Annotated in this window: 41 protein-coding genes (2 of these 41 running past the window's edge); 29 read left to right on the forward strand and 12 right to left on the reverse strand. The window is 64.6% G+C overall.

From position 1 onward, the window contains the following. From ACQR07_RS05075 to ACQR07_RS05090, 4 genes are all read right to left on the reverse strand, one after another. Window positions 1-2,131, reverse strand: partial view of a tetratricopeptide repeat protein gene (locus tag ACQR07_RS05075; RefSeq protein WP_434901247.1) — the 5' portion only. It extends 89 nt beyond the left edge of the window; the window shows 2,131 of its 2,220 coding nt (coding positions 1-2,131); it begins with the start codon at window positions 2,129-2,131; its stop codon lies off the left edge, out of view. Window positions 2,132-2,200: 69 nt separating this feature from the next. After that, window positions 2,201-3,613 (reverse strand): mannose-1-phosphate guanylyltransferase/mannose-6-phosphate isomerase, encoded by a 1,413-nt coding sequence (locus ACQR07_RS05080; protein WP_434901248.1) that lies wholly within the window; start codon window positions 3,611-3,613, stop codon window positions 2,201-2,203. Between the two features lie 12 nt (window positions 3,614-3,625). Beyond that, on the reverse strand, window positions 3,626-4,642 hold the full coding sequence (locus tag ACQR07_RS05085) for an NAD-dependent epimerase (protein ID WP_434901249.1): 1,017 nt from the start codon (window positions 4,640-4,642) through the stop codon (window positions 3,626-3,628). Window positions 4,643-4,653: 11 nt separating this feature from the next. Continuing rightward, on the reverse strand, window positions 4,654-5,937 hold the full coding sequence (locus ACQR07_RS05090) for a nucleotide sugar dehydrogenase (protein ID WP_434901250.1): 1,284 nt from the start codon (window positions 5,935-5,937) through the stop codon (window positions 4,654-4,656). Between the two features lie 197 nt (window positions 5,938-6,134). On the opposite strand from ACQR07_RS05090, the gene ACQR07_RS05095 reads away from it, so the two are divergent. After that, the gene (locus tag ACQR07_RS05095) at window positions 6,135-7,097 is read left to right on the forward strand and encodes a lysylphosphatidylglycerol synthase transmembrane domain-containing protein (RefSeq protein WP_434901251.1); all 963 of its coding nucleotides are present in this window, start codon (window positions 6,135-6,137) and stop codon (window positions 7,095-7,097) included. A gap of 1 nt (window position 7,098) precedes the next feature. Here ACQR07_RS05095 and asnB read toward each other — a convergent pair whose 3' ends face one another. Further along, complete coding sequence (gene asnB / locus ACQR07_RS05100; RefSeq protein ID WP_434901252.1) at window positions 7,099-9,069, reverse strand: asparagine synthase (glutamine-hydrolyzing); 1,971 nt, start codon at window positions 9,067-9,069, stop codon at window positions 7,099-7,101. Window positions 9,070-9,489: 420 nt separating this feature from the next. Here asnB and ACQR07_RS05105 point away from each other — a divergent pair, with 420 nt between their 5' ends. Continuing rightward, complete coding sequence (locus ACQR07_RS05105) at window positions 9,490-11,532, forward strand: acyltransferase family protein (protein ID WP_434901253.1); 2,043 nt, start codon at window positions 9,490-9,492, stop codon at window positions 11,530-11,532. Next, window positions 11,529-13,322 (forward strand): TIGR04372 family glycosyltransferase, encoded by a 1,794-nt coding sequence (locus ACQR07_RS05110; RefSeq protein WP_434901254.1) that lies wholly within the window; start codon window positions 11,529-11,531, stop codon window positions 13,320-13,322. Before ACQR07_RS05105 ends, ACQR07_RS05110 begins: the two co-directional genes overlap by 4 nt. 57 nt (window positions 13,323-13,379) lie before the next feature. Here the strand turns inward: ACQR07_RS05110 and ACQR07_RS05115 are convergent, their stop codons facing one another. Continuing rightward, entirely contained in the window at window positions 13,380-14,636 is a 1,257-nt protein-coding gene (locus ACQR07_RS05115; RefSeq protein WP_434901255.1) for an acyltransferase family protein, read from the reverse strand. Window positions 14,637-14,838: 202 nt separating this feature from the next. Between ACQR07_RS05115 and ACQR07_RS05120 the strand changes: the two genes are divergently transcribed. The 15 genes from ACQR07_RS05120 to ACQR07_RS05190 all read left to right on the forward strand — a co-directional run bounded on the left by ACQR07_RS05120 (window position 14,839) and on the right by ACQR07_RS05190 (window position 30,176). Next, window positions 14,839-16,344, forward strand: a complete 1,506-nt coding sequence (locus ACQR07_RS05120) for an MBOAT family O-acyltransferase (protein ID WP_434901256.1) — start codon at window positions 14,839-14,841, stop codon at window positions 16,342-16,344. Beyond that, entirely contained in the window at window positions 16,233-17,489 is a 1,257-nt protein-coding gene (locus ACQR07_RS05125; protein WP_434901257.1) for a hypothetical protein, read from the forward strand. Before ACQR07_RS05120 ends, ACQR07_RS05125 begins: the two co-directional genes overlap by 112 nt. Before the next feature lie 328 nt (window positions 17,490-17,817). After that, window positions 17,818-19,311: a PfkB family carbohydrate kinase gene (locus ACQR07_RS05130; protein ID WP_434901258.1), complete on the forward strand. Its 1,494-nt coding sequence runs from the start codon at window positions 17,818-17,820 to the stop codon at window positions 19,309-19,311. Between the two features lie 21 nt (window positions 19,312-19,332). Next, complete coding sequence (locus ACQR07_RS05135; RefSeq protein ID WP_434901259.1) at window positions 19,333-20,055, forward strand: nucleotidyltransferase family protein; 723 nt, start codon at window positions 19,333-19,335, stop codon at window positions 20,053-20,055. Window positions 20,056-20,163: 108 nt separating this feature from the next. Beyond that, window positions 20,164-21,102 carry an NAD-dependent epimerase/dehydratase family protein gene (locus ACQR07_RS05140; protein ID WP_434901260.1) on the forward strand — a complete coding sequence of 313 codons (939 nt, stop codon included), beginning with the start codon at window positions 20,164-20,166 and terminating at the stop codon, window positions 21,100-21,102. Continuing rightward, complete coding sequence (locus tag ACQR07_RS05145; RefSeq protein ID WP_434901261.1) at window positions 21,099-21,707, forward strand: SIS domain-containing protein; 609 nt, start codon at window positions 21,099-21,101, stop codon at window positions 21,705-21,707. The genes ACQR07_RS05140 and ACQR07_RS05145 overlap by 4 nt, the downstream gene beginning before the upstream one ends. A gap of 12 nt (window positions 21,708-21,719) precedes the next feature. Then, window positions 21,720-22,718 carry an NAD-dependent epimerase/dehydratase family protein gene (locus ACQR07_RS05150; protein WP_434901262.1) on the forward strand — a complete coding sequence of 333 codons (999 nt, stop codon included), beginning with the start codon at window positions 21,720-21,722 and terminating at the stop codon, window positions 22,716-22,718. Between the two features lie 45 nt (window positions 22,719-22,763). After that, a complete protein-coding gene (locus tag ACQR07_RS05155) occupies window positions 22,764-23,612 on the forward strand; it encodes a transketolase (RefSeq protein ID WP_434901263.1) in 849 nt (282 codons plus the stop codon). After that, window positions 23,609-24,532 carry a transketolase family protein gene (locus tag ACQR07_RS05160; RefSeq protein WP_434901264.1) on the forward strand — a complete coding sequence of 308 codons (924 nt, stop codon included), beginning with the start codon at window positions 23,609-23,611 and terminating at the stop codon, window positions 24,530-24,532. Before ACQR07_RS05155 ends, ACQR07_RS05160 begins: the two co-directional genes overlap by 4 nt. 8 nt (window positions 24,533-24,540) lie before the next feature. After that, a complete protein-coding gene (locus tag ACQR07_RS05165) occupies window positions 24,541-25,578 on the forward strand; it encodes a zinc-binding dehydrogenase (RefSeq protein ID WP_434901265.1) in 1,038 nt (345 codons plus the stop codon). 9 nt (window positions 25,579-25,587) lie between these two features. Beyond that, window positions 25,588-26,205, forward strand: coding sequence for a hypothetical protein (locus ACQR07_RS05170; RefSeq protein ID WP_434901266.1), 618 nt, complete (start codon window positions 25,588-25,590; stop codon window positions 26,203-26,205). After that, window positions 26,192-27,235 (forward strand): phosphotransferase, encoded by a 1,044-nt coding sequence (locus ACQR07_RS05175; RefSeq protein WP_434901267.1) that lies wholly within the window; start codon window positions 26,192-26,194, stop codon window positions 27,233-27,235. Before ACQR07_RS05170 ends, ACQR07_RS05175 begins: the two co-directional genes overlap by 14 nt. 27 nt (window positions 27,236-27,262) lie before the next feature. After that, entirely contained in the window at window positions 27,263-27,925 is a 663-nt protein-coding gene (locus ACQR07_RS05180; RefSeq protein WP_434901268.1) for a class I SAM-dependent methyltransferase, read from the forward strand. A 195-nt stretch (window positions 27,926-28,120) separates the two neighbouring features. After that, on the forward strand, window positions 28,121-29,041 hold the full coding sequence (locus ACQR07_RS05185) for a TylF/MycF/NovP-related O-methyltransferase (protein ID WP_434901751.1): 921 nt from the start codon (window positions 28,121-28,123) through the stop codon (window positions 29,039-29,041). A gap of 181 nt (window positions 29,042-29,222) precedes the next feature. Further along, the gene (locus ACQR07_RS05190) at window positions 29,223-30,176 is read left to right on the forward strand and encodes a TylF/MycF/NovP-related O-methyltransferase (protein ID WP_434901269.1); all 954 of its coding nucleotides are present in this window, start codon (window positions 29,223-29,225) and stop codon (window positions 30,174-30,176) included. A gap of 3 nt (window positions 30,177-30,179) precedes the next feature. Here ACQR07_RS05190 and ACQR07_RS05195 read toward each other — a convergent pair whose 3' ends face one another. The 4 genes from ACQR07_RS05195 to ACQR07_RS05210 are packed head-to-tail and all read right to left on the reverse strand — an operon-like array spanning window position 30,180 to window position 37,118. After that, window positions 30,180-32,159, reverse strand: a complete 1,980-nt coding sequence (locus tag ACQR07_RS05195; RefSeq protein WP_434901270.1) for an acyltransferase family protein — start codon at window positions 32,157-32,159, stop codon at window positions 30,180-30,182. After that, window positions 32,137-33,222, reverse strand: a complete 1,086-nt coding sequence (locus ACQR07_RS05200) for a hypothetical protein (RefSeq protein WP_434901271.1) — start codon at window positions 33,220-33,222, stop codon at window positions 32,137-32,139. Before ACQR07_RS05200 ends, ACQR07_RS05195 begins: the two co-directional genes overlap by 23 nt. A gap of 27 nt (window positions 33,223-33,249) precedes the next feature. Then, the gene (locus ACQR07_RS05205; protein WP_434901272.1) at window positions 33,250-35,217 is read right to left on the reverse strand and encodes an acyltransferase family protein; all 1,968 of its coding nucleotides are present in this window, start codon (window positions 35,215-35,217) and stop codon (window positions 33,250-33,252) included. A 17-nt stretch (window positions 35,218-35,234) separates the two neighbouring features. After that, entirely contained in the window at window positions 35,235-37,118 is a 1,884-nt protein-coding gene (locus ACQR07_RS05210) for a TIGR04372 family glycosyltransferase (RefSeq protein WP_434901273.1), read from the reverse strand. 676 nt (window positions 37,119-37,794) lie between these two features. Here ACQR07_RS05210 and ACQR07_RS05215 point away from each other — a divergent pair. The 11 genes from ACQR07_RS05215 (at window position 37,795) to ACQR07_RS05265 (ending at window position 55,592) form a co-directional block, all read left to right on the forward strand. Beyond that, window positions 37,795-38,991 carry a class I SAM-dependent methyltransferase gene (locus ACQR07_RS05215; protein WP_434901274.1) on the forward strand — a complete coding sequence of 399 codons (1,197 nt, stop codon included), beginning with the start codon at window positions 37,795-37,797 and terminating at the stop codon, window positions 38,989-38,991. Continuing rightward, window positions 38,988-39,524, forward strand: a complete 537-nt coding sequence (locus ACQR07_RS05220) for a WbuC family cupin fold metalloprotein (protein ID WP_434901275.1) — start codon at window positions 38,988-38,990, stop codon at window positions 39,522-39,524. Before ACQR07_RS05215 ends, ACQR07_RS05220 begins: the two co-directional genes overlap by 4 nt. Beyond that, complete coding sequence (locus tag ACQR07_RS05225; RefSeq protein WP_434901276.1) at window positions 39,521-40,261, forward strand: SDR family NAD(P)-dependent oxidoreductase; 741 nt, start codon at window positions 39,521-39,523, stop codon at window positions 40,259-40,261. The genes ACQR07_RS05220 and ACQR07_RS05225 overlap by 4 nt, the downstream gene beginning before the upstream one ends. A 68-nt stretch (window positions 40,262-40,329) precedes the next feature. Continuing rightward, window positions 40,330-41,595 carry a methyltransferase domain-containing protein gene (locus ACQR07_RS05230; protein ID WP_434901277.1) on the forward strand — a complete coding sequence of 422 codons (1,266 nt, stop codon included), beginning with the start codon at window positions 40,330-40,332 and terminating at the stop codon, window positions 41,593-41,595. Window positions 41,596-41,733: 138 nt separating this feature from the next. Then, window positions 41,734-42,576 carry an ABC transporter permease gene (locus ACQR07_RS05235; protein ID WP_434901278.1) on the forward strand — a complete coding sequence of 281 codons (843 nt, stop codon included), beginning with the start codon at window positions 41,734-41,736 and terminating at the stop codon, window positions 42,574-42,576. 43 nt (window positions 42,577-42,619) lie between these two features. Then, window positions 42,620-43,369, forward strand: a complete 750-nt coding sequence (locus tag ACQR07_RS05240; protein WP_434901279.1) for an ABC transporter ATP-binding protein — start codon at window positions 42,620-42,622, stop codon at window positions 43,367-43,369. 40 nt (window positions 43,370-43,409) lie between these two features. Further along, the gene (locus tag ACQR07_RS05245; protein WP_434901280.1) at window positions 43,410-44,477 is read left to right on the forward strand and encodes a glycosyltransferase family 2 protein; all 1,068 of its coding nucleotides are present in this window, start codon (window positions 43,410-43,412) and stop codon (window positions 44,475-44,477) included. Then, window positions 44,474-46,582: a TIGR04372 family glycosyltransferase gene (locus ACQR07_RS05250; RefSeq protein ID WP_434901281.1), complete on the forward strand. Its 2,109-nt coding sequence runs from the start codon at window positions 44,474-44,476 to the stop codon at window positions 46,580-46,582. Before ACQR07_RS05245 ends, ACQR07_RS05250 begins: the two co-directional genes overlap by 4 nt. A 219-nt stretch (window positions 46,583-46,801) precedes the next feature. After that, window positions 46,802-53,269, forward strand: a complete 6,468-nt coding sequence (locus tag ACQR07_RS05255; protein WP_434901282.1) for an NF038122 family metalloprotease — start codon at window positions 46,802-46,804, stop codon at window positions 53,267-53,269. Window positions 53,270-53,427: 158 nt separating this feature from the next. Further along, window positions 53,428-54,585 (forward strand): glycosyltransferase family 4 protein, encoded by a 1,158-nt coding sequence (locus ACQR07_RS05260; RefSeq protein WP_434901283.1) that lies wholly within the window; start codon window positions 53,428-53,430, stop codon window positions 54,583-54,585. Next, window positions 54,582-55,592, forward strand: coding sequence for an MraY family glycosyltransferase (locus tag ACQR07_RS05265; protein WP_434901284.1), 1,011 nt, complete (start codon window positions 54,582-54,584; stop codon window positions 55,590-55,592). The genes ACQR07_RS05260 and ACQR07_RS05265 overlap by 4 nt, the downstream gene beginning before the upstream one ends. Here the strand turns inward: ACQR07_RS05265 and ACQR07_RS05270 are convergent. Both ACQR07_RS05270 and ACQR07_RS05275 read right to left on the reverse strand, forming a co-directional pair. After that, on the reverse strand, window positions 55,578-57,491 hold the full coding sequence (locus ACQR07_RS05270; protein WP_434901285.1) for a polysaccharide biosynthesis protein: 1,914 nt from the start codon (window positions 57,489-57,491) through the stop codon (window positions 55,578-55,580). The genes ACQR07_RS05265 and ACQR07_RS05270 overlap by 15 nt on opposite strands. Continuing rightward, window positions 57,488-57,671 carry the 3' end of an O-antigen ligase family protein gene (locus ACQR07_RS05275; protein WP_434901286.1) on the reverse strand. The gene runs 1,097 nt beyond the window's last position, so 184 of the gene's 1,281 nt are visible here — the last part of the coding sequence; the start codon falls outside the window, past its right edge; its stop codon occupies window positions 57,488-57,490. The genes ACQR07_RS05270 and ACQR07_RS05275 overlap by 4 nt, the downstream gene beginning before the upstream one ends.

Below are 57,671 nucleotides of genomic sequence, written 5' to 3' on the forward strand. Positions count from 1 at the left end.
TGGCCACCCGCGCCGGCAACTCGGCCCTGAGGCGGGCCAGCTCTGCCGGATCAGCCGCGTGCTTCAGCGCAATCGCGATGTAGCCGGCATCGTCCTCGGCGACCCAGTCGTCGAGACCGATCGCCTTGACGATCGCGCCGCCGGCGCGCGAGGCCGAGCTGTTGCCGAGCTTGGCCACGACCGGCACGCCGGCCTGCAGCGATTCCCACGTGCTCACGCCGCCGTTCTGCGGAAACGGATCGAGCGAGATGTCGATCTCGGCAAAGGCCGCGATATGCTCCTGGCGCGTCGACGCGCCGAGACAGGTCAGCCGGCTCTCCGCGATGCCTTGAGCAATGAACCGCGCGATCAGCCCATCGCGCAGGAAGGCATCGTCGAGCGCGCCGTTCTTGATCACGATGCGCGCGGACGGGACCGCGCGCAGCAGCGCTGCCCAGACGTCGAGGACCTGATCGGAGATCTTGTCGATGCGGTTGAAGACACCGAAGGTGACATGGCCCTTGTGCAGCATCGGCAGCGGCGTCGGCTTCGCGTCCGGCAGCGGGTCCGTCGTGATCAGCGCCGGCAGGTCATAAACCTGTTCCGCGAACAGCGGTCGAACGGCTTGGGGCACCGTGACAGGATCGGCAAAGAAGTAGTCCATGGTCGGCAGACCGGTGCCGGTGGCGTTGCCCCAGGCCGTGACCTGGACCGGCGCGGGCTTGCGCGCGAACACAGTCAGGCGGTTGCCGGCCGAATGGCCGGAGAGATCGACGAGAACGTCGACCTGGTCCGCCTGGATGCGATCGGCGAGCTCATCGTCGGACAACTGCGTGGCATCCACCCAGACGTCGGCCGCCGCCTTGCACTGCTCGGTGACGGAATCCACCTGCGGCGAGCACGAGTAGCAGATGACCTTGAAGGCGCCGTGGTCGTGATGGCGAAGCACCGGAAGGAAGGTCAGCGCGGCGGAATGGCTGCGGAAGTCCGACGACACGTAGCCGACCGTGATGCGGCGCTCCGGATCGCGGTCGATCGAGGCGAGCTGGCGCTGCGGGATGCGTGAACCGATGCGCTCCCACCATTCGCGCCTGACGGCCTGGTGCACGGCGACGTCGGCACCGGGATAGAAATCGAGCGCGAAGATCTTCTTCAGGATCGCATCCTCGAAATCGGGCTTGATCTCGAGCGCGCGGTCGAAATGCTGGATGGCGGTTGCCGTATCGCCCTGCCTGGCCAGACAGGCGCCGAGCCAGATCAGCGCGACCTCCGAGTTCGGATTCTGCTCGAGCACGCGCTTGCAGGCGAGCATCGCCGGGGCGATCCGCTCGGTCAGCACGCCCACATGCGCCTTGCCGAGCAAGGCAGACTCCAGCCTGGGATCGATCGCCAGCGCGGCCTCGAAGTCGGCATCGGCCTCCGCGAACCGTCCCATCTGCACGTAGAGGCGGCCGCGCTGCGCGATCACGGCAGCCGCTCCGGGCTTGATGGCGAGCGCAGCATTGAAGGCGTCGAGCGCCTGCTCGAGGTGGCGCAGATTGATGCTGACGAGCCCCTTGCCGAACATCGCCTGCATGTGCCGCGGGGCCAGCGCCAAGGCACGATCGAAACTCTGCATGGCGTCTTCGTTACGCTGCAACAGCAGCTGCGCCATGCCCCGGTTGCAATAGCCGTCGGCGAAGTCGGCCTTGAGCGCGATGGCACGATCATGCGCCTCGATCGCTTGAGCGAACAGCTGCATGTTCATCAGCGTGTTGCCGAGGCCGGTCCATGCCGTCGCGAAATTGGGCTTGAGCGCAATGGCGCGCTCCTGCGCCGCGCGTGCCTCCTCGTAGCGCTTGAGGCTGAACAGCGCGAGACCGAGATTGGCGAGAGCCTCGGCATTGCGCGGCTCGATCGCGACGGCGCGCGCGAGCGCCTGCTCGGCCAGATCGAAGCGGCCGCTGTCGAGCGCCGAGGCGCCGAGCAGATGCAGCGCATCGAAATGGTCGGCGACGAGTCCAAGCGCCTGCCCGCAGATCGCCTGGGCATCCGCATGCCGCCCTGCCCGATAGGCCTCGACGGCCTTAGGCATCAGGCCATCGGCCTGCTTGCGGTTCTTCTTCTGCAGGCGCGCGTTCTGGAACGCGCGCGATCCGATCGTGCTTTGCAACGAAGCTCTCCGGGGACCGTTCCGGGGCTGTCTAGCACGGCTCGCGTGATTCGCGGCGAGACCCCCGCTTTACTCGCGGCGGTAATCATCCTCGATTCGGATGATGTCGTCTTCGCCGAGGTAGGACCCGGTCTGGACCTCGATCAGCTCCAGCAGGATCTTGCCGGGATTTTCCAGCCGGTGCACGGCGCCCATCGGGATGTAGATCGATTCGTTCTCGTGAACGGTTTTCACCATCTCGTTGACGGTGACCCGGGCCGCGCCGCGGACAACGATCCAGTGCTCCGAGCGGTGATAATGCTTCTGCAGCGACAGCCGCTGGCCGGGCTTGACGATGATGCGCTTGACCTGGTGGCGCTCGCCATTGTCGACCGACTGGTAGCTGCCCCAGGGACGGTGCACCCTGATATGGGCTTCGGTCACCTCGGGCGCGACGGTCTTGAGCTTGGCGACCAGCCGCTTCAATCCGTTGGCATCGCGCTGCCGCGACACCAGGACGGCGTCCTGGGCGGCCACCACCACGAGATCGTCGACACCTTCGAGCGCGACCAGCGCTTTGTCGGTAACGACGTTGCAATTGCGGGAGTCCTCGAACACGGCGGTGCCGCGCGCGGCGTTGCCCTGCCCGTCCTTGTCCGACAGCTCCCAGACCGCGTGCCAGGAGCCGACATCCGACCAGCCGCACGACACCGGCGCCACGGCGGCCCGCTCGGTCTTCTCCATCACGGCATAGTCGATCGAGATCGGCTTGGCCGCGGCGAAGGCGTCGGAGTCCAGGATGATGAAGCTGAGATCACGGCCGGCCTTGCTCACCGCGTCCGCCACCGTCTGCACGCTGCCCGCATCGAACTTGCGATATTCGTCGAGCAGGACGGACGCGCGGAACATGAAGTTGCCGCTGTTCCAGAGGTAACCCTCGCCGATGTAGCGCTCGGCGGTCGGCTGATCCGGCTTCTCGACGAATTTCGCCACCGCGCGAACTTCGCCAGATACCGCCGCACCCGGGCTAATATAGCCGTATTCGGTGGCCGCGCGTTCCGGATTGACCCCGAAGGTGACGATGCGACCGGCTTCCGCCGCCGCCAGCCCCTGCCGGCAGGCCGCCAGAAACGCCGCCTTGTCACGTACGACGTGGTCGGCGGCGAGCGCCAGCACCACGGCATCCTGATCGCGGGACTGCGCAAACGCGGCCCCGGCCGCGATCGCCGGACCGGAGTCGCGTCGCATCGGTTCCAGCAGGACGTCGGCCTCGATCCCGATCTCGGCCAGTTGCTCGAGCACCATGAAGCGGTACGCCGCATTGGTGATGATGGTGGGGCGCGCGAACAGATCCGCGTCGGAGACCCGCAGCAGGGTGTCCTGGAACGTCGACCTGGCGCCGAACAGCGGCAGGAACTGCTTCGGCCGGACTTCGCGGGACGCCGGCCAGAGCCGGGTTCCGGCGCCACCGCACATGATGAGAGGGATGATGCGTCCGGTCATGTAGTAAAATCCTCAAATCCGATGGTAGTCGCGATACCAGCGCGCGAATCGCGCGATGCCGTCGGCGATCGAAGTCGAGGGCCGGAAGCCGATGTCACGCTCGAGATCGCTGACATCCGCGTAGGTCGCCTCGACGTCTCCCGGCTGCATCGGCAGCATCTCCTTGATGGCCGGCCGCCCGAATTCCTTCTCAAGCAGCGATATCACGTCGGTCAGCTGTTCGGGGTGATTGTTGCCGATATTGTAAATCCGCCATGGCGCGCGGCTGCTCGACGGGTCGGGCTTGTTTCCATCCCAATCCGGGTTTCCCTGTGGCGGCCGGCCGATCAGGTGCACGATCGCCTGCACGATGTCGTCGACATAGGTAAAATCACGCCGCATTTGGCCGTGATTGAACAGCTTCACCGGCTGGCCCGCGAGGATCGCCTTGGCAAAGATGAACATCGCCATGTCTGGCCGGCCCCACGGGCCATAAACGGTAAAAAAGCGCAGCCCCGTCGCCGGCAGCCGGTACAGATGGCTGTAGGAATGCGCCATCAGTTCGTTGGCCTTCTTGCTGGCCGCATAGAGGCTGATCGGATGATCGACATTGTCCCTGACCGAGAACGGCAGCTTGGTGTTGGCGCCATAGACGGACGACGAGGACGCGAACAGCAGATGCCCGCAGCCGTGATGACGGCAGCCTTCGAGCACGTTGATGAAGCCCTCGAGATTGGCATCGACATAGGCGTGCGGATTTTCCAGCGAGTAGCGCACGCCGGCCTGCGCCGCGAGGTGCACCACCGCCGGGAAGCGGTGCGTGGCGAACAGCGCCTTGATGCCACTGCGATCGACCAGATCGAGCTTGTGGAAGGTGAAGCCGGGCTGCGCCTTCAGAATGTCGAGCCGCGCCTCCTTCAGCTTCGGATCGTAGTAGGCGTTGACGTTGTCGATGCCGACGACCTCGCGTCCTTCGGCGAGCAGCCGCTGTGTCAGGTGGAAGCCGATGAAGCCGGCGGCGCCGGTCACGAGGATGGGATGGTCTGCCATGATAGGCTCCGTCAGGGTCGCCACAGTTCGATGGCGGCGGGTTTGCTGGCGCGGTCGAGCTTCATCTTGACGTCGAGCACGAGGCCGCTGTCCTCGCGCAGGAGTCGCTGCACCAGGGGCCAGCCGCCCGCGAGATACTGGTCGTGCGAGACGGCGAGCACGACGGCATCGGCAGGACGGAGCGCGTCGAGCGCCGTGAGGCCGATGCCGTACTCTTCATGCACGGCGGCGTCATCTGCCAAGGGATCAGCGACCTGCACGTCGACGCCGAACGACTGCAATTCGCTGATGATGTCGATCACGCGGGAATTGCGGATATCCGGCACGTTCTCCTTGAAGGTCATGCCGAGAATCGTCACGACGCCGCTGCGTCCCTTCCGCTTCAGCAGCCCGCGAATGCATTCACGCGCGATCCGCCGGCCCATCTCGTCGTTGATGCGACGACCCGCGAGGATGACCTCGGGATGATAGCCGGCCTTCTCGGCGCGGTAGGTCAGATAATAGGGATCGACGCCGATACAGTGCCCGCCGACCAGCCCCGGCGTGAACGGCAGGAAGTTCCACTTGGTCGCCGCCGCCGCGAGCACGTCGCCGGTGTCGATCTCGAGCGCCTGGAAGATCAGCGAGAGTTCGTTCATGAACGCGATGTTGAGATCGCGCTGGGTGTTCTCGATCACCTTGGCCGCCTCGGCGACCTTGATCGAGGGCGCGCGGTGAATGCCCGCGGTGACGACGGAGCCATAGACGGCGGCCACGATCTCCAGCGTCTGCGGGTTCTGCGCCGACACCACCTTCATGATCGTCTCGAAGCGATGCGTCTTGTCACCGGGATTGATGCGTTCAGGCGAATAGCCGGCGTTGAAACCGTCGCCGGCCTTGAGCCCCGAGCAACCCTCGAGCAGCGGGACGCAATCTTCCTCGACCGCGCCGGGATACACTGTGGATTCGTAGACCACGATGTCGCCGCGCTTCAGCACGCCGCCGACCGTCCGCGTGGCGGCCAGCATCGCGCTCAGATCGGGCCGGCGGGCGCTGTCGATCGGCGTCGGGACCGTGACGATGAAGAAATCGGCCGCGGCCATCTCGCCCGGTTCACTCGTGAAGCGCAGCCCCGGACGGCCGAGATCGGCCGCATCGACCTCACAGGTCCGGTCCCGCCCCGCCCGCAATTCGGCGACCCTGCCAGCATCGATGTCGAAGCCGATGACAGGGCAGCCCGCGCGCGCAAACGCAGCGGCGACCGGCAGGCCGACGTAACCAAGGCCTATCACCGCAATCTTCCGGCCATGAGACATAAATTGATATTCCGGTCGTTTCGGAGGCCATTGACGCCACCCCTGCGACTGTTTAGCCACCGGGGCATCAGGACCGCAAGGGGTCGGCCGCGCAACGGCTCGCACCTTGCAGGGGTCCGATCATCTCGCCAGGACGGGAGTTGCGCGTCTCGCACTCGGCTTGGGCCGTTTCAAACCAAGAGCGAAGCCAGCCTGGCATGCGTGCGTTTTTGATTCTTCTCCTCCGGATCGTGGTGTCGCTCGCGCTGCTGTATCTCGCGCTCCGCGGCATCAACTTCGCTGCGATCGGTGAGCGGCTCAGCCAGATCAGCATCGGCTGGATCGTGCTGGCGGTCGCCATCACGATTTGCCAGATCTTCATCGGCGCGCTGCGCTGGCGGGAAATCTCGGCGCTCTGCGGCGCCCCACTGACGGATCTCAGGGCGTTCCGCTACAACATGATCGGCGCCTTCTTCAATCAGACCCTGCCCTCCTCGATCGGCGGCGATGCGGTCCGCCTGTGGCTGATCGGCCGCACCGGCGCCGGCTGGCGCGCGGCCAGTTATTCGATCCTGACCGATCGCGCCGTCGGCTTCATCGCGCTGGCGCTGATCATCGTCGCCAGCCTGCCGTGGAGCTACGGCATGATCGCCGACGACAAGGGACGGCTCGCTCTGGTGCTGGTCGATGCCGCGGCGCTGGCGGCCGGCGTCGGCTTCCTCACCATTGGCATTCTTCCCGCCGCCTGGATGAAGGCGTGGTGGCCGACGCGGCACGTCTATGCCTGCTCGGTGATCGCGAGCAAGGTGATCTTTGGCAGGACGACGGCCGCGAAGATCGCCGTGCTGTCGCTGTCCATCCACGTGCTCGCGGTCGTCATCGCCTGGTGTGCCGTGCGTTCGATCGCGGCATCTGCCGCATTCGAGCAATTGTTCCTGCTGACGCCGCCGATCATGCTGATCACCATGCTGCCGATCTCGATCGCCGGGTGGGGCGTGCGCGAGGCGACGATGATGGTCGCGTTCGGCTATGCCGGGCTGGCGCCGGCCGATGGCACGGTGGTCTCGATCCTGTTCGGCGCGGTGTACTTCATCGTCGGCGGCATGGGCGGCGTGGTGTGGATCCTCAGCGCCGAGAAGGGCAAGGGCGGCATGACCGTGCCCGCCACGGTCGAAGACTGAGCTACCGGGCGCCGGCCCATTCGTCGTGCCACGCCTCGGCCATCAGCACGTTCCACAGCCAGTAGGAATGATTGTGGCGGCGGCTGAGATGCTCGTCGAACATGCGCGTCACGCGCGCGGGATCGAACAGGCCCTGCCGCTTCAATCGCGCCGGCGACAACAGGTCTGCGGCCCACGACTTCAGCGGCCCGCGCAGCCACGCATCGAGCGGAATGCTGAAGCCGGTCTTCGGCCGGTCGATCATCTCGGCCGGGACATGGCGGTACAGGACCTGCCGCACCAGCCACTTGCCGCGACCGTCGCGCACCTTCATCCCGGCCGGAACACGGGTTGAGAATTCGACGACGTCCTTGTCGAGGAACGGCACACGCGTCTCCAACGCCACCGCCATGGCGGCGCGGTCGACCTTCTGCAGGATGTCGTCGCTCAGATAGCTCAGGGAATCCGCGAGCGTCATGCGATCGAGCGGGTCGAGATCCGCCACGCCCTGTCGCATCTGCTCGCCGGCCCAGCTCGCGCGCTCCTCGCCCGACAGCACCGTATGCGTCGGATCCGGATCGATCGAGCACAGCGCGCGGTACAAGCCGTCAAATCCATCAGCCGCAACGAGACGTCCGAGCTTGGCAACCTGATCTCCGGGATGCCGGACCTTGAACCGGCCCGGCAGCAGCGGCTGCAACGCCCCGAGGACGGTGTCGGCCGGTTCCGGAGCGATGGCGCCGAGCGCGGCACCGAGTGCGCGCCGCAGCGGCAGCGGCCAGCGGCCAAGACGCGCTTGCAGCGCGCCGCCCCAGACATGCCTGTTGTAGCCGCCGAACAACTCGTCCCCGGCATCGCCTGACAACGCGACGGTGACGTGCCGGCGGGCGAGTTGCGCGACGAGATGCGTGGGAATCTGCGAGGAGTCGGCGAACGGCTCGTCATAGATGCGCGGCAGCTTCGGGATCACGTCCATCGCGGTGCGCGCGTCGACATACAGCTCGGTATGATCGGTGCCGAGATGATCAGCGACTCGCCGCGCATCCTCGGCCTCGTTGTAGCCGCCTTCAGCAAAGCCGATGCTGAAGGTGCGCACCGGCTGGCCAGCCTGCGCCTGCATCAGGGCGACGATCGTCGAGGAATCCACGCCACCCGAGAGAAATGCGCCGAGCGGCACGTCCGACAAGCACTGGCGCTTGACGGCGATGCTCAGCAATTGCTCGAGGCGTTCAGTCGCCTCGGTCGCGTTGCTGATTCGCGCGCGCTGCGCGGCCGCGACGCGGTCACGCAGCGACCAATAGGCCTGCGGGGCGGGCCAGGATCCCGGTGTGGCTTCGGCGCCAAAGCAGATGAACGAAGCCGCCGGCAGCTTGCGCACGCCGGTCCAGATCGTGGCGGGCGCGGGAACGTAGGAGTAGCGCATGTACGAGGTCAGCGACGCACGATCGAGCGACGGCGCCCATGCAGGATGCGCGGCAAGCGCCTTCAGCTCGGAGCCGAACACCAGGTCGCCGCCGCTCCAGCCGTAGAACAGCGGCTTCTCGCCAAACCTGTCGCGCGCAAGGATCAGCTGCCGCGTCTCCGCGTCCCACAGCGCGAAGGCGAACATTCCGATGAGGCGCTGCAGCGCCGGCCCGACGCCCCATTGCGTGACCGCGGCCAGCAACGTTTCCGTGTCGGAATGCCCGCGCCAATTCGGTGCGAGGTTGGCGGCCTCGAGCTCGGCGCGAATCTCGGGATGATTGTAGATCTCGCCGTTGAAGGTGATGGTGTAGCGCCCACAGGCACTGTGCATCGGCTGCGCGCCAGCCTCCGAAAGATCGATGATCGCCAGACGGCGCTGCCCCAGGCCGATCCCTGCGGCAGGCTGGATCCACAGCCCGCTGGCATCCGGGCCGCGATGCGCCAGCGCTTCCGTCATGCGGACGATGGCGCCGGTCAGCCTGCCCTCATCGGCGCCACCGGGACTGAAAAGACCGGCAATGCCGCACATGAATAGATCTTCCCGGATTCCTTGGGTGCGAAGCTGACGAAGTCCATCCCATTTCGCATCGATCACCCGATGCCGACGGGCCACCGCACGAGAGGTTTTGCACGGCGATTGTGAAAATACAATATCGGCGAACGGAGCCAACTATCGCGCTCCGCAAAAATGCATTATGGGGTGAGGTACAAATCCGAACGGACCGCCCAGGTCTCGTGGTCTTGCGTGCTCCGATTCCGAAGTTCGCTTCTTTCCGCATGCACCGCGGTTCGCGAACCTTGGCATCGAAGTGCAGTCCGCGGCTTCATTTTCGTCATACCTCGAAGATGAGGTTCCGGTGGGGGCGAGCAGGCATACCGATCCGATCTTCCCGATCCGATCTTCATGTTCTTCGCGCCAATAGAGCTAGTTTTGCGTGAAAGCCCGGCGATGAGACCGATAGATCAAACCACCAAACGCACCGACGTCAGCATTGATACGAGCTACCGACCGGACATCGACGGCCTGCGCTGCATTGCTGTGATGCTGGTCGTCATCTATCACCTGTTTCCCAAAGCGGTGCGCGGCGGTTTCATCGGCGTTGACATCTTCTTCGTGATCTCCGGCTATCTGATCACCTCGATCCTGTATTCCAGCCTGCAGCTCGGAACCTACAGCATCCTGACCTTCTATCAGCGGCGCATTCGGCGTATTTTCCCGGCGCTCGTCGTCGTGCTCGCGGTCACCTTCGCCGTCGGATGCGTGACGCTCTCTCCCGAGGAACTCGTATCGCTCGGCCAGACGACATTCGGCGGCGCGACGTTCTCCGCCAATCTCGTGCTGCTGAAGCAGATCGGATATTTCGACATCGCCGCCGAGAACAAGCCGCTGCTGCATCTCTGGTCGCTGGGGGTCGAGGAGCAGTTCTACATCGGCTGGCCGCTGATCCTCACCGCCGCCTACCGGTCCAAACTCAATCTGACGACGCTCGTCAGCACGATCTTCGCAGCATCGTTCATTCTCAACATCGCGATCGTCTACAAGCATCCGGACTGGGCGTTCTATTTTCCTCTGTCGCGCGCCTGGGAGCTCGCGGCCGGCGCCGCGGTCGTGTTCGTCGGCCAGCTGCTGCAGAAGCCGGCGCTGATTGCGGCGCATGATCGTATCGATCGCGCGCTCGCCGCGATCGTCTGGGACCCTGCCCGCAGGACCCACCTGCCGAAAGTCGCAAGCGACGTTCGGGCCTCGTTCGGCGTCATCCTCATCCTGGTGGCGGCATTCAGCCTCACGAGCCGCATGCCCTTTCCGGGCTACGCCGCGCTGTTGCCGGTAATCGGCGCCTTGCTCCTGATCTCGGCTCCCGGTTCGCTGTTCAATCGTCGGGTGCTCGGCAGCCGTCCCTTCGTGTTCATCGGCCTGATCAGCTATCCGCTCTATCTCTGGCATTTCCCCCTGGTCGCCTATGCACGGCTGACCAGCGACGACGTTCTCCGCCCGCCCAGTCTGCTCGCGATCGGCGCAGCCAGTATCCTGCTCGCGTGGCTGACCTATCGTTTCGTGGAATCACCCATTCGGTTCCAACCGTTCGGGCGCAAACGGATCGTGGCGCTCGCCAGTGCCATGTCGCTGCTCGCGATCGCCGGGGGCGTGGCCGTGTGGGGCGACGGATTTGAAAGCCGTCTGCCGGAGAAGGTCCGAGACTATGTTGCAGCAAACCGCGGCACTGAGACAGCGGTGCACTGGCGCCGCGGAAGCTGCCTTCTCTTGCCGGAGCAGGACGCCAGCCAGTTCGGAGCGGAGTGCACGGCGGATCGTCGGCGTCCGTTGGTGCTGCTGTGGGGCGACTCCTATGCCGCCGCGCTCTACCCGGGCATGACGGCCCTGCAGCGCGAGTACGAGTTCGGTATCGCGGAGCTCACCGCGAGCGCCTGTCCGCCTGCTCTCGGCTTCGTCCAGCCATTGCGTCCATTCTGCACCGGTGCCAACGAGGAGGTGGTCCGGAAGATCGACGATATCAAGCCGGACATCGTTCTGCTGCACTCCACCTGGATGGTGGATCTGACCAGCGTCGAGCCGATGCTGCAGCGGACGGTGAGCAGGATTCGGGATACGGGCGTGAAACGGATCGTCATCGTCGGCCTTGTTCCGTCCTGGCGCGGCCGGAGCCTCCCGCAGAATCTGGTCGACTACTACCTCAAGGATCCGACGCATCCGCTGTTGCCGGAACGCACGACCTTCCGCTTATACCCGAGCCAGGAGCAGAACGAGAAGCTGAAGGCGATCGCGGCGCGGTTGAAGGTCGAGTTCATCTCTCCGCTCGATGTCATGTGCGACCAGTCCGGCTGCCTCACGCGCGTGGGAGATGCTCCTGGCGACCTGACTGCCTTCGACACCGGTCATCTCACCGTGCCGGGATCGACCTATCTCGCTCGGGCGATCAAGTCCCAGATCTTCAAGAACAGCATCCGCGACCTAGAAAAACCCGCTCAATGACATCCGTCCTTTTTCCCGGCGCGTCTCATGGCGCCAATTTCAAGCTTCGCACCGCGCAGTTCGTCTTCCGCAGATGCCCGTATTTCGTCAGCACGCTCGTCTTCCTGATCTGGCGGTCGACGACGGGCAACAAGGGACTCGATCAGTTCTTCAACCTGCCTTCGCCGCGGTATCGAATGATCTGCGACCTTCTGACTCGGATCCCCGGCGTGTCCGAGACCGCGCGCTTCATGCTCGACAGCGAAACCATCGACCGCGCAGTCTGCGACATCATCGAATACGGTCCGGATCGCCAGCTCGGCTCCAGCAGCCAATATCTGGAGGCCACCAGCCGCATCCTCGGTCACTTCGAGTTTCACGGAAAGCTCGGCCAGGAGCACTATCGAGCGGCCATCCCAAACGACGACATCTACGACAACGACCGCGCCATGGCCGACGCGATCGACCGGTTTGACACGTTGGATGGCAGCGAACGCAGCAGGGTCGGCGGATGGCTGTACTTTGCGCTCAGGAAGCTGCTGCTGCTGGTCTATCACGACGGCCGTGGCGAGCAGGTACCCCAAATTGGGGCCCGCTCCTTGCAGCTGCAGTCGAGGCTCCGCCGCGATCTCCCCCGCCCGTCGAAGGAGCTCGCCCGCATTCTCGACAGCCACGACATCGACATGAGGGACCTCAAGCTGATATCGCCCGACTGGTCGGCGCTGATCGGCCACATGGGCCATCTCGACGTGCATCTGCGGATGCGCGAGATGGGCTGGTGGAAGGGCGCGCCGCTGCTCGCGACCTATAGCGGCAGGATCGCCAACCGGCCGTTCCTGTCATTGTTGCAGGAGCGGTGCCCCGTCGTCGTTCTCGAGGAGGGATTGAAGCCCGAGGTCTGGGTCGAACTCTGTGGTTTGACCAAATATTTCGGCGTCTCGCATCAGATCTGGGGCACCGAAGAGCGGCCCGCCGGCTACTGGAACGATTGGGGCGCCGTGGCTCTCAAGGAGTGGAGCGATCGCGGTCTCGGCTATCCCATGCGGGACGCCTATGATCGCCAGTTCCAGACGAGCGACGAGGCGATGAGCTCGTTCGATGCCATGCGGCAGCACTTCGGCATGACGCAGGACGACTGGTACGTCTGTCTCCACATGCGCGACGCCAATACACGCGGCGAGAAGGAAGGTCGCGGCGAGACCGTGCGCAATGCGAGCCTCGCGAACTATCTCGACACGGTCAAATACATCACCGCGCAGGGTGGATGGGTCGTGCGCATGGGCGGCCCCAATGTCCCGCCGCTGCCGTCCCTGCCCCGCGTGATCGACTACGCCCGCTCGAGCTTCCGGTCCCCGCTGATGGACCTCCATCTGGTCCGCAACGCGCGCTACTTCATCGGCACGACGTCCGGCTTTGCCTACGTCGCGACCGGCTTCGGCGTTCCGACGGTCATGGTCAACTGCATCAGCTCGATCGGCCTGCTCTGGACTGAGAACACCCGCTTCGCGCTCAAGCCGCTCCGCACCACGGCCGGCCGGCTGCTGACCCAGCGTGAGCTCACGTCAGATCGCTGGCGATGGTCGTTCCCGACCCACGAATCGCTCTCGGAGGCCGGCCTCGTTCTCGGTGAGAACAGCTCGGACGAGATCCTGGAGACGGTCAAGGAGGTCGAGCAGATCGCCCTCGGCCACACGGCCCGATCGCCGCTGATCGCGCGTTGGGAAGCCTCACTCAGCATCCCAGGCTTTTTCGGCGCCTCGCTGCCCAGCCGCCACTTCCTGGAAAAGTACGAGACGCAGTTCCTGGACTAGGGTTTCAGCCCCGTGCACGCGGCTCGTCGAAGCCGCTCGACAGACCGGCCTGGGCGGTCATCTCCCGCCCGGTGCGGAGCATTGCTCGACGGGCCGGTTGCTGGCGTCAGGCTTCCGATCGCAGGCAGGAAACCATCGATCGACCAGCTTGCCCGCATCGCGAGACAGACCGGTCGTGGTGACATCGACGGTCCGGCACAGCAGCGTCGACACGCCGAACACGACGGCCGTCGTCACCAGCATCGTGACCGCGGCATTGACCGCATAGGGCTGATGTCCCAACGCCAGCGCGCAAGCAGCAGCCACGCTGCAGATGATCGGGATGTGGACGAGGTAGAGCACGAAGGAGAGCCGGCCGAGGTACTGTCCGAATGCACCGCCAAGCCAGGACTGAAGCCTCTTGTTGTAAAGCAGCGCCCCGACCACCAAGACCGCCCCGATCATGTGGGACGCCGTCGTCGGCAGGCTCCTGGGAAAGAACGAGTGCCAGGCCGGCACGATGCCTTCAGGTGTATGGGAATAGGCCCCGAAATAGAGCCCGACCAGGAACACCATGCCGGTCAGGATCTCGCGCACATGCGACGATGGCACGAGCCGCACGAGCGTGGCCCCGACCCACGCCTCGAACTCGTGAAACAGCACGCCGACGGCGAACAGCGCATAATAGGAGTCGTAGTTCAAGGCCAGATAGAGCACGGTGGCCGCGATCCGCACCGTGACGTTGCGAAAGCACACATAGGCCAGGAAGATCGTAACCGAGCCGATCAGCTCGATGCGCATGGTCCAGAGATTGGAGTTGTAGTCCGCGCGGCCGTTGCGGAAGGCATCGTAGAGCGCCTCACGCACCATGCTCCAGAAGCTCGGTTCGAACCCCTGGTACCACATCGCGAGCCATTCGCTGTGAGTGACGATACGCGCCGCCGCGACGTTGCTCATCAGTCCCGCAGCCATGATCGCCCACGCGATCGTCGAAGTCATGAGCATCGGCATGGCGAGCCGGAGATAGCGGCGCACCGTCTGGGCCGTCAGACTCAAGGTGGTCGCCTCGCTGAAACCTGCGAGCACATAGCCGCTCAGGACGAAGAAGATGCAGACCGCGAACGAACCCTTCCAGATCCAGCTCACCAGCGAAACCCCGAGCCAGGTCTCGGCCGCAAAATGCATTTCATCCGGCTTGAAGCTCACCAGGCCCGGAAACACGGCCAGGACGAGATGTCCGAAGAAGACGATGCAGGCCGCACTGCCCCGCAAGCCGTCGAGGAACGGACGCCGCGTTGCCTCACCAAGGTCGGCCTTCGATACGTCCCGCCCCACGATCCCTCCTGCCCCGGCTCGGTCGAACGAGGACTGCTAGCAGCCTCGATGGGTTTTCCCAAGCGGATCCTTCGCTGCGCGCGTAGCGCGCGGGCAACAGCCGAACCTCGTCTCGACACGTCGCATGGCGAGTCCGGGCCCCAGCTTGGCAGCCAAGGTCAGAGTTGATACGGTCGCCGCCCCGTACCGCCGTGGCCGCGACATGCTCTTCACTCAATTCGAGTTCATCTTTCTGTTTCTGCCGGTGACTTTCGCCGGCTATTTCGTCATTGGACGCTCTTTCGCCGATCCTGCGCCACGGCTCGCCTGGCTGGCCGCAGCCTCGCTCGTGTTCTATGCCAATTGGGACGTCAGCTTCGTTCCGATCATCGTCACGTCGATCGTCGTCAATTACGTCATGGGCCTGCTGATCGCCCGGCAGACCGCGAAGCCCGCGCGAACCCGGCTGTTCGCCATGGCCGTCGCTGCCAATCTGCTCGCCCTTGCGTTCTTCAAGTACACCAATTTCGGCATCGATATTATCGATGCGATCACACGCACCCGGCATTCCCACCTCGACATCGCGCTGCCGCTCGGAATCTCGTTCTTCACCTTCACCCAGCTCGCCTATCTGGCCGACGTCTATGCCGGCCTGGCAACCGAACGCAGCTTCATCAAGTACACCCTGTTCGTCACCTACTTTCCCCATCTGATCGCGGGCCCGATCCTGCATCATCGCGAGATGATGCCGCAATTCGGCTCGGAAGAGAGCAAGCGCCTGTCCGCCGAGCGCGTCGCGACCGGTCTCACCATCTTCATCATCGGATTGTTCAAGAAGGCCGTGATCGCGGACGGCTTCGCCTTGATCGCCAATCCGGTGTTCCAGACCGCGACCCGGTTTCACCTTCATGCGATCGATGCCTGGGGCGGTGCGCTGGCCTATTCGCTGCAGATCTATTTCGACTTCTCCGGCTACTGCGACATGGCCATCGGCCTGTCGCTGCTGTTCGGGATCCGGCTGCCGTTCAATTTCGACGCGCCCTATAAGTCGCACAGCATCATCGAGTTCTGGCGCCGCTGGCACATCACGCTGTCGCGCTTTCTCAGGGACTATCTGTACATTCCTCTTGGCGGCAACCGTCAGGGTCCGACTCGGCGCCGCGTCAACCTGTTCCTGACGATGTTGATCGGTGGCCTGTGGCACGGGGCCGGCTTCACCTTCGTGATCTGGGGCGCTCTCCACGGACTTTATCTGATCGTCAATCATCTCTGGCGCGAGATCGTCGGCCGCTCGCCGGCATTGCAGCAGCAGGCCGGGAAAATCTGGTATGCGGTCACGGCGCTGGTGCTGACGCAGTTCGCGGTCGTGATCGCCTGGGTGTTCTTTCGGGCTGATACGCCGAAGATCGCCGGCCGCGTGCTGCGCGCCATGGTCGGAGCGTCGCAGCCCGACCAGCTCGCTCAGACGACGACGGTCACCTGGCTCTCGCTGGCCGCGGTGATCGCGGGCTATGCGGCCTGCCTGCTGCTGCCCAACGTCAATGCCATGTTCGAACGCTGGAATGTCGGGCTCGACAGCTACAGCAATCCGCGACGCTGGAGCGTGGTGGATCTGACGTGGCGGCCGTCGACCGGCTGGGCGGTCGCGGCATCGCTGGTCTGTACCGTTGCACTGCTCGTGAGCCTGCTGGCCGGCGACGGCTCGCAGTTTCTGTACTTCCAGTTCTGACACCGGCGGAGCGCGTCGTGTTGGACCATCGAACGGCTGACGACACCATGTCCGAGATCGCGTATTCGCCCAAGGCGACGCGAGCGGAGTGCCCACGTGCGATGACGCGCTATCTCATCATCCTGATCGGGACGGCCGTCGCCACGGTCATGGGTCTCGTGGCGGTTGGTCTTTCGACCGGCGGCCCGTTGTCGAGAGCCGACCACATCGGACAGATTCCGCTCGACGAGGACTACGGCTACTACCGCAACTACGGCGACTGGATGAGCCGTGAGATCCAGGATCGTGACATACTCTACCACGGCATTGGTCAGTCGATCGAGCGGGCTCGCCAGGCCGACATCATCCTGCTCGGCCACTCGATGGTGCTGTGGGCCTTCGATCCGGCGCAGCTGCGCGCGTTCGAGCGCAAGCACGGCGTGAAGATCTACAACATGGGATCGGCGGGAGACGCGAGCGGCGAATTCCTGCGCCGCGTCGTCACGCGCTGGCAATTGCACCCGAAGCTCTGGCTCCTCAATGCGGACGACAAGGGCGGCAGCTTCTTCGACGTCAAGCTCGAGGACCAGGGGCTTTCAGGCTCGGGCTCGGCCGTCCAGGTGGTTCGACATGGCTGGCTGAAGGGCTATGCGACGGTCGCCACTCGCAACATCCGCTGGCGCATCCAACAATATCTGGCAGCCCGTCTGCCGGCCGGCATCAAATCGGTTGTCCTCCCCGGCCCGGGATTGCAGCTGTGGCGCAACATCGACACCGGCGATTGGTATCTCGACCGGATGCCGAATTATCTCGCCCCCTTGCACAACCCGGCCATCACGCTCACGCGGGACCAGAACTGCCCGACTTCGCCCGACGAGATTGAAAAGGCGAAGACGTTCACGGCCAGCATCGGCGGCAGGTCGGCCTTGATGCTCATTCCCTATTGGGGCTTCTGTGCGCTTCGCGTGCAACAGATCGCGCAAGCTCTCGATCTCGACGTGATGATCCCGAGCAAGACGGCGTATACGTCGGGGGATGGCGGCGGTCATTTGGATCGCGACGGCGCCCGCGCCTTTACCGCTGACTTTCTGAGCGAGCTCGAGCGACTTCCGAGCTTCCGGGCCATCACGGCTTCCCGTGAGCCCTCTGCAGCGCTCAAGCATTGATCGAAATCTTCAAGCGGCTCGATCGCCGAGTTTGCCGGCAGATTTGTCTCAAATGTCGCTTGATGGCGCGCCAAGAAGCTCGTCCTTGCAAACAGGTTCCGATCGCAATTGGCAGGATAAATTGGCCTCCTGTAGCGCGCCTGCCACGGCCGCGCTCCATTTTTGGCGTTGATGGAGACGCACATCAGGCGGAAATTTTGGGCTCGGCGGGTTTTCTGCGCCGACCGTTTGGACTATTGATCCGACTCCGCCAAAATGGCGAGAACGAAACGCGCTCATCGCGCGCCGCTCGCAAATTGCAGCCGCCGGAGACCGATTTTTGGACCAGATGATTGCAGTTCCGGTCGATGCTGTCTGCGAGAAGATTCGCGCGTCCTGTGAATCCGGACAGACGATCGCCTTCGTGTCGGGCAACTTCAACGTCGTGCACCCCGGACATTTACGGCTTTTGAAGTTCGCGGCCGAGCAGGCGGACGTCCTCGTCGTCGGCGTCAATCCGGATTCCACACCGGGCGTGACCCTGGCGCAGGACATGCGGCTGGAAAATGTGCGGTCGATCTCCTTTGTGCATCATGCCGTGCGCCTGGACGCCTCCGCATCCGACTTCATCTCGCACCTGAAGCCGACCGTCGTCGTCAAGGGCAAGGAGTTCGAGGACCGCGCCAATCCGGAGCAGGAGGCCGTCAACGCATATGGCGGCCGCCTGATCTTCTCGTCCGGCGAATTGCGCTTCGCCTCTCTGTCGCTCTTGGAACGCGACGCGAACATCGACATCTCGACGGTCCGCAAGCCGCTGGAATTCCCGCGTCGTCACGGTTTTGAAATCTCGAACCTGAAGGACCTGCTCGGCAAGCTCGCCGGCATGCGCGTCGCCGTCATCGGCGACCTCATCGTCGACGAGTACGTAACCTGCGACGCGGTCGGCATGTCCCAGGAGGACCCGACCATCGTCGTCACGCCGCTGATGACACGCACCTTCGTCGGCGGCGCCGGCGCTGTCGCGGCGCATGCGCATGGCCTCGGGGCCGACGTGAAGTTCTTCACTCTGGTCGGCGACGACGACGCGGCGCGGTTCGCGCGCAACACGCTGGAGCAGCACGGCGTCGATTTCAACGCCTTCACCGACCAGAGCCGGCCGACCACGCGCAAGCAGCGTTTCCGCGCGCTCAACAAGACGCTGTTGCGCGTCAATCATCTGCGCCAGCACGCCTCCGACGCCGACCTCCAGCGGCAGATGCTCACTTCGGTCGAGCGCGCCTTGAAATCGTGCGATCTGCTGCTGTTTTCCTGCTTCAACTATGGCTGCCTGCCGCAGGATCTGGTCGACGCGATCGCTGATCGTGCCCGCTCCAACGGCGTGATGATGGCGGCCGACAGCCAGGTGTCGTCGCAGACCGGCGACGTCTCCCGCTTCAAGGGAATGACCCTGCTGACGCCGACCGAACGCGAGGCGCGCGTCGCGCTCAACGACTTCATCTCGGGCCTGGCGGTCATCAGCGAGCGCCTGGTCGAACGGGCCCGCACCCGAAATCTGGTGATCACGCTCGGCGCCGAAGGCGCGCTGATCAACACGATGGCCGAGGGCATCTTCACCTCCGACCGCCTGCCCGCGTTCAATCCGTCGCCGAAGGACGTCTCCGGCGCCGGTGACAGCTTCTTCATGGCCTGTTCGATGGGCCTGCGCGCCGGCGCCGACATCTGGCAGGCCTCCTATCTCGGCTCGCTGGCCGCCGCGCTGCAGGTCTCGCGCGTCGGCAACCTGCCGCTGACGACGGCCGAACTGGTGCGGGAAATCGACGAGACCGGCTTCAGCCAAGAATAAGTTCAGGAATGGGATGTCGAGATGCGTGCCCTTCTGCTCGCCGCCGGGATCGGAAGCCGGCTGCGTCCGCTGACCGATACGACGCCGAAATGCCTGGTGCGTGTGCACGACCGGCCGTTGCTGGACTACTGGCTCGACCTCGTGTTCGAAGGCGGCATCGAGCGGGCCCTGCTCAACACGCACTGGCTCGCCGAGCAGGTGCGCGCCCACGTCGCCCAATCGCGCTGGCGCGATCGCATCGATCTCGTTCATGAAGACGAGCTGCTTGGCACCGGCGGCACCGTGCTCGCCAACCGCGTCTGGTTCGGCGACCAGCCGTTTCTGGTCGCGCATGCGGACAATTTGACGGATTTCGACGTCGCCGGCCTGCTCGCCGCCCACCGCGACCGCCCACCCGGCTGCATCATGACGATGCTCGCATTCCGGACCGACGATCCAAGCTCGTGCGGGATTCTCCAGCTGGATGATCTCAACCGGGTCATCGCCTTCCACGAGAAGGTCAAGAATCCGCCCGGGAACCTCGCCAATGGCGCGGTCTACGTGTTCGATCCCGCCGTGATCGCTGACATCGCCGCGCTCGGAAAGCCGATCGTCGACCTCTCCACCGAAATCATCCCCAATTATCTGGGACGGATTTTGTGTGTGGAAACCAGTGGTTATCACCGGGATATCGGCAACCCGGAAAGCTTGCGCCGGGCTCATTTGGAGTTTAAGCACGAACCGCGCCGTGGCGGGGACGTTTGACGGGCGGCGTCTGCCGCCGGGCCGGTCGCCTTCCCCAGCCAATTTGTATAAAGGTGCGCGCGACGCGCCGGCCGGCGACACGACAGGCGAGCCACGGGGATTCAGCAGATGAAGATTTTTGTCACCGGTGCGTGCGGCTACAAGGGCAGCGTGCTCGTGCCGAAGCTGTTGAAGGCCGGCCACAAGGTCGTCGCGTTCGACATCATGTGGTTCGGCAACTTCCTCGAGCCGCATCCGGATCTCACCGTGGTCCAGGGCGACGTCCGCAATCCCGACGCGATCGACCTGACCGGCGTCGATGCCATCATTCATCTCTCCAGCGTCGCCAATGATCCCTGCGGCGATCTCGACCCGAAGCTGACCTGGGAGATCTCCTGCCTCGCCACGATGCAGCTCGCCGACCGCGCCTATCGCCACGGCATCAAGCGCTTCATCTATGCCTCGTCCGGCAGCGTCTATGGCGTGAAGGAGGAGGAGCAGGTCACCGAGGATCTCGAGCTGCTGCCGATCTCCGAGTACAACAAGACCAAGATGTGCGGCGAGCGCATCGTGCTGTCCTACAAGGATGACATGGTGGTGCAGATCGTGCGCCCCGCCACCGTGTGCGGCTACTCTCCGCGCCAGCGCCTCGATGTGTCGGTGAACATGCTGACGATGCAGGCGCTGATGAACGGCCGCATCACGGTGTTCGGCGGCGACCAGACCCGGCCCAACATCCACATCGATGACATCACCGACCTCTATTTGTTCCTGCTCGATCATCCCGAGCATACCGGCATCTACAATGCCGGTTTCGAGAACATCTCGATCCTCGACATCGCCAACATGGTCGCCAAGCATGTGAAGGCCGAGATCGTGGTGACCCCGTCGAACGACCCGCGCAGCTATCGCGTCAACTCCGACCGGCTGCTCGCGACCGGCTTCCGTCCGAAGAAGACGGTGGAGGACGCGATCAAGGAAATCATCGGCATGTACTCGCAGGGGCAGCTCAAGAACGAAGACCGCTGGTACAATCTGAAATGGATGGAGAAGGAGGTCGTGAAATGAACGTCCTGGCCTTCAAGACCCCCGGCAGCCTGTTCGCCGACTACACCAGCCGCTTCAGCACCGTGCTGAAGGACTTCGACTGGAGCCCGGTCGAGAAGCTGGCCTACGATCTGCGCGATTGCTGGCAGACCGGCCGGCAGGTGTTCTTCTGCGGCAATGGCGGCAGCGGCGGCAATGCCAACCATCTCGCCAACGACTTCCTCTACGCGCTGTCGAAGACGCCGGGCTCGGGCCTGCGCGTGCATTCGCTGTCGTCGAACCCCTCCGTGATCACCTGCCTCGCCAATGACGAAGGCTATGACCAGGTGTTCTCGCTGCAGCTCGCGGTGCTCGCGCGCAAGGGCGACGTGCTGATCACGTTCTCCGGCTCCGGCAACTCGCCGAACATCCTGAAGGCGCTCGAAGAAGGCAAGAAGATCGGCATGACCAGCTATGCCGTGCTCGGTTTCTCCGGCGGCAAGGCCAAGGCGCTGGCCGACGTGCCGATCCATTTCGCTGTCGACGACATGCAGATCGCCGAGGACGCGCAGATGGTCATCGGCCACATGATCATGCAGTGGCTTTACGCCCAGCGTGGCGACATCATCACATCGCGCGAGGTCTGACGGACAGGGACGATGGCTGCGAACGAAAAGTACCTGATCCTCGGCTCGAACTCCTTCTCGGGCGCAACCTTCGTCGATTTCCTGGCCGCGGCCGGTCACGACGTGATCGCCACCAGCCGCTCCGACGAGCCGCATGACGCGTTCCTGCCCTACAAGTGGCAGAAGCGCCCCGGCAGCGTGCGCTTCAAGCGCGTCGACCTCAACCACGACCTCGACGCGCTGAAGGCGCTGCTCGCGGCCGAGCGGCCGACCCATGTGGTGAACTTCGCGGCACAGAGCATGGTCGGCGAGAGCTGGCTGTATCCGGACCATTGGATGATGACCAACGTCGTCTCCGCGGTTCGGCTGCACGACATCCTGCGCAACTATGACGGCCTCGACCGCTACGTCCACGTCACGACGCCTGAGGTCTACGGCTCGACCGAGGGCTGGGTGCGCGAGGATGCGCCGTTCAACCCGTCGACCCCCTATGCGGTGTCGCGCGCGGCCGGCGACATGAGCCTGCGGACGTATTTCGCCAACTACGAGTTTCCCGTGGTGTTCACCCGCGCCGCCAATGTCTATGGCCCGGGCCAGCAGCTCTACCGCATCGTGCCGCGCACCATCGTCGCGGCGATGACTGGCCAGAAGCTGCGCCTCGACGGCGGCGGCAAGTCGATCCGCGTCTTCATCCACATGACCGACGTGTCGGACGCGACGGTGAAGATCGGCCGCAGCGGCAAGCTCGGCGAGACCTACCACATCTCGGGCTACGAGCTGGTCTCGATCCGCACCCTGGTCGAGATGATCCTCGCCCGCCTCGGCAAGTCGTTTGAGGACTGCGTCGAGATCGGCCCCGAGCGGCCGGGCAAGGACACGGCCTACACGCTCGACAGCTTCAAGCTGCGCACTGAACTGGGCTGGCGCGACACGTTCTCGCTGGAACAGGGCATCGACGATGTCATCGCCTGGGCGCGACGCTTCGAGGGTGCCATGGCCAAGCTGCCGACCAAATACGAGCATAAACCCTGATCGACGACCCCCACGCTTCCCTGGGAAGCGCGACTGGAGAGCACGATGAACGTTGCAGTCCGGAGCCCGGCGGCCAAGCCTGACGCCGCCGCCCTGAAGGCGCAGGCGGCGAAGCTGCGCGGCAAGATCATCGAGATGTCGCACAAGGCGCAGGCGGCGCATCTCGCCTCGTCGCTGTCCTGCGCCGATGCGATGACGGCCGCCTATTGGCACGTGCTGAACATCGACCCCAAGAACCCGACCGATCCGCTGCGCGACCGCTTCATCCTGTCGAAGGGCCATGCCGCCGCGGCGCTGTTCGCGACCTTGGCGATGAAGGGCTACTTCCCGATCGAGGAGCTCGACACCTACTGCCAGGACGGCGGCCGGCTCGCCGAGCATCCGCCGGCGAACCTCCTGCCCGGCGTCGAAGCAGCCACCGGCTCGCTCGGCCACGGCCTGCCGCTCGGCTGCGGCATGGCGCTCGCCGGCCGCATCAAGGGCGAGAATTACCGCGTGTTCGCGCTGCTGTCGGACGGCGAGAACAACGAGGGCTCGGTGTGGGAGGCCGCAATGTTCGCCGCCGCCCAGAAGCTCGAGAACGTCTGCGTCGTCGTCGACTACAACAAGTGGCAGGCGACCGCGCGCTCCAACGAGACCCTGATGCTGGCGCCGCTGCGCGACAAATGGGCGGCGTTCGGCTGGGATGCCCACGAGATCGACGGCCATGACGTCGGCGCGCTGGCGGAGGCGATGCAGAACATCCCGAACGGCTCGGGCAAGCCGGTGGCGCTGATCGCCCACACCGTGAAGGGCAAGGGCGTGTCGTTCATGGAGGACGACAACAACTGGCATTACCGCGCCCCCACCGCTGAGGAAGTCGTCAAGTCGTTCAAGGAGCTCGGCCTGTCATGAGAAACGCATTCGCGGACGAGCTGACCAAGCTCGGCAACGAGGACTCTCGCGTCGTCATGCTGTCGGGCGACATCGGCAACCGCCTGTTCGACAAGTTCAAGGACAAGCATCCGAGCCGCTTCTTCAACTGCGGCGTGGCCGAGGCCAACATGATGGGCGTCGCCGCCGGCATGGCCATGAACGGCCTGCGCCCGGTCGCCTATACCATCACGCCCTTCGTGACGACGCGCTGCCTGGAGCAGATCCGCACCGACGTCTGCTATCACGAGGCGCCGGTGACCATCGTCGCCGTCGGCGCCGGCCTCGCCTATTCCGGCCTCGGCCCGACCCATCACGCCTGCGAGGACATCTCGTTCCTGCGTTCGATCCCGAACATGGTCGTGATCTGCCCGGGCGATGCCTTCGAGGTGCGCGGCGCGCTGCGCGCGGCGATGCAGCAGGACCGTCCGGTCTACATCCGCATGGGCAAGAAGGGTGAGCCGGTCGTTCACAAGGGCCCCATCGCAGACTTCAAGATCGGCAAGGCGATCACGATCGAGGAAGGCAGCGACGTGTGCCTGCTCTCGACCGGCAACATGCTGCCGGAAGTCATTGAAGCCGCACACAAGTTGAAGGAAAAGGGGATCTCCGCGGAGGTCGTCAGCTTCCACACGGTGAAGCCGCTGGATGAGGACAAGCTCAAGCAGGCCTTCAGCCGCTTCAAGCTGGTCGCGACCATCGAGGAGCATTCGCTGATCGGCGGCTTCGGCGCCGCGGTCTCCGAGTGGCTCGTCGACAGTGAGACCGCGCCGAAGAAGTTCCTGCGCTTCGGCACGCCGGATGCCTTCTTCAAGAAATCCGGTGAACAGGAATATGCCCGCGAGGTGCTCGGCCTGACCGGCCACCAGATCGCGGACAAGATCATCCACGCCTTGAGCTGAGACATCACATGAAGACCCAAGCTGCCCTCCTGGTCCAGACCGGCCAGCCGCTCGTCCTTGCCGAGATCGAGACGCCGGCCCTGAAGCCGGGGCAGGTCCTGGTCGAGATCGCCTATTCCGGCGCCTGCGGCACGCAGTTGATGGAGTGGCGTGGTGACAAGGGCGAGGACAAATGGGTCCCGCATTGCCTCGGCCATGAGGGCACCGGCACCGTGATCGAGGCCGGCAGCGCCGTCACCAAGGTCAAGGTCGGCGACAAGGTCGTGCTGTCCTGGATCAAGGGCAGCGGCATCGAGGCTGGCGGCGCCGTCTATGACTGGGACGGCAAGAAGGTCAACGCCGGCGGCGTCACCACCTTCCAGCGGCATTCGGTCGTCAGCGAGAACCGCCTGACCCTGCTGCCGCCCGATTTGCCGATGGACGTCGCGGTGCTGCTCGGCTGCGCCGCGCCGACCGGCATGGGCGCGGTCTACAATGTGCTGAAGGTGCAGCCGGGCGATGCGGTCGCCGTGTTCGGCACCGGCGGCATCGGCCTCAACGCGCTGATGGCAGCTAGCCTCGCCGGCGCCATGCCGGTGATCGGCATCGACCCCAACCCGACGCGCCGCGCGCTCGCCAAGATCTACGGCGCAACGCATGTGATCGACGCGGCCGGCGACGTGCTGGCCGAGATCAAGAAGATCGTGCCGCAGGGCGTTGATCTCGCGGTCGAATCCTCGGGTATCCCCGGCGTCATGGATCAGGCGATCAATTCGACACGCCAGCAGGGCGGCCGCGCGGTCGTGATCGGCAATGCCAAGCATGGCGCGGCGCTGACGCTGAACCCGGGCGTCTTCAACCAGGGCAAGAGCCTGCTCGGCACCTGGGGCGGCGACAGCGTGCCGGATCGCGACTACGGGCGCTACGGGCGGCTGCTGAGCTCCGGCCGCTTCCCGGTGCGGGACCTCTTGTCGAAGCCCTACAGCCTCGCCCAGGCCGACCAGGCGCTGGCCGACCTCGCCGCCGGCAAGGTCGGCCGTCCGCTGATCGACATGTCGCTGGCTTAAGTTCTGGCCATGCGGATCGGGATCGACTTCGACAACACGATCGCCTGTTATGACGGCGTGTTTCATGCGGCCGCGCTGGAGCGCGGCCTGATCCCGGCCGATCTCGGCCACGACAAGAACAGCGTCCGCGATCATCTCAACGGCAGCGGGCGCAAGGACGATTTCACCGAGCTGCAGGGCTATGTCTACGGCGCCCGCATGGACCTGGTGTCGCCCTACCCCGGCTTTGCGGAATTCGTGACCGCCGCCCGCGGCGCCGGTCATGACCTGTTCATCGTCAGCCATAAGACCAGGCACCCTATTCTCGGGCCGAAGCACGACATGCATGCCGCCGCGCGTGGCTTCCTGACCGACCGCGGCCTGATGGGGGAAGCCGCTGGCCAGATCGCACCTGACCGCGTGTTCTTCGAGCTGACCAAGGACGAGAAGGTCGCGCGTGCGCATGCGCTGGCGTGCGAAGTCTTCGTTGACGACCTTCCGGAGATCCTCGGGATGGGCGGCTTCCCTGAGGGCATGCGCAAGGTGCTGTTCGATCCGGAGAACCAGTTCGCGGCCAAGGCCGTGCCTTACGAGCGCCGCTCGACCTGGGCCGAGATCGCGGCGGATGTCGTCCGTGACCCCCACTGACGCCGGCGCGGAGCCCGATGCCGCCCTGCTGGCGCTGGCGCAGCGCCTCACCGCGCAGGCCGGCAAGGCCAGCCCGACGGCGCTGACCCGGCTCGCCGGGGGCCGCAACAACCAGGTCTTCCGTCTCGACACCGCTGACGGCCCGCTGGTCCTCAAGCGCTACTTCACCGATGCCCGCGACACCCGCGACCGGCTCGGCGCCGAGTGGAGCTTCATCAGCCATGCCTGGTCCCACGGCGTCCGCGTCGTGCCGGAGCCGCTGGCCTGCGATCGCGCCGAAATAGCCGGCCTGTACGGCTTCGTCGCAGGGCGCAAGTTGACGGCAATCGAGCTGGCCCCGGCGCATGTCGATGCCGCGATCGACTTCGTGCTCGCGGTGAACGCCCAGCCCCGCCCTGAGCTGGCGCCGGGCTCGGAAGCCTGCTTCTCCCTCGCCGAGCACCTCGCCACTGTCGAGCGCCGCGTTGCTCGCCTGGCCACCCTCGATGCTGAGGTGCCGCATGTTGCCGAGGCCCGGACATTCGTGGCGGCGCAGCTGCAGCCGACCTGGGCCGAGGTGAAGGCGACCATTCTGCGCGGCGCCGCGGCCGAGGGGGTCGCCTTCGAGGCCGCCATCCCCGCCGACCAGGTCTGCCTGTCGCCGTCCGATTTCGGCTTCCACAACGCGCTGATCGACGACCAGGACAAGCTCACCTTCCTCGACTTCGAATATGCCGGCCGCGACGACCCGGCCAAGCTCGTCTCCGACTTCTTCTGCCAGCCGGAGGTGCCGGTGCCGCTGCCGGTGCACGAGCATTTCATCGACCGGCTGACGGACGGCCTCGGGCTCGACGCCGCCAGCGTCGCGCGCTGCCGGCTGCTGCTCGACGCCTACCAGGTCAAATGGACCTGCATCATCCTCAACGACTTCCTGCCGCTCGGCGCCACCCGTCGCGCCTTCGCCGACACCGGCGCCTGGGCGCAGCGCTGCGCCGCGCAGCTCGCCAAGGCCGAAGCGCAGCTCGGCCTGATCGGCGCCACATCCGATTAACCGACACTCACACGCCCGGAGAGCTTCATGGCCTATCGCGAGTTCGTCAGTCTCGTCCACAAATCGACCAAGCGCGACTATCTCGCGCGCGTCACCCAGCGCGACAAGGCCGATGTCGCGGAGATGGCGATCAAGTACGACTACGACTATTGGGACGGCAGCCGCGAGACCGGCTATGGCGGCTACAAATATGACGGCCGCTGGCGCAAGGTCGCCGACGCCATGATCGAGACCTACGGCATCAAGCCCGGCATGCGCGTGCTCGACGTCGGCTCCGGCAAGGGTTTCATCCTGCACGATTTCCGCGAGGCCATCCCGGACCTCGAAGTGGCCGGCATCGATATCTCCTCCTACGGCGTCGAGCACACGATGGAGAGCGTGAAGCCGTTCTGTCAGGTCGGCAATGCGGCCAAGCTGCCCTACCCCGACAAGCATTTCGACCTCGTCATCTCGATCAACACGCTGCACAATCTCTACAACTACGATCTCGACGCGGCGCTGCGCGAGATGGAGCGCGTCAGCCGCGGCGCCAAATATCTCTGCGTCGAGGGCTACCGCAACGAGCGCGAGAAGGTGAACCTGATGTACTGGCAGCTCACCTGCCGCATCTTCCACACCCCCGAGGAATGGGCCTTCGAGTTCAAGCGCTCCGGCTACACCGGCGACCACGAATTCATCTTCTTCGAATGAGCCATGCCTGGAACCGCCGCGTCTGCCCGCACACGCGGCGGTTTCAAATGGGATCCTCCGGTAAAGCGGTCCTCGCCGAGGGCAACGGTTGTGGATGGCCGTTGTCGGCTCACGCCAAAGCCTCAGCCTGATTTTGCGGGCGCACGAAAATGTCTATAATGTGCCGTGAGTTGGGAAACGTGGGACCGGGTGGCGATGGCGAAATCCTTGAAGGCGACAATAGCTGAGTGGTTTCCCCGCCCCTTCGTGTACAGGTTGCGCTCCATCAAACGGGCCATCATGGGCCAGCCGCCTCCTGAGCACTGGGAGAGCAACGTCGACAACGATACGACCGACGAGCGCGGCCAGCCCAGGCCGCGCACGCGTCAGACCGAGGCGCTCGAGCGGTTGCACGGGCAGAAGATCAGCTCCCCCTACCTGTTCTACGAAGTCGATGATGTCCTCACGCTTCCCGCCAAGGAGATCGCGCGGACGTTGACGCTGGGCGCGATGTACATCAACAGCGCCGACGTGATCGGTGACGTCGCCGAATTCGGCACCATGGGCGGCTTCACGGCCCGCACCCTCGCCAACGCAATGGTGTTCGATCCGAAATACCAGCCCAACCAACCACTGCGCAAACTGCGCCTGTTCGACAGTTTCGAAGGGCTGCCGGAGATCACCTCGCGCATCGATCTCGAGTCGCAGCACGTCAAATCGAAAGCCTGGTCCAGGGGCGGCTGCAAGGTTCTGGGTGCAAAGGATCTCAAGGAGATGGTCGAAGCCATCATCCCGCCGAGCCGGGTGCGGATCCACGAAGGCTGGTTCGCCGACACCGTCAAGCAACTGCCGGACGATACCCGCTTCGCGCTGATCCATTTTGATGGAGACCTGTATTCCTCCACGATGGACGCACTGGCGCCTTGCTTCGAGCGCGGCTTGATTTCCAAGGGCGCCCTGATCTGCTTCGATGATTGGAATTGCAACGAAGCCGATCCGGAGGCCGGCGAGCGCAAGGCGTGGGCGGATCTCGTCAGCCGCTTCGAGATCGTGGCCAGCCATTCCGGCGACTACTCGATCCAGAGCACCAAGTTCATCATCCACTCGTATCGTGGCATGAAACCCAGGCCGGCATGAGGGCATACCCTGCCGCAACCTTGGTTGCATCCTATTGCTAGTCGCGGCTACAAGGTGAACTGATGGGCTGTGCATACCCACACGCTCCCGGCACGCAGCACGTCAGCTTGCGAGCACACAAGTGCTCCAGCCGTTTCCACCTGCAACACCGGATCTTCCGGACCTGCGTCGGAGAAGTTGAATGCTGACCCCGCTCAAGGCCGCGCTGGCCGAGACGCTTCCGCCGACGGCGCTGTACTGGCTGCGGTCGGTCAAGCGCGCCATCATGCTGCAGCCGCCGATCCCCTGGCCATTTGCGTGGCCGGGCGACTTGACACGCACACAGTCCGTCGCCGCCGAAGTGGAGGACGATGGCCGGCCGATCCAGGACACCGCGATCGAGCGCTACAAGATGCGCAACCTGCCCTCGCCGGATTCCTTCTACGGCTATCAGGACATTCTGCCGCTGGCCGCCAAGGAAATCGCGAAGGCGCTGACGCTGAGCGTCCAATACGTCAACGGCTCGCACGTCTACGGCGATATCGCCGAGTTCGGCACGATGGGCGGCTTCAGCGCGAAGGCCATTGCAACCTCGATGGTCTTCGATCCTCAGCGCCAGCCGCTCAGCAAGAGCGCCTCGGGCGAAAATCCGTTCCGCATCCTTCGCCTGTTCGACAGCTTCGAGGGCCTTCCGGAAATCACCTCGCCCGTCGACCTCGGTTCCCCGCACGTCGTGTCCGGCGCGTGGGCCAAGGGCGGCTGCAAGGTGCTCGCAGCGCCTGAGCTGCGCGAGCGCATCGGCAAGATCCTGCCGCCGCACCGTTTCCAGCTCTACGAAGGCTGGTTCGCCGATACCGTCAAGACGCTGCCGCCGGAGACGCGCTTTGCCATGATCCATTTCGACGGCGACCTCTACCAATCGACGATGGATGCGTTGGTGCCGCTGTTCGAGCGCGGCATGATCTCGACCGGTGCGATGATCTGCTTCGACGATTGGAACGCCAATCGTGCAATCCCCACCACCGGGGAACGCCAGGCGTGGAAGGAGCTGGTCGAAACGTTCAACATCGACGCCAGCAATTGCGGCGACTACTCGGTGGGCGGCACCCGCTTCATCATCCACTCCTATCGCGGCATCCCGGCCGATCCGGAATAGCGTCTACGGCGGCCGCTGCCGGAGCGGCCCCAACAGATCGTCGATGGTCTCGCGCACCAGGAAGATCGCGCCGGGGATCGTCAGGTGCCCTGGATCGAACGCCGTCAGTTGCGCGGCGCCTGGACCTATGCGGCTGAGACAGCCCTCTGCATTACAGAAGACGTCGCGCACCGAGATGTAGGCGATGCCGAGCTCGCGGGTGAGCTCGCGAAACAGAGCGTCGCGGCCCCGTGTCCATTCGTCGTTCGAGCGAAAAAAGGTCCGCTCGGGCAGCACCGTTCCGGACTGCCGGAAGTAGTCCCGCACATTGTTGGACAGGCCGGCGCCCTGCCAGCCCGGCGGCGGGCCCATCAGCACGATCCTGGTGATGCCGCTCGCCCTGAGTACGGCGACCGTACGCAGCAGACCCTGGCGCAGCACGGTCTCGTCATGGCCCCAGGTCGAATCGAGGATGACGACATCCGGCCGGAGACGGCCGATCCGCTGCGCGACATCGTCATTGATGCTCTTGCAGAACGGCCGGGCGTCCAGCGTGTAGCCGATCAGCGGCGGACAGGCAGAGGCTGTGTACTGCGCGACGTCGTAGCCCCGCTCGGCTGAAACATGCAGCAGGCCCGGATAGAGCGCCGCGCCGTACGAGTCCCCCCAGATCAGCAGCAGCGGCCGGCGTCCCTGCCCTGCACAATCGGCGCCGAATTCGGACGCAGGCTGCAGCAGCAACAGACAGCGTCCGCGACGCCAATGCATCCAGGTCTCGCTGCCTGAGAGCATGAAGGCCCTGATCTCCGGGGCGAAGCGGATCGGCAACCCGCGCGTGCTCGTGGCCACCACGCCGACCGGAATCAGCGCGGCCAAGGCTGCGAGCAGGGAACTGACCCGCCAGGTGGGCTTCGCTGCCCCGAACCGGATCGGAAACTCGATGGCGCGGTAGGTGAGCCACGCCAGCACGATGCTCGCTCCGAGCACGGCCAGCAGCGCCCAAATCGGAGCCGCTCCGCCAAAGTGCAGCTTGGTGAAAGCGATCAGCGGGTAGTGCCACAGATAGAGCGGATAGCTGATCAGCCCGGTGAGGACCAAGGCGGGCTGCGCCAGGACGCGATGCGCCGGCGTGCCGCTGGTCGCGATCAGCGCCATGGCCGACAGCACGGGAACGAGGGTTCGCACGCCCGGCCAGGGCGAGGCGCTGCTGAAACCGAAGAACGCCACGAGCAGGCCGGCAACGCCGAGGCTCGAGAGCAGCCCGGCGGTGGCCGGCCCGATCCGAAGCCCGGCCTGCTGCCGCAGCCATACTGCCAGAAATGATCCGGCCAACAGCTCCCAGCCGCGCGTGGTCGGCGCATAGAACGCCCAGGCTGCCTCCTTTGCGGGGGTTGCAAGGCAGACCACCAGTGAGCCGGCCGCCAAGGCAGCCACGATAGCCGCCTTCTGCGATCGCCACCGGCTGACCAGCACGAACGCCGCCGGCCAGACGATGTAGTACTGCTCTTCGATGCCCAGCGACCACAGATGCAGGAGCGGCAGACGCTCGGCTCCCGGATCGAAATAGCCGACGATCTGCGCGTGCAGCATGAGGTTTTCAGCAAAAGCTATGGCGCCGATGATGTTCGACCCCAGCGCCTCCATCTCGCCCACCGGCAGCACGAACCAGGCGATCAGGAACGTCGCCAGCACCACCGTGATCAGAGACGGAAAGATCCGCAGGATGCGGCGGGCGTAGAACGTCGCGAAGCTGAAGCTGCCGTCGGCGCACTTCCGATCGATGATCGCGGTGATCAGATAGCCCGAGATCACGAAGAATACGTCGACGCCGGCGAAGCCGCCAGGCATCAGACGCGGGAAAGCATGAAAGACGAGCACGGCCATGACGGCGACCGCGCGCAGGCCATCGATGTCGGGACGGTAAGACAGCGCATGCGCCGGACTGCGGGGCTGCAGGCGAAGGGCCCTTGCGGCCGCGAGATCAACGCTTCCGGCGTTCCTCATCGTCGCGCAGTCCCTGAAATGCACGCGTCCTCTCCAGGGCGACGGCCAGGTCGCGGGTGAAATCGGCCGCCCCCCTGGCATCGAGATGGCCGCCGCTGTCCCAGCTGGAATAGTCCGTCCGCGCCGGCAGCGCGGTCTCGACGCCGATGGCATCGGCGATCTCGCGCACCTGCGTGAAGCAGCCATGGTAGTTCGGGACCAGGGTGAGCACGACCGGCGCGTCCAGCGCCTGGACGAGCTCGCGCGCATTGGCAATGACGTCCGGCGTGGTGTGGCAATCGGGATCGCGGGTCATCTTCACGCCGCCATTGTCGCCCGCGGCGAAGCGCGGGAACAACCGCATGTCGGCGGCGCCGGTCTGAACATTGCGTTCAAATGACGGGATGGGTGCCGTCTTCACAACACCAAGTACGCTGCGCAGGCCTCGCGTCGCGTCCTCCAGCCGCCAGTGGATGTTGCGACGGATCACAGTGGCATAGGAGCTGAAACGACTGCGTGTCGTGCTCGGAATGGGCCGGACGTCCGCACCAAAGGCGCGGGTCAGGTTGCGGTGGAAGAAGTTGCCGCCGCCGCCGCCATCGTCGGCATTGAGGATCCACAGCCGCGGCCGAAGATGATGCTTTTGGGCGATCCGGCGCGCGAACTCGCTGCTGGCGACGCCCACGAAGGCCATGTTGTAGACCTTGAGCCCATAGGGCTGCTCGAGGCGCTCGCGAATGACCGCTTCGTCGAGCGCGAACGATACCAGTGACGAGCCGAGTACGATGACGTCGGCGTCCTTGACATGGCGGATCGAGCCGCCGATGTCATGATAGAACAGATCCTGGTCCTGGATTTCGGTAACCACCTCACCGCCGAAATCGCGAAACCACGACGCATCGCCGGGTCTGCTGATGGCGCCGAGATGATCGCCCTGTGACAGCGACAGCCAGAGGCAAAGCCCTGCCAGCAACGTAGCCGCCGGTATCGCCAGCCAGAGCAGGTATCGGCGCGCCGCGCGGCCGAGGCTGCCGTCGATGACGTCATCCGGGGTGAACCCCATCTGCTCGGTGGGACCATTCATGGCAGGGATCGAGCGGTCGGACACGGCTTACTTCGGCAGACCCGGCAGTGCATCGAGCACATGTCGGGCAACGAGGATTGATGCAGGATTCGTCAGATGTCCGGAATCGAACGTCGTCACCTCCGAGTCGTTTGGTCCGATACGTGTCAGGCAGCCGTCATCGTTGCACATGAAATCGCGGACGGAGACGTACTGTACGTCAAGTTTCTTCGCTTGCGCCGCGAGCAATTGGTCGAACGGCTTCGTCCACGGATCGACGGTCCGGAACCAGGTCCGCGCCGGAAGCACGGTGTGGGTCTGGAAGTAGTAGTCCAGCAGGTTCGCCGGCAGCCCATCGCCATCCCATGTCGGCGGCGGACCAGCGATCACGATCGTCGGAACGCCTGCGGCCTTGACCAGCGGAATCGTACGGTCGAGCCCGACGCGGGCCTCCTCGTCGCCAACGCGCCACGTGCCGTAGAAGATCAAGACGTCCGGCTTCAACTCGGTCAAATGCTTGAGCACCGCGTCGTTGGCCGGCTTGCAGAGCGGCCGATGTGGGTTGACGTAGCCGATCAGCGGAGCGCAGGCCGAGATGGAAAACTGCGCGACATCGAAGCCACGCTCCGAACCGAATCGCGCCAGCCCAGGATACAGCGAAGCCGCATAGGAATCGCCCCACAACGCCACCAGCGGACGGCGGCCCGCGCCGAGACATTCCGGTGCGAACGCGCTCTGATCGGCGAGCAGCAGACATTTGCCGTTGCGCCAGAATTGCGCCGTCTCGCTGCCGTCGAGCATGAATCCGCGGATGTCGGGCGGGATTCGTGCCGGCCAGCCGCTGGTCCGATCGGCGGCAACGCCGACGGCGCCCAGCGCCACCATGCCGGCCAGCAGACTCCCGACCTTGAGCGGCACCAGCCTTCGGCCGAACCGAATCGGACGTTCGATGAACTGGTAGGTCAGCCACGCCAGCGCCACGCTGACTGCGATGATGCCGAACATGACCGGGGCCGGCACCTGATCCAGATAATGGATCCGCGCATAGGCCATCAACGGATAGTGCCAGAGATACAGCGGATAACTGATCAGGCCGATGAAGACCACGAAAGCCGACGACAGCACGTAGCGATGCACCAGGGTGCCGCTCGTCGCGATCAACGCCGCCGCTCCGAGCATCGGCAAGAGCGTGGGGAGACCCGGATGCGGCGCGGGGCGGCCAAGGCGCCAGAATGCGAACGCGATGGCAGCCAGCGCGACGATGGCCAGCACCTCCTGCCCGGTTCGCCCATCGACGGGGTCTTTCATGCCATCGAACCGCGGCATCGTGTTGCGGCGGCTGGTCCAGATGGCGAGACCCGAGCCAACGAGCAGTTCCCAGGCCCGCGTCACCGGCAGATAGAAGGCATAGTCGGGCGCGCTCCGCTGCACGATCACGCAGGCGACGAACGACGCCACCGCGAGCACGGCTGTTATCACGAGGCTGCTTCGACGCCACCAGCCGATCACCATCAGCAGCACCGGCCAGACGATGTAGTATTGCTCCTCGATGGCCAGCGACCAGAGATGCAACAGCGGCTTCTTTTCGGCAGCAAGGTCGAAGTAGCCGACCTGCCCGAGCAGAATGAAGTTCTGGATGAAGATGGCGCCGCCCGCAATGTTGGTGCCGAGCGACTTCATCTCGCGCGGCGGCAGCACGAACCAGGCAATCAGGAACGTCACCAGCACCACCGCGATCAGCGCAGGAAAGATGCGGCGTATCCGGCGCGCATAGAAATCCGCGATGCTGAACGTGCCCGACAGCATCTGCTTGTGAATGATGCCGGTGATCAGATAGCCGGAGATGACGAAGAAGATGTCGACGCCGTAGAAGCCGCCGGGGACTGCGGTGGGAAAGGCATGAAAGGCGAGAACCGGCAGAACGGCGACCGCCCGTAGCCCGTCGATGTCCTCGCGATAGCTGAGCGGCGTCGCATGGGCCTCAGCCAGGGACGAATTGGGGTGGGCGAAGTTCATTACACCAAGTCACGGGTTCAGGAACGGCCACCCATCAAAGCGGGATATTTCTCGATGAAGTAGCGAGATGGTCGTGAATTGCCGAAGAATCCGGGAATGTTCACACATTTCTCCCAGTCGTCGTCGACCGGCAGAATGGCAGGTGCGGTCCCGGACGACAAGTCCAACACTTCCTTCGTCGTCTCCAAAATTTCGTCGCTGCTGCTCTCGCTCACGGTGAGACCGGCGTGCTGGACCGTTTCATAGGTGGGAAACGTCCAGCGCCATTGCTCGGAGGTCACGTCGCCCAGCGACAGTAGACAACCCTCACGGGTATGAACCGGCTTGAGCGAGAACCGTGTATCCTTCGACCACAACAGTCCGACCGAGCTGAGCGCATTCACCATCGCGGTCGGAATGCCGAAGCTGGTCGCGACATAGGCAAAGCCCGAGGTCGTGCCGATGAAGATGCGTGCGCGGCGCATGAGGTGGACGTCCATCTCGGGTGCCTGATCCTCGCAGCGGGCATAGTCGACGACGCGCGGCATCTCCGGCAGCGGCGGCGCCTTGCGTCCGCCCATGCGGATGACCCAGCCGCCCTGATCGGTGATGAAGCGAACCGTGTCGAGGTAGTTGCCGATCGTAGCGCTGCGAATCGATTCGCCCTGCCCGAGGGTCTCGCCCCGCGCCTCGGCATCGCGCATGTGCAGGCAGACGAACCAGTCGTCCGGTCCGAGCCCCCACTTCTTGCGCAGAGCCTGATAGCGCATCTCCGTGCGATCATCGGCTCGCATTCGCGAATCGTAGATGTCCCGCAGTGGAAATCCACGACCTTCCCGCTCCCACTGCTGAAGCGCCATCGATCCGGCGTCGTTCCAATAGACGCAGCGGCCATCCTTGAATTGATAGGCCTGATGGGAATCGCCAAGGAACGGCGTCAGAGACGCCAGTTCGTGCCAGACCGCCGGCGACACGTCGTCGTCGCCAAGCGTCAATGTGGGGCAGATGTCCGAAAACAGCGACAGGAAGGTCTTGTTGGCAATCCGTTCATTGTAGGCCAGCAGCAGCGGCTGCTCGTCCCACCAACCCATCTCGCGCATCATCAAATGCACGTTGAGATGACCATTGTGGCCGATCAACGCACTCCAGTCCGGGGACAGGAGCCGGACATTCGAAAGATCCGTGCCGATTCGGTCGAGATAGCGCTTCAGCTCTCGCGACGGCGACGGCAGGTTGCGGCGCAGCCTGCGCTGTGTGTCCATCGAGCGGGAATAGACCCGTGGCACGAGATCGCCTTCGCCATTGTGATAGGTGCGCAGCAGCAGATGCCGGTAGGCGTAGAACATGTAGACGTCGAGAGAGTCTGCTTGCTCCTGCCTGTCATTCGCAAAATGCCACTCGTCGCGATCTGTGGGCCCGGCGTCGGCCGGAGGCACCGCGCCGCCTTCGAGATTGAGCTCCGTCGTCAGCCGATCGACGACGTCCGGATCGCGGAAGAAATTCGGGATGTATTGCCCGACGCGCGCATCGTTCGGGATGGCCGCCGCGTCGCGACGCGAGAACAGCACTTCCTCGAAACGGAAGTTCCGATGCTCGAGCATCAACCGGATGAATGTCCGCATCTGCGGCGACGCGCCAGCCAGCCAGCTCCATTGAAAACGGTGGACCTGGGTCAACACGTCCATCGAATAATAGCTCGCAAAGACGTCGATGCCCTGCGGGCTGTCGATTCTGATCGTCTTTTTGACCGAGCGGGCATATTTGAGGGCGTCGTCGTGGCGGTCACTGAGCAGTAGAAAATAGACGACCTCGTCCGGGTATTCGCGCAGCCACTTGTTCTCGAAAACCCAATCGCGGTGTTGTGTCACGAAGGGTGCACAAAAGAACACGAAATGGCGGTCAATCGCGCCGTGTTCGAACACATAGCGGAACCAGACGCTCAGGCGAAAACGCATCCTGAACGGCAGACACGTGAACGCGAGATGGCGAAGAAAGTGACGGCCCCTGGTCTTCGACAGAGCGTTGACGGTTCTCTGCGTGAGAAGCTTCAGACGTCGTCTCGTCTGCAGTCGAACACGATCGCGGAAGGTGCACGGTGCGTCCTCCGCGGGTGAGACTGTGTCGTAGTACGTCACTGCTGCCAGACCTTCACGTGAGAACCACGATACGTTTACGATTACTTCGACGCAGTGCAACGATCAACACTTGATCGGCGTCGAACTATGCAGGCGAGCAGCGCCTCTGAAATGAACTTTGTAGATGTCGCTCGCGCGCAACGCGCTTTGACGATCACCACGTAAAAATACGGTACGCGTCTATCTCCTACATCGCCGAGCGGCAAGCACGTTGCGCCTTCGATGACATTTGGAACAGCATGCCTGTAGATACATTACGATGCATAAATGGCGACAACGCAGCGACGCGGCTCGAAAGCTCTGACGGATTCGGGAGAAATGCCAAGAATTCCTGCGATTTTCCCGATACGTGGCGCCGGTGGGCGCTGCGCATCAAAAGGCGGTGATGCTCTGCCCCAGGTGTTCGCTTCGCTTCGGAACCGACCCGCGGTATTGTGATCCGAATACGTTACCGGAGCACACGATGACATCGGCCTGCCGCCTCTGCGGACACGAGATTCACACGGCTGCACTTTCCCTTGGACGAATGCCCGTCTGCAACAGCTTCAGCAGGAGTGGCGATGCTCCGCGCCGCGTCGATCTCGACGTCGTCGAGTGCGAAACGTGTCAGCTCGTCCAGCTGCCGACAGCGCCTCCGCCCGCCCTGCTGATGCCGGAGGTCTCATGGATTCGGTATCGCGAGCCCGAGGGCCATCTCGATGCGCTCGTCACGACGTTGTCGATGCTGCGGCCGTCGGCGGCGACGGCGATCGGCGCCGGCCCGTTCGAGCAACCCCTGTTATCGCGTCTCGCCGCACGCGGCCTGCAGACGCAGGCCCTCGCACTCGACATTCAGCCGGTCCAAGATCGCCATCCTTATCTGGAGAGTTGGCAGGGCATCCTCGACGATGCGCACCTGAGGGAGATGTCGGCGCGGCACGGCACCTTCGATCTCGTGTCGTGTCGCTACATCGTCGAGCACAGCCCGGCGCCGGTGGCCGCCCTGCGGGCGCTCAGACACCTGCTTGGGCCGAATGGCCTGCTGCTGATCGAGGTTCCCGACAGCGGCAAATTCCTTACCGCGCGCGATTACTGCTTCCTGTGGGAAGAGCACAGCTGCTATTTCGTCGACGCGACGTTGCGGCGGCTCGCTCAGGCGAGCGGATACCGGGTGGTTTCCTTGTTGCGCTATCCTGGCGCGCTCGAGGATGCACTCGTCGCCGTGCTCGAGCCTGAGGTTGGGCCCGGCTCCGCCCTGGCGGCGCAGGGCCCATCTGAGCTATTCCAGCGCTATCGTGAGAGCTTTGCCGGTTGCCGGGACCAGCTGCAGGCCCGTCTGGCCGCAGCTGCCGGACCGCTGAACGACGGCGTTGCCTTGTTCGGCATCGGGCACCACGCCATCATGTTCGCAAATGCCTTCGGCGTCGCCGACAAGATCGCGCTGGCGGTCGATGACGACGCCGACAAGCGCGGCTTTTTTGCACCGGGATTCCGCATCCCCGTGGTAGGCTCGGAAGCGCTGCTGGCAGACGAACAGGTCACCACCTGCCTGTTTGCCGTGGCGCCTCACATCGAATCCCGGGTGCGCGACAAGCTCGCCCCGCTTGCGGCGCGAGGCGTGACGTTTCACTCCATTTACGCGGCGCTCGACAACGCAATCACGAAGGAAGTCACTTCATGAGCCTCGTTCAGAAGTCCCCCGAGGTGTTCCTGGCCGAGGGGCCCATTTCTGCCGTCGGCGCCGCCGAGATCAACACGCTCAAGGCGGCCGTTGCCGCGAGCCCCAAGCGGCGGGCGCGAATCAACGCCCATCCGGACGGCGAGGATCAGTTGCACGAGATGATCATCGCCATCGATGCCAGCTCCTACATCCGGCCGCACAAGCACCCGGGCAAGAGCGAGGCGTTTCACATCATCGAGGGCGAGGTCGATATCGTCGTGTTCGACGACAACGGCGAGATCGAGCGCGTGGTCGAGCTGGGACCGCCCGGCGGCCAGCGCCCGTTTTATTACCGGATGTCCAACGCGTTCTTTCATACGCTCATCATCCGCAGCGATCTGCTGATCGTCCACGAGATCACCAACGGGCCGTTCCGTCCCGGCGCCAGCCTGTTCGCCGACTTCGCGCCCGAGGACAGTGACGCCGCCAAGGCGGCTGCGTATCAGGCCGAGCTGGTCCGCCGGGTCGCCGCCCTGCAGGACGCCGCGGCATGACCAGCCATGCCGTCGTGATCGGCGGGACCCGTGGCCTCGGCCGCGTGGTGGTCGAACGCTTTCTCGCCCGCGGCTGCGACGTCACTGTGGTGTCGCGGCAACGTCCTGCCGATTTTCCCGAGCAGCCCGGCCTGCGACATTTCCCGGCCGATCTGGAGCGCAGCGAAAGCTTCGCCGGTCTCTGGGACCGGATCGCCGAGGCTGGCGGTGCCGTCCGCTACCTCGTGCTGAGCCAGCGCTTCCGAGGCCAAGGTGACCCCTGGGCCGGCGAGATCCAGGTCGGCCTGACCGCATCGCGCGACCTGATCGAGGGCTTTTCCGCCCATTTCGCCGAGACGGGTGACCGGGCGATCGGCGTGGTCAGCTCCGTCTATGCCGAATTCGTCGGCAGCTCCCAGCCGGTCGGTTATCATGTCGTGAAGGGCGGCCTGAATGCGATGGTTCGCCACTACGCCGCAACGCTCGGCCGGCGCGGCATCCGCGTCAACGCGATCATGCCGTTGACCTATCTCAAGCGCGAGTCGCGCATTTTCTACGAGCAGAACGACAGGCTGATGGACACCTACCGCCGCTTGGTCCCGCTCGGCCGGCTCGGGACGGCCGAAGAGTGCGCCGACGCACTGGATTTTCTCTGCAGCGAGCGCGCCTCCTTCATCAATGGACAGAGCCTGTTCCTCGATGGCGGAGTGTCCACAGTCTGGCAAGAAGAGGTCGCCAAGAGCTTCGCAGGCCTGTAAAACGCGCCGCAAATCCCTCTTCGACCGACCATCCCGCCTGCGGGACCGCAACCCAGGATCGCCACGTCATGCAGCACGTCAAGCACAAGACCGATTGCCGCCTGTGCGGCTCGACATCGCTCGATCACGTGCTGCCCATTCGCGCCTCGGCCATCGGCGATGCCTTCGTGACCGCGGACCGGCTGGCCGAGCAGCAGGACCTCTATCCGCTCGACTGCTATCTCTGCCTCGACTGCGGCCATCTGCAGAATCTCGATGTCGTCGATCCCGACATCCTGTTTCGCGACTATACCTACCGCACCTCGGTCTCCCTCGGGCTCGTCGAGCATTTCAAGCGCTATGCGCAATCGGTTGTGTCCTCGCTCGCCATCCCGAAGGGCAGCCTCGTCGCCGAAATGGGCAGCAATGACGGCTCGCTGCTCAAGGCGTTCAAGAACGAGGGGATGAGAGTCCAGGGCATCGATCCCGCGCGCGACATCGCCGCGACGGCCACGAAGGAAGGGATTCCGACCATCCCCGACTTTTTCACCAGCGCGCTGGCGGCCCGGATCAAGGCCGAACAAGGCGAGGCCAAGCTGTTCTGCGCCAACAACGTGTTCGCCCACATCGACAACATGTCCGACGTGGTGAAGGGCATCCGGCTGTTGCTCGCCGATGACGGCGCGTTCGTGTTCGAGGTGTCCTACATCGTCGACATGATCGACAACATGGTTTTCGACACGATCTATCACGAGCACGTCTCGCATCACGCGCTGATCCCGCTCGAGACCTTCCTGAACCGGCACGACATGACGCTGTTCCACGTCGCGCGCACGGCGACCAAGGGCGGTTCGATCCGCGCTTTCGCGCAACCAAAGTCGACCGGCAAGCGCCCCCGCTCGGCGGAGCTGTCGCAGCTGATCGCCGAGGAAGAACGGCGCGGCGTGACCAAGCCGCAGATCTACCGCGACTGGTTTGCCGCAATCGAGCAATGCAAGAGCAAGGTGCTCGCCTATCTCGACAAGGCGATCGCCGAGGGCAAGCTGGTGGCAGCCTACGGCGCGTCCACCACGACGACCACGCTGCTCTACCACTTCGAGCTCGAGAACCGGGTCAAGTTCATCGTCGACGACAACGACCTCAAGCACGGCCGCTTCAGCCCCGGCGCACACATCCCGGTGCTGCCCTCCAGCGAGCTCGCAACCAGGAAGCCAGATGTGGTCGTGATCCTCGCCTGGATCTACGCGGAGCCGATCCTCAAGCGCAATCAGGCCTATCTGGAGGACGGCGGCCGGTTCCTGGTGCCGCTGCCGGAGCCCCGGATCGTCGCGGCCGCGGGCTCGGCTGCGATCTAGTCGGTGCCCTGAGCTGCCCGGTTGACAGCTCTGGCGTAACATGGTCCAGCAAGCCCTGCCGATCGCCTGCCGGCGCCATGGGGTCGAAGGGCTTTCGGCAGGTCGGCCAAATGCTTACGGCTCTCGCGAGGTAGACGGATGACCACCCTGACCGATGGACAGGTCGAGCGGTTCATGGTTGCGACCCAGCGCCGCTTCACCTGGGCGCGCTGCCGCGAGGACATTGCGCCGTTCGTGACGCGCCACGTTACCTGGCGGGCGCTCGCGGCCGGTGACATCCGCTCGAAATATCGCCGCACCATGCTGGGTCCGTGGTGGATCACCGCCACGAATGCGATCACCGCCCTGATCATGGGCGCCGTGGCCGGGCGCTTTCTCGGCGCCGACATGAAGACCTATCTGCCGCACTTCATGGTCAGCATGACGATCTGGAACTTCATCGCGTCGTCGCTGGCCGAGTCCTGCTACACGATGATCAATGCCGGCGGCATGATCAAGGCGGTGGATATGCCGATCCTGATCCATCTGATGCGGATGGTTCAGCGCAACCTGATCGTCTTCCTGCACAACATCGCGATCATCCCGGTGATCTGGCTGATCTATCCCTGGCCGATCGGCTTCGTCAGCCTTCTCAGCGTGTTCGGGTTGGCGCTCGTCTACGTCTTCATCGTCAGCGTGACGATGATCGTGTCGCTGATCTGCGTGCGCTATCGCGACGTCCCGCCGGTGATGAACGCGATCATCCAGCTGCTGTTCTTCGTCTCGCCGATCATCTGGGCGCCGTCGCAGATCAAGGGCGGCGAGTGGGCGGTGGCGCTCAATCCGATCGCCTACCTGCTGGCCGTCACGCGGGACCCGCTGATGGGGACGGCTCCGAGTCTCGCGAGCTGGGCGGGCGCCGTCGCAATCGTCGCCGCCCTGACGGCCGCCATGATCTATATCTACACGCGCTATCGCTCGCGCGTCGTGTACTGGGCCTGACGTTTCATGTCCCGTCCCCGAAATGCCGCTGGATTCGCGTCTCATGCCTCTCATTGAAGCCAAGAACATCGGCATCGAATTTCCGGTGGCGCCGCCGAACGCACGCTCGTTCCGGCATTTGGCAATCGCCGCAGCGTCGCGCGTCGGCGGCAAGGTCTCGCGCAACGAAGGCGCGTTCCAGTTCGTGCAGGCGCTCGACGATGTCAGCTTCACGCTCAAGCAGGGCGATCGGCTCGCGCTGGTCGGCCACAACGGGGCCGGCAAGACCACGCTGATTCGCGTGCTCGCCGGGATCTATGAGCCGACCCGGGGCTCGCTGCGCGTCGTCGGCCGAAATGTCCCGATGTTCGACATCGGACTCGGCATGGATGAAGAGGCCTCCGGCTACGAGAACATCCGGACCCGCGGACTCATCCTGGGACTCAGTCCGGAGGAGATCGATCAGCGGATCCCGGAGATCGTCGAGTTCGCCGAGCTCGGCGACTATCTCGAGCTGCCGATCCGGACCTACTCGTCAGGCATGCTGCTGCGGCTGGTCTTCTCGATCGCGGCCTCGATCTACGGCGACATCGTCCTGATGGACGAATGGATCGCGGTCGGCGATGCGCATTTCCGCAAGAAGACCCACGACCGGCTGCAGGAAATCACCGGACGGTCCGGCATCGTCGTGCTGGCGTCGCACGACCACGGCCTGCTGCGCGAGACCTGCAATCTCGGCCTCTATCTCGACGGCGGACGCGTGCGCGCCTTCGGCGCCCTGGAAGACGTGCTGAAAGAGCTGCCTCCGGCCTGAGTCGCCGATCCGACACCATGCGGCAAATGTTCGTTGAACCATGATCACCACGACCAGCCCTGCTGCCGCCCCGACCGTGACCCTGGTCGTCCCCAACTTCAACCACGCCCATTACCTGCCGGAGTCGCTCGGCAGCATCGCCAGCCAGACCCGCGCGCCGGACCGCGTGATCATCATCGACGACTGTTCGACCGATGACAGCGTCGCGGTGATCTCACGTTTCCTGGCGGAGCGGCCGCATTGGCAGCTGTTGCGGCATGACGTCAACCAGGGCGTCGTCCGCGGCCAGAACGAAGCGCTCGCCGCCGCCGAAACCGACTGGATCGGCTTTCTCGGGGCCGACGACGCCCTGCATCCGACCTATCTCGAAAAGGCGATGGCGCAGGCGGCACGCCATTCGGATGCCGGCCTGATCTTCGCCTGCTGCGAGATCATCGGACCTGACGGTCATTCCGGAGCGCGCAAGCTGCGGCCGATCATGCTGCCTGCCTCGTCCTCGATGATGCTGGCACCGCAGGATGTGCGACGGATCCTCGGCTTCGGTGACAACTACTTTTCCGGTACAACGTCGCTCTATCGGCGCGCCGCACTCCAGGCGCTCGGCGGCTTCGACGCCGAGCTGGGCTCGTTCTCGGACGCCTTCCTGGCCCGGCGGCTCGCGCTGACCCATGGCTGCTACTTCATCGCAGAGGCGCTGGGCTATTGGCGCATCCATGGCCAGAACTACTCGACGGCGACGGCGACCAATCCGGCCATGCTCAACGCCAAGCTGGCCGACATCGGCCGCCTGATCGCGGAAAGCGAGCTATTCCCCGCAGGCTACGAGGACCTGTTCGCGAGGCGCAACCGCTTCGGTGCCGTCAGGACGGTGCTGGGCGACGCGACAGCACCTGCGGCCACGGCCGCGCGCGCCACGGCACTGCTCGGCGGCACGGCTGTCGACCGAAGCCTGCTGCAGTTGCTGCTGAATTGCGGGGCGGTCGGCCGTGTCGCCGCGCTGGTCTGGGCCACCTTGCGGACGCGCCCGATGTCGCTCACGCGCCTGCTCACCCAGAGCAAGGCGCGGCGCGCGATCATTGCCGCCACGCCTGGCTATCGCGCCCCATGACAACGCGCGCACCGATCGGCGCCCTCCGGCATCTGCTGAGCCAACACGGGCCGGGCAAAGGCGCGCCGGCGCCTGCAGCGAGGGGACCGTCGCAGGCGAAACAGCAGTCGGTCTCACGGCCGAAGGCCTGGCTGACGGCAACCGCGTTCCGGCTCTATGCGTTTCTGAGCGCGCGGCGCCGTCAGTTGCTGCCGCTGACCACCCGCGCCGCCGATCTGGTTGACCGCAAGCTGATCATGGCCCCTGCGGGCGCCTCCCTGCTCCGGCTGATGCAGCGGCAGCTCGCATCGGGATCGCCCGTCGGCAAGCTGCTGGCGCGGCTGACCTCGACAACGCTCGCGGCCGCCGCGCAGGTGCATCTCGCAGCCAGCCGAAAGCCGAGCGCATTGCGCGCGGTGCGGATGCTGAATCTGATCTTCCGCAGCAGCGTGCGGTCGCGCAGCGGGGTCGGCGCTCAGGCTTATTTCGCCACGCTCGCGCTCTGCAGCGCCTACGGCCGGATCGTGCGCGAGGTGCCGCGGCCCGAGACGATCGACAGCTTCGCGATCAACTTTGCCGTTGGCGTCGCCCACATGTATCGCGGCAATCCCGCTCTGGCGGCGCATTTCCTCGAGGCGGCCGCGGCATCGGGTGACGGCAATGCGCTGCGCAAGCTCGGCGCGGTCTACGCCTTGGCCGGCAACCACGCCCGGGCGGCCGAGTGCCTCGCGGCATCCGTCGCGCAAGATCCACGCTCGGTGATGGCGCACCAGAACTACGCCGGCGGTTACGACCCATCGACCTACACGCCGAGCCGGTGGGAGCTGGACAATGCCGGCGAGCTCCTGATCTACGACAATCTGATTCAGCTCGGCGAAAACTTCTATCATCAGGGCCGCTACGCCGACACTTTTCGCAGCTACCAGGCGGCGCTCGACCATCAGGACGCGTTGGCGCGCAAATGGTCCATCCCCGAGGCGCTGATCGCGCGGATCGCTGCTTCGAGCAAAATCTTCGATCCCGCGCTTCCGGTGCGGCTGCTCGGCTATGAATGGGTGACGCTGATCGGCCATATCGGCTTCATCGATTGTCATCTACGCATGGTGGCGATGGGAATGCTGCCGCGCGCCAACTACGTCCTGCTCGCTCCGCCGAACAAGGTCGTGAACCAGCCTTTCCTCAGACTGTTTGCCCCGCATGTCACGATCATCGAAGATCCCGCTTTGGTCGACGAACTGCTGCCCTATCAGCGGCTGGTCGGAGATCAGTTCATCGCGATCCGAGGCAAGGATGGGCTCGCCGAGCCATGGGCGCATGCGGCGTCCCGGGCGCAAGTGGCGTGGGCCGAGCAGCAGCGCGGACCGATCGTGAAGGTTGCTCCGGAGCTGATCGATGCGGGCGCCGCCAGGCTGCGCGTGGCCGGCGTTACGGCGGACTGGTTCGTCGCGATGCATATCCGCGAGGGCGGCTATCACGGCGACGGGCCGGGCACCACGCGCCAGCATCGTTCAGCTGACGTCGGTGACTACATGGACGCGATCGCAGCGGTGACCGCGCGTGGCGGCGCCGTCATCCGTCTCGGCGACCCCAGCATGACACCACTGCGCGACGTGCCCGGCGTGTTCGACTACGCGCACAGCGAGCTCAAATCGGCAGAGATGGACCTGTATCTCTGCGCTGCCGCACGCCTCTTCGTCGGAACGACGTCGGGACTGACGACGGCGGTCCAGGCGCTCGGAACGCCGATGCTGCTGGTCAACTGCATCTCCAACGATTGTCAGTTCTGGCACGAGCGCACCGATTTCACCGTTCGCCCGGTCTACGATCGACGGAACCGTCGCTATCTTTCGCTGAAGGAGACCTACAACCAGCCGTTGCAGGCGCTGCTGATCGATACCGCCGTGCTGGCGCGTCATGGGCTCGAGATCCATCCCAACACGGCTGCTGATATCAGCGAGGCCGTCCGCTACAAGCTCGATTGCCTGGATGGAATCGGCCGGCCGCTGCGCGCGGGCGGGCCCCTGCTCGAGCACTATCGCAGCACTCTAGCCGACAACCCCTACAATTTCGGTGCCGCGTTACCGGTGCCGGCGCTGCTCGATCGCTTGCCGGAACTGCTGGACTGACGCCACCGTCGAGCGCGCGTTCGATCTCCGCCCCGCCCAAAGTTTTTTGCCTCGAAGACCTCATTAACCAACGGGCGAGATCATCAGCCTGATAGATAGCATTGGCACGGTCGCGAATCGGCTCACGCGCGAGCAGGAATCGTCGTTTCAGTGCTGCTCACGCGACTGGCTGGGACCGAAGCAATGGCTGGGTTTTTAAGGGATTCAACGAGCGCCGGCATGTTCGATGAGGACGTTGGTCCGCCCCCTTCGGATCCGGTCGAGCCTCCCGATGAGGCGGTCGAGGCTCAGCTCGCGCAGGGCGATTTCGGCGGCATCGGCTCCGTCACGGCGGTCAGCGCCGGCGGCCTGACCATCAATCTGCTGTTCGATGCTGCGGCGATGGCCGCGCCCGCAAGCTTCCGGGCCGGCATTCAGCAGGCGGCCGCGATCCTCACCTCGATGATCTCCGACCACATCACGGTCAACATGAAGATCGACTACAGCGGCACTGGCGGCGGCGCAGCCGCCGGCCCTGATGCCGGTCAATGGATGACGTATTCGAGCGTCAGGTCCAACCTTATCAACAATGCCAGTCCGGGCGACACGACCTTTAATGCATTGCCGGCGACATCCAGCATTCAGGGCCAGTCCTACGTCGCGGTGTGGAATTCGCAGCTGAAGCTATGGGGCGGACTCGCCGCCAACGACACAACCACAGATGATGGAAGCGCGACGTTTGCCACCGACATCAATCCCAGCCTTCTGGTCGGCGTCGCGCTCCACGAGCTGACCCACGCGTTCGGCCGCGTCCCCTACGGGCCGCAACCCGACGTCTTCGATCTGTTCCGGTTCTCGAGCCCCGGTGTCAGGCTGATGACCGGCGGCGCAACGGCCGGGACCGCCTACTTCTCGATCGACGGCGGAATCACCAAGCTCGGAGACTACGGCCAATCTTCCGATCCGAGCGACTTCCTGAACAGCGGCGTCCAGGGGGCCAACGACCCGTTCAACGAGTTCTACACCGGCAGCACCCTGCAGACGTTGACCACCGTCGACCTCAAGCAGATGGACGCGCTCGGCTTTCATCTCGTCTCCGCGGCACCCGTGACGATCGAGGCGCTCGGCTCGACCAGCCTGGTCCAGCTGGGCTTGAGCTACTTTCTCAATCCGGTCGGCGGCGGCACCGGACCGCAGATCAAGTTCGGCGGCAGCACCGTTCAACCGGGCCAGTTCGGCGGATGGACGCCGATCGGGGCCGAGATCAACGGAGGCGGCTATCAGATTGCCTGGAAGGTGACCGGCTCCGACTTCTATACCGTCTGGAACACCGATAGCAGCGGCAACTACACGGCCAACGCCATTGGTGCCGTCTCGGGAGGCTCAGCCGCATTCGAGGCGTTCGAGACCAGCTTTCACCAAGACCTCAATGGCGACGGCTCGATCGGCGCAGCGACGACGGTCATTGAGGCGCTCGGATCGACCAGCCTGGTGCAGTCCGGCTCGAACTACTTCATGAACCCGGTCGGCGGCGGCACGGGACCTCAGATCAAGTTTGGCGGCTCGGTCATCACCGTCGGCCAGTTCGGCGGCATGAATCCGATCGCCGCGGAAGCCGTCGGCGGCGGCTATCAGGTGGCCTGGAAAATGGCCGGCCAGGACCTCTATACGGTCTGGAACACCGACAGCAGCGGCAACTACACGGCCAACGCGATCGGCGCCGTGGATCACGCCAGCAGCGCCCTGGCCGCGCTCGAGACGAACTTCCAACAGGACCTCAATGGCGACGGCTCGATCGGCGTACCGGCGACGGTCATTGAGGCGCTCGGATCGACCAGCCTGGTCCAGTCCAGCGCGAACTACTTCATGAACCCGGTCGGCGGCGGCACGGGACCTCAGATCAAGTTTGGCGGCTCGGTCGTCACCGTCGGCCAGTTCGGCGGCATGAATCCGATCGGCGCGGAAGCCGTCGGCGGCGGCTATCAGGTGGCCTGGAAAATGGCCGGTCAGGACCTCTATACGGCCTGGAACACCGACAGCAGCGGCAACTACACGACCAACGCGATCGGCGCCGTGAACGGCGCCAGCAGCGCGCTGATCAACCTCGAGACCGATTTTCACCAGGATCTTAATGGCGACGGAATCATCGGCGCCGTCGGCGTTGTTTCGACGGTGATCGAATCCTTCGGCTCCACCAGTCTGGTGCAGTCCGGCTCGAACTATTTCATGAACCCGGTCGGCGGCGGCACGGGACCTCAGATCAAGTTTGGCGGCTCGGTCGTCACCGTCGGCCAGTTCGGCGGCATGAATCCGATCGGCGCGGAAGCCGTCGGCGGCGGCTATCAGGTGGCCTGGAAAATGGCCGGTCAGGACCTCTATACGGCCTGGAACACCGACAGCAGCGGCAACTACACGACCAACGCGATCGGCGCCGTGAACGGCGCCAGCAGCGCGCTGATCAACCTCGAGACCGATTTTCACCAGGATCTTAATGGCGACGGAATCATCGGCGCCGTCGGCGTTGTTTCGACGGTGATCGAATCCTTCGGCTCCACCAGTCTGGTGCAGTCCGGCTCGAACTATTTCATGAACCCGGTCGGCGGCGGCACGGGACCTCAGATCAAGTTTGGCGGCTCGGTCGTCACCGTCGGCCAGTTCGGCGGCATGAATCCGATCGGCGCGGAAGCCGTCGGCGGCGGCTATCAGGTGGCCTGGAAAATGGCCGGTCAGGACCTCTATACGGCCTGGAACACCGACAGCAGCGGCAACTACACGACCAACGCGATCGGCGCCGTGAACGGCGCCAGCAGCGCGCTGATCAACCTCGAGACCGATTTTCACCAGGATCTTAATGGCGACGGAATCATCGGCGCCGTCGGCGTTGTTTCGACGGTGATCGAATCCTTCGGCTCCACCAGTCTGGTGCAGTCCGGCTCGAACTATTTCATGAACCCGGTCGGCGGCGGCACGGGACCTCAGATCAAGTTTGGCGGCTCGGTCGTCACCGTCGGCCAGTTCGGCGGCATGAATCCGATCGGCGCGGAAGCCGTCGGCGGCGGCTATCAGGTGGCCTGGAAAATGGCCGGTCAGGACCTCTATACGGCCTGGAACACCGACAGCAGCGGCAACTACACGACCAACGCGATCGGCGCCGTGAACGGCGCCAGCAGCGCGCTGATCAACCTCGAGACCGATTTTCACCAGGATCTTAATGGCGACGGAATCATCGGCGCCGTCGGCGTTGTTTCGACGGTGATCGAATCCTTCGGCTCCACCAGTCTGGTGCAGTCCGGCTCGAACTATTTCATGAACCCGGTCGGCGGCGGCACGGGACCTCAGATCAAGTTTGGCGGCTCGGTCGTCACCGTCGGCCAGTTCGGCGGCATGAATCCGATCGGCGCGGAAGCCGTCGGCGGCGGCTATCAGGTGGCCTGGAAAATGGCCGGTCAGGACCTCTATACGGCCTGGAACACCGACAGCAGCGGCAACTACACGACCAACGCGATCGGCGCCGTGAACGGCGCCAGCAGCGCGCTGATCAACCTCGAGACCGATTTTCACCAGGATCTTAATGGCGACGGAATCATCGGCGCCGTCGGCGTTGTTTCGACGGTGATCGAATCCTTCGGCTCCACCAGTCTGGTGCAGTCCGGCTCGAACTATTTCATGAACCCGGTCGGCGGCGGCACGGGACCTCAGATCAAGTTTGGCGGCTCGGTCGTCACCGTCGGCCAGTTCGGCGGCATGAATCCGATCGGCGCGGAAGCCGTCGGCGGCGGCTATCAGGTGGCCTGGAAAATGGCCGGTCAGGACCTCTATACGGCCTGGAACACCGACAGCAGCGGCAACTACACGACCAACGCGATCGGCGCCGTGAACGGCGCCAGCAGCGCGCTGATCAACCTCGAGACCGATTTTCACCAGGATCTTAATGGCGACGGAATCATCGGCGCCGTCGGCGTTGTTTCGACGGTGATCGAATCCTTCGGCTCCACCAGTCTGGTGCAGTCCGGCTCGAACTATTTCATGAACCCGGTCGGCGGCGGCACGGGACCTCAGATCAAGTTTGGCGGCTCGGTCGTCACCGTCGGCCAGTTCGGCGGCATGAATCCGATCGGCGCGGAAGCCGTCGGCGGCGGCTATCAGGTGGCCTGGAAAATGGCCGGTCAGGACCTCTATACGGCCTGGAACACCGACAGCAGCGGCAACTACACGACCAACGCGATCGGCGCCGTGAACGGCGCCAGCAGCGCGCTGATCAACCTCGAGACCGATTTTCACCAGGATCTTAATGGCGACGGAATCATCGGCGCCGTCGGCGTTGTTTCGACGGTGATCGAATCCTTCGGCTCCACCAGTCTGGTGCAGTCCGGCTCGAACTATTTCATGAACCCGGTCGGCGGCGGCACGGGACCTCAGATCAAGTTTGGCGGCTCGGTCGTCACCGTCGGCCAGTTCGGCGGCATGAATCCGATCGGCGCGGAAGCCGTCGGCGGCGGCTATCAGGTGGCCTGGAAAATGGCCGGTCAGGACCTCTATACGGCCTGGAACACCGACAGCAGCGGCAACTACACGACCAACGCGATCGGCGCCGTGAACGGCGCCAGCAGCGCGCTGATCAACCTCGAGACCGATTTTCACCAGGATCTTAATGGCGACGGAATCATCGGCGCCGTCGGCGTTGTTTCGACGGTGATCGAATCCTTCGGCTCCACCAGTCTGGTGCAGTCCGGCTCGAACTATTTCATGAACCCGGTCGGCGGCGGCACGGGACCTCAGATCAAGTTTGGCGGCTCGGTCGTCACCGTCGGCCAGTTCGGCGGCATGAATCCGATCGGCGCGGAAGCCGTCGGCGGCGGCTATCAGGTGGCCTGGAAAATGGCCGGTCAGGACCTCTATACGGCCTGGAACACCGACAGCAGCGGCAACTACACGACCAACGCGATCGGCGCCGTGAACGGCGCCAGCAGCGCGCTGATCAACCTCGAGACCGATTTTCACCAGGATCTTAATGGCGACGGAATCATCGGCGCCGTCGGCGTTGTTTCGACGGTGATCGAATCCTTCGGCTCCACCAGTCTGGTGCAGTCCGGCTCGAACTATTTCATGAACCCGGTCGGCGGCGGCACGGGACCTCAGATCAAGTTTGGCGGCTCGGTCGTCACCGTCGGCCAGTTCGGCGGCATGAATCCGATCGGCGCGGAAGCCGTCGGCGGCGGCTATCAGGTGGCCTGGAAAATGGCCGGTCAGGACCTCTATACGGCCTGGAACACCGACAGCAGCGGCAACTACACGACCAACGCGATCGGCGCCGTGAACGGCGCCAGCAGCGCGCTGATCAACCTCGAGACCGATTTTCACCAGGATCTTAATGGCGACGGAATCATCGGCGCCGTCGGCGTTGTTTCGACGGTGATCGAATCCTTCGGCTCCACCAGTCTGGTGCAGTCCGGCTCGAACTATTTCATGAACCCGGTCGGCGGCGGCACGGGACCTCAGATCAAGTTTGGCGGCTCGGTCGTCACCGTCGGCCAGTTCGGCGGCATGAATCCGATCGGCGCGGAAGCCGTCGGCGGCGGCTATCTGGTGGCCTGGAAAATGGCCGGCCAGGACCTCTATACGGTTTGGAATACCGATAGCAGCGGCAACTACACGACCAATGCCATCGGCGCCGTGAACGGCGCCAGCAGCGCGCTGACCAGCCTCGAAGCCAGCTTCCACCAGGATCTCAATGGCAACGGGTTCTTCGGCACCGTCGCAGCTGTCGCAACGGTGATCGAATCCTTGGGATCCACCAGCCTCGTGCAGTCGAGCTCGACCTACTCCCTCGATGCAGTCGGCGGCGGCACCGGTCCGAAGGTCTCGTTCGACGGCAGCGTGGTGACCGCCGGTCAGTTCGGTGGATGGACTCCGATCGGCGCGGAGGCCACGGCCGGCGGCTACCAGATCGCCTGGAAAATGGCCGGCCAGGACATCTACACGGTCTGGAACACCGACACCGGCGGCAACTATGTCGGGAACGCGATCGGCGCCGTTGCGGGCAGCTCCGCCTCGCTCGAAGCCCTGGAGAGCAGTTTCAACCAGGACCTGAATGGCGACGGCACGACCGGTCTTCTCTCGCACGTCGGATCGCTCACGGCGAGCACGCAATCCGCGCCGACCTCCGGCAGCGCCAATACCGTCGTGACGATATCAGCCGGCTTCGGCGGTGAACTCATCGGCTTCGGCAGCACGGCCGACCCGATTGACGTCACGAACATGGCATTCGCATCGCTGCAGACGCATTTCGACGCTGCGAGCGGCCAGCTGTCGATGAGCGACGGGACCAACAACGCGTCGTTTCACTTTACCGGCTCGCTGTCGCAGGACGGCTTCCACTTCGCCTCGGACGGCCAGGGCGGGACGCTGATCTCCGGCAGCGCAGCCATCCAGGGCCAGGCAAGCGCCTCCGTGTCGCTGCAGGGTCATGACACCTTTGTCTTCGCCCAGCATTTCGGACAGGTGAGCATCGCCGATTTCACGGTTGGAGCCGACAGGATCGTATTCAGCCAGAACGTCTTCGCCGACCAGTCCGCCGTGCAGGCGGCCATCCACCAGGATGCCGCGGGCAACGCCGTGATCACCGACGCGGCACAGGACACCATCACGATCGAGCACGTGTCGGCGGCGGAGCTGTTGTCCCACCTGTCGAGCTTCCATCTGGTCTGACCGGCGGGATCTGGGATTTCACCGGCGCCTGTCCGTTCGGACGGCCCCCATCGGTTTTCCGCCTTGCTTGCGGCGCATAACGGCTCGCGCGAGAGCGGCTCTTGGCCTATACGGCGCCAAGACCGACTGAGCCCGCCTGCCTGAGACCGTGAGTTTGGATGTCCCCGCCCCGCTCCCCCGTGCCGCGCCGCCTGCTCTACGTGGCCAACGAGGATTTCGCCTTTCTGATGCATCGCCTGCCGATGGCCCGTGCAGCGCGCGAGGCCGGCTACGAGGTGCATGTGGCGACCAACGTCAACGCCGGCGCGGCCGCGATCGAAGCCGAGCGCTTCATCCTGCACCCGATCCCGTTCCGGCGCGGCGGCCTGTCGCCGTCGACGGCCCTGCCGACGATCCGCGCCATCCGCGCCGTGGAGGCTGCGATCAAGCCGGACGTCGTGCACCATTCCGGGCTGCAATCGAGCGTGCTTGGCTCGCTGGCCGCGCTCGGACGGGCCACGCCCGTCGTCAACGCCATGACCGGCCTCGGCTATGTCTTCACGTCGTCGAGCTGGCGCTCGCGCCTGCTCAAGCAGGGCCTGCTGAGGCTGCTGCCGCGGCTCATGAACCGGGCATCGAGTTGCGTGCTGGTGCAGAATCCGGACGATCGCGACGCGCTGCAGGCCATGGGTGTCAGAGGCGACAAGATCACGCTGATCCCAGGCTCGGGTGTCGATACCGAGCGCTTCCAGCCCCTGCCCGAGCCGGACGGATCGATCACCTTCGGTTTTGCCGGCCGGCTGCTGACCGACAAGGGTGTCCGGGCGCTGGTCGCAGCTCACCGCATGTTGCGCCAGCAAGGCAACGACTATCAGCTCCTGATAGCCGGCTCTCCCGATCCCGCCAATCCGGCCTCGGTGTCGGCCGAGGAGGTCGAAGCCTGGCGCCGCGAAGCCGGCATGACCCTGCTCGGCCAGATCAAGGACATCACCGAACTCTGGCGGCGCTGCCACATCGCCGTGCTGCCGTCACATCGCGAAGGACTTCCGGTGAGCCTGCTCGAAGCCGCAGCCTGCGGCCGGCCACTGATCTCCACCGACGCGCCCGGCTGCCGTGAGATCGCGATCCATGGCCAGACCGGGCTGTCGGTCCCCATCGAGGATGCAGCCGCGCTGGCGCAGGCCATGGCGCAATTGGCGACCTCGCCCGGGCTGCGCGCCCGTTATGGCGCGTCCGCTCGTCAACTGGTCGAGGACAAGCTGTCCGCGCGGATCATCGGCCGCTCGGTCGTCGCGCTCTATGACCGCCTCACTACGGCTGCGGGTGCGCGCGGATGATCGCCGATCCAGCCGCCATTGCCGTTGCCATCGCCGTTCTCGCGGCCGCGATGTGCGCTGTCCTGATCGTGCTGCTGCGTCCGCTGCTGCAACGCTATGCGCTGGCACGGCCGAACGCCCGTTCGTCGCACAAGATCCCGACCCCGCAGGGCGCGGGGATCGCGGTGGTCGGCGCGACGCTCGTGGTCGGTGGTGCGTTCGCGTCCGTCATGGGCTTTGCGCCGATCCTGATGCTGTTCATTGCCGTACCGATGCTGGGGCTGGTCGGCCTGGTCGACGACATCAGGCCGATCCCGGTGCTGCCGCGCTTCGTCCTGCAGGGGCTCGCGGTCGGCCTGGTCGTCTTCGCCGCTCCGGATGACCTTCGGCTGTTTCCAATCCCGCTGCTGCTCGAGCGCACCTTGCTGCTGATCGCCGGCCTCTGGTTCGTCAACCTCGTCAACTTCATGGACGGGCTCGACCTGATGACCGTGGCCGAGACGGTGCCGATCACGGCAACCCTGGTCATGTTCGGCCTCTCCGGTGAGCTGCCATGGCCGGCGACCGCCATCGCCGCAGCGCTCTGCGGCGCGATGCTCGGCTTTGCGCCCTTCAACCGTCCTGTCGCAAAAGTCTTTCTCGGCGATGTCGGCAGCCTGCCGATCGGACTGCTGATGGGCTGGGGCCTGCTCGTCCTGGCGTGGCAGGGATACATCGCTGCGGCGCTGCTGCTGCCGCTGTACTATCTCTTCGATGCCACCTTCACGCTGCTGCGGCGGATGGCCCGGCGCGAGCCGTTCTGGGCGGCGCATCGCACGCATTTCTATCAGCGCGCCACCGACAACGGCTTTGCCGTCACGCGTGTCGTCGGCGAGGTGTTCGCTCTCAATATTGCTCTCGCCGTGCTCGCCAGCGTCTCGATCGTGCTGCGCTCGACGGCCGCCGACGGCATTCTGCTCGTGATCGGTCTTGGCGCAGTGGCTTACCTGCTGCGGCGCTTCTCGCGACCGCGCTCACGCGGCGCTTGAGCCGAACTCGGGCACGGCATCCTTCAGCACCGACTTGATCGTGACCGGATCATTGCGCGCGATGGCCTGGTCGAGCGCCGCAATCCACGCCTTCAGCGTCTGCATCGGAGGCTCGTTCGGCGTGGCCGCCATGATGCCGGCCACACCGATCTCGACCGGCGGCTCCTCGCTCGCGAACAGGATCTCATTGAGCCGCTCGCCCGGACGGATGCCGGTGAACTTGATCTCGATGTCGTAGCCCGGCTGCAAGCCCGAGAGCCGGATCATGCGCTCGGCCAGCTCCACGATGCGGACCGGCTGGCCCATGTTGAGCACGTAAACCGAGACGTCCGGCCGTTGCGGCGCCAGGGCATGCGAGGCCGCAGTGATCACGAGATCGCAGGCTTCGCGGATGGTCATGAAGTAACGCACCATGTCTGGATGCGTCACGGTCACCGGGCCGCCAGCGTCGATCTGCGCCTTGAACTTCGGCACCACCGAGCCGTTCGATGCCAGCACGTTGCCGAACCGCACCGAGATCAACCGCATCGGCGGCCGGCCCACCGGCCGCTCGGCGAGCTGGCGGTCGAGCGCCTGGCAGTACATCTCGGCGAAACGCTTGGTGAGGCCGAGCATCGAGACCGGCTCGATCGCCTTGTCGGTCGAGATCATCACCATCGCCTCGGCGCCCGAGGCCACTGCGGCATCGGCCACGTTGATCGAGCCGAAGATGTTGGTCTTGACGCCCTCGCTCCAATCGCGCTCGAGGATCGGCACGTGTTTCAGGGCGGCGGCGTGGAACACGAGATCGGGCTTGAATTCGCCGATCAGTGCGAACACCCTGTCGCGATCGCGGATATCGGCAATGCGGCCCTCGACGGCGACGTTCACCTCGGGACCGGCCGCGAGCACCTCGGTGATCGCATAGAGCGCCGGCTCGGAGTTTTCGAGAATGAGCAACCGCGCTGCGCCGAACGCGACGACACGCTGGCAGATCTCGGCCCCGATCGAACCGCCACCGCCGGTGACGACGACCGCCTTGCCGCGCACCAGCGCTTCCAGCCGGCCATAATCGATCTTCTCGCTCGGACGCAGCAGGAGATCCTCGACGGCGACTGGCGCCAGCCGGGGGGCATCGCCGCTCTCCAGCGACGGCAACCGGCTGACGATCAGGCGCAGCCGGCGGGTGCGCATCAGGAAGGTCTCCGGATGGCAGTCGGGCTCGAACGCCGACGGCATCATCAAGGCCCGCGCGATCGGGCGATCACGGCGGGCAAAGTCGGCAGCGACGTCCTCGATGTCGTCGATGCCGCCCAGCACCGGAACGCCGCGGATCAGTTGGCCGCGATCGGCGGTGGACGGTGACAGAATGCCGATCGGCCAGATGCGCTTGACCGCGCCGCTTTCGATGCCCCGCAGCACGACCTCGGCATCGGCCGCACGACCGATCAGCAGCGCCGGCGCCGCGTCCTCCGACCTCGCATGACGACGCACCCGCGTGTAGCGGAAATAGCGGTAGGCAAACCGCAGCGTGCTGAGCGCGAAGATCTCCAGGAACCAGAACAGGATGATGGTGAGCTTGCCAAAGAAGAAGGTGCCGCGGACGTTGGGCGCGACGATGATGTAGTCGAGCACCAGAAAGGCGAGCGTCAGCACGGTCGCGACGCGCACGATGTTGAGCGCATCCGGCAACGAAATGAACCGCCACTTCGTGGTCAGGAGATCAGAAAAATAGAAGACGACGAAGCTGAAGGCGATGAAGTAAGGCAGGATCTGCAGCAGCAGCGGCACCCGCTCCCAGAACGAGCTGGCGCCTTCGAAGCGGATGTAGAACGCGGCGAACAGCGCGACTGTGCTGACCAGGAGGTCATGCACGGCGATCAGCAGGTTCCGCGAGGTCAGTTGAGACAAACGCGTCATGCCACGGCTTGCCCCTGCACGTCCTCAACCTTTGAATTTGCGCGCATCAACATGCCGCCGGCGACGCCCACGCCGATCACATACATCCACCCCTCGTGAAAATCGAAAATGTGGGAGTTGAACAGCGACGTGAAAATATTCTGCACGACGACGAGCAGTCCGATCCAGGGTACGAAACCG

It is taken from the genome of Bradyrhizobium sp. HKCCYLS20291 (assembly GCF_051167715.1).
Taxonomy (GTDB): Bacteria; Pseudomonadota; Alphaproteobacteria; order Rhizobiales; family Xanthobacteraceae; genus Bradyrhizobium.

Bases quoted from the DNA above. Each gene is read 5' to 3' on its own strand.
- ACQR07_RS05080 (WP_434901248.1), bottom strand. From the start codon at position 3,613: ATGACCGGACGCATCATCCCTCTCATCATGTGCGGTGGCGCCGGAACC.
- ACQR07_RS05085 (WP_434901249.1), bottom strand. From the start codon at position 4,642: ATGGCAGACCATCCCATCCTCGTGACCGGCGCCGCCGGCTTCATCGGC.
- ACQR07_RS05090 (WP_434901250.1), bottom strand. From the start codon at position 5,937: ATGTCTCATGGCCGGAAGATTGCGGTGATAGGCCTTGGTTACGTCGGC.
- ACQR07_RS05095 (WP_434901251.1), top strand. From the start codon at position 6,135: ATGCGTGCGTTTTTGATTCTTCTCCTCCGGATCGTGGTGTCGCTCGCG.
- asnB (WP_434901252.1), bottom strand. From the start codon at position 9,069: ATGTGCGGCATTGCCGGTCTTTTCAGTCCCGGTGGCGCCGATGAGGGC.
- ACQR07_RS05105 (WP_434901253.1), top strand. From the start codon at position 9,490: ATGAGACCGATAGATCAAACCACCAAACGCACCGACGTCAGCATTGAT.
- ACQR07_RS05110 (WP_434901254.1), top strand. From the start codon at position 11,529: ATGACATCCGTCCTTTTTCCCGGCGCGTCTCATGGCGCCAATTTCAAG.
- ACQR07_RS05120 (WP_434901256.1), top strand. From the start codon at position 14,839: ATGCTCTTCACTCAATTCGAGTTCATCTTTCTGTTTCTGCCGGTGACT.
- ACQR07_RS05130 (WP_434901258.1), top strand. From the start codon at position 17,818: ATGATTGCAGTTCCGGTCGATGCTGTCTGCGAGAAGATTCGCGCGTCC.
- ACQR07_RS05135 (WP_434901259.1), top strand. From the start codon at position 19,333: ATGCGTGCCCTTCTGCTCGCCGCCGGGATCGGAAGCCGGCTGCGTCCG.
- ACQR07_RS05140 (WP_434901260.1), top strand. From the start codon at position 20,164: ATGAAGATTTTTGTCACCGGTGCGTGCGGCTACAAGGGCAGCGTGCTC.
- ACQR07_RS05145 (WP_434901261.1), top strand. From the start codon at position 21,099: ATGAACGTCCTGGCCTTCAAGACCCCCGGCAGCCTGTTCGCCGACTAC.
- ACQR07_RS05150 (WP_434901262.1), top strand. From the start codon at position 21,720: ATGGCTGCGAACGAAAAGTACCTGATCCTCGGCTCGAACTCCTTCTCG.
- ACQR07_RS05155 (WP_434901263.1), top strand. From the start codon at position 22,764: ATGAACGTTGCAGTCCGGAGCCCGGCGGCCAAGCCTGACGCCGCCGCC.
- ACQR07_RS05160 (WP_434901264.1), top strand. From the start codon at position 23,609: ATGAGAAACGCATTCGCGGACGAGCTGACCAAGCTCGGCAACGAGGAC.
- ACQR07_RS05165 (WP_434901265.1), top strand. From the start codon at position 24,541: ATGAAGACCCAAGCTGCCCTCCTGGTCCAGACCGGCCAGCCGCTCGTC.
- ACQR07_RS05170 (WP_434901266.1), top strand. From the start codon at position 25,588: ATGCGGATCGGGATCGACTTCGACAACACGATCGCCTGTTATGACGGC.
- ACQR07_RS05180 (WP_434901268.1), top strand. From the start codon at position 27,263: ATGGCCTATCGCGAGTTCGTCAGTCTCGTCCACAAATCGACCAAGCGC.
- ACQR07_RS05185 (WP_434901751.1), top strand. From the start codon at position 28,121: ATGGCGAAATCCTTGAAGGCGACAATAGCTGAGTGGTTTCCCCGCCCC.
- ACQR07_RS05190 (WP_434901269.1), top strand. From the start codon at position 29,223: ATGCTGACCCCGCTCAAGGCCGCGCTGGCCGAGACGCTTCCGCCGACG.
- ACQR07_RS05195 (WP_434901270.1), bottom strand. From the start codon at position 32,159: ATGAGGAACGCCGGAAGCGTTGATCTCGCGGCCGCAAGGGCCCTTCGC.
- ACQR07_RS05200 (WP_434901271.1), bottom strand. From the start codon at position 33,222: ATGAATGGTCCCACCGAGCAGATGGGGTTCACCCCGGATGACGTCATC.
- ACQR07_RS05205 (WP_434901272.1), bottom strand. From the start codon at position 35,217: ATGAACTTCGCCCACCCCAATTCGTCCCTGGCTGAGGCCCATGCGACG.
- ACQR07_RS05215 (WP_434901274.1), top strand. From the start codon at position 37,795: ATGACATCGGCCTGCCGCCTCTGCGGACACGAGATTCACACGGCTGCA.
- ACQR07_RS05220 (WP_434901275.1), top strand. From the start codon at position 38,988: ATGAGCCTCGTTCAGAAGTCCCCCGAGGTGTTCCTGGCCGAGGGGCCC.
- ACQR07_RS05225 (WP_434901276.1), top strand. From the start codon at position 39,521: ATGACCAGCCATGCCGTCGTGATCGGCGGGACCCGTGGCCTCGGCCGC.
- ACQR07_RS05230 (WP_434901277.1), top strand. From the start codon at position 40,330: ATGCAGCACGTCAAGCACAAGACCGATTGCCGCCTGTGCGGCTCGACA.
- ACQR07_RS05235 (WP_434901278.1), top strand. From the start codon at position 41,734: ATGACCACCCTGACCGATGGACAGGTCGAGCGGTTCATGGTTGCGACC.
- ACQR07_RS05240 (WP_434901279.1), top strand. From the start codon at position 42,620: ATGCCTCTCATTGAAGCCAAGAACATCGGCATCGAATTTCCGGTGGCG.
- ACQR07_RS05245 (WP_434901280.1), top strand. From the start codon at position 43,410: ATGATCACCACGACCAGCCCTGCTGCCGCCCCGACCGTGACCCTGGTC.
- ACQR07_RS05250 (WP_434901281.1), top strand. From the start codon at position 44,474: ATGACAACGCGCGCACCGATCGGCGCCCTCCGGCATCTGCTGAGCCAA.
- ACQR07_RS05255 (WP_434901282.1), top strand. From the start codon at position 46,802: ATGTTCGATGAGGACGTTGGTCCGCCCCCTTCGGATCCGGTCGAGCCT.
- ACQR07_RS05260 (WP_434901283.1), top strand. From the start codon at position 53,428: ATGTCCCCGCCCCGCTCCCCCGTGCCGCGCCGCCTGCTCTACGTGGCC.
- ACQR07_RS05265 (WP_434901284.1), top strand. From the start codon at position 54,582: ATGATCGCCGATCCAGCCGCCATTGCCGTTGCCATCGCCGTTCTCGCG.
- ACQR07_RS05270 (WP_434901285.1), bottom strand. From the start codon at position 57,491: ATGACGCGTTTGTCTCAACTGACCTCGCGGAACCTGCTGATCGCCGTG.